This window comes from Providencia sp. PROV209 (genome assembly GCF_028479485.1).
In the GTDB taxonomy this organism is placed as follows: domain Bacteria; phylum Pseudomonadota; class Gammaproteobacteria; order Enterobacterales; family Enterobacteriaceae; genus Providencia; species Providencia alcalifaciens.
Map to the genome: position 1 here is coordinate 57,672 of NZ_JAMPNR010000002.1, position 57,671 is coordinate 115,342.

At 40.2% G+C, this 57,671-nt stretch carries 42 protein-coding genes and 1 tRNA gene (2 of these 43 cut by a window edge); 27 read left to right on the forward strand and 16 right to left on the reverse strand.

The window, feature by feature from the left end:
• The 12 genes from mukF to PR795_RS02855 form a co-directional block, all read left to right on the forward strand.
• Positions 1-486, forward strand: partial view of a chromosome partition protein MukF gene (gene mukF / locus PR795_RS02800; protein WP_006657819.1) — the 3' portion only. The gene continues 840 nt to the left of window position 1, outside the view; 486 of the gene's 1,326 nt are visible here — the last part of the coding sequence; the start codon falls outside the window, past its left edge; it ends in the stop codon at positions 484-486.
• A complete protein-coding gene (gene mukE, locus PR795_RS02805) occupies positions 467-1,195 on the forward strand; it encodes a chromosome partition protein MukE (protein ID WP_006657820.1) in 729 nt (242 codons plus the stop codon). Before mukF ends, mukE begins: the two co-directional genes overlap by 20 nt.
• Positions 1,192-5,631, forward strand: coding sequence for a chromosome partition protein MukB (gene mukB, locus PR795_RS02810; RefSeq protein WP_181480720.1), 4,440 nt, complete (start codon positions 1,192-1,194; stop codon positions 5,629-5,631). The genes mukE and mukB overlap by 4 nt, the downstream gene beginning before the upstream one ends.
• A gap of 196 nt (positions 5,632-5,827) precedes the next feature.
• A complete protein-coding gene (locus PR795_RS02815; protein WP_036965242.1) occupies positions 5,828-6,070 on the forward strand; it encodes a hypothetical protein in 243 nt (80 codons plus the stop codon).
• A gap of 44 nt (positions 6,071-6,114) precedes the next feature.
• The gene (locus tag PR795_RS02820; protein ID WP_232373781.1) at positions 6,115-6,957 is read left to right on the forward strand and encodes a Contact-dependent inhibition of growth factor CdiA; all 843 of its coding nucleotides are present in this window, start codon (positions 6,115-6,117) and stop codon (positions 6,955-6,957) included.
• Positions 6,958-7,239 (forward strand): hypothetical protein, encoded by a 282-nt coding sequence (locus PR795_RS02825; RefSeq protein ID WP_036978751.1) that lies wholly within the window; start codon positions 6,958-6,960, stop codon positions 7,237-7,239.
• Positions 7,240-7,570: 331 nt separating this feature from the next.
• Entirely contained in the window at positions 7,571-8,284 is a 714-nt protein-coding gene (gene aphA, locus PR795_RS02830) for an acid phosphatase AphA (RefSeq protein WP_006657825.1), read from the forward strand.
• 368 nt (positions 8,285-8,652) lie between these two features.
• Positions 8,653-10,380: a L,D-transpeptidase gene (gene ldtD, locus PR795_RS02835; protein ID WP_036960382.1), complete on the forward strand. Its 1,728-nt coding sequence runs from the start codon at positions 8,653-8,655 to the stop codon at positions 10,378-10,380.
• 314 nt (positions 10,381-10,694) lie between these two features.
• Positions 10,695-11,243 (forward strand): YcbK family protein, encoded by a 549-nt coding sequence (locus tag PR795_RS02840; protein WP_006657827.1) that lies wholly within the window; start codon positions 10,695-10,697, stop codon positions 11,241-11,243.
• Between the two features lie 39 nt (positions 11,244-11,282).
• Positions 11,283-11,918: an MBL fold metallo-hydrolase gene (locus PR795_RS02845; RefSeq protein WP_006662153.1), complete on the forward strand. Its 636-nt coding sequence runs from the start codon at positions 11,283-11,285 to the stop codon at positions 11,916-11,918.
• Positions 11,919-12,109: 191 nt separating this feature from the next.
• The gene (locus PR795_RS02850) at positions 12,110-15,976 is read left to right on the forward strand and encodes an anthrax toxin-like adenylyl cyclase domain-containing protein (RefSeq protein WP_272516641.1); all 3,867 of its coding nucleotides are present in this window, start codon (positions 12,110-12,112) and stop codon (positions 15,974-15,976) included.
• Between the two features lie 72 nt (positions 15,977-16,048).
• Positions 16,049-20,866, forward strand: coding sequence for a calcium-binding protein (locus PR795_RS02855; RefSeq protein WP_272516642.1), 4,818 nt, complete (start codon positions 16,049-16,051; stop codon positions 20,864-20,866).
• A gap of 76 nt (positions 20,867-20,942) precedes the next feature.
• Here PR795_RS02855 and PR795_RS02860 read toward each other — a convergent pair whose 3' ends face one another.
• The 4 genes from PR795_RS02860 to pncB all read right to left on the reverse strand — a co-directional run bounded on the left by PR795_RS02860 (position 20,943) and on the right by pncB (position 27,075).
• Positions 20,943-22,133 carry an amino acid aminotransferase gene (locus PR795_RS02860; RefSeq protein WP_006662150.1) on the reverse strand — a complete coding sequence of 397 codons (1,191 nt, stop codon included), beginning with the start codon at positions 22,131-22,133 and terminating at the stop codon, positions 20,943-20,945.
• A gap of 384 nt (positions 22,134-22,517) precedes the next feature.
• Entirely contained in the window at positions 22,518-23,654 is a 1,137-nt protein-coding gene (locus PR795_RS02865) for a porin (protein WP_272516643.1), read from the reverse strand.
• A gap of 570 nt (positions 23,655-24,224) precedes the next feature.
• Positions 24,225-25,625: an asparagine--tRNA ligase gene (gene asnS / locus PR795_RS02870; RefSeq protein ID WP_181480721.1), complete on the reverse strand. Its 1,401-nt coding sequence runs from the start codon at positions 25,623-25,625 to the stop codon at positions 24,225-24,227.
• A gap of 235 nt (positions 25,626-25,860) precedes the next feature.
• Positions 25,861-27,075 carry a nicotinate phosphoribosyltransferase gene (gene pncB, locus PR795_RS02875; protein WP_006657834.1) on the reverse strand — a complete coding sequence of 405 codons (1,215 nt, stop codon included), beginning with the start codon at positions 27,073-27,075 and terminating at the stop codon, positions 25,861-25,863.
• Between the two features lie 455 nt (positions 27,076-27,530).
• Here pncB and pepN point away from each other — a divergent pair, with 455 nt between their 5' ends.
• The 3 genes from pepN (at position 27,531) to PR795_RS02890 (ending at position 32,288) form a co-directional block, all read left to right on the forward strand.
• The gene (gene pepN, locus PR795_RS02880) at positions 27,531-30,149 is read left to right on the forward strand and encodes an aminopeptidase N (protein ID WP_006662147.1); all 2,619 of its coding nucleotides are present in this window, start codon (positions 27,531-27,533) and stop codon (positions 30,147-30,149) included.
• Between the two features lie 282 nt (positions 30,150-30,431).
• Positions 30,432-31,442 carry a quinone-dependent dihydroorotate dehydrogenase gene (gene pyrD, locus PR795_RS02885; protein WP_006657836.1) on the forward strand — a complete coding sequence of 337 codons (1,011 nt, stop codon included), beginning with the start codon at positions 30,432-30,434 and terminating at the stop codon, positions 31,440-31,442.
• Positions 31,443-31,742: 300 nt separating this feature from the next.
• Positions 31,743-32,288 carry a cell division protein ZapC gene (locus tag PR795_RS02890; protein WP_006657837.1) on the forward strand — a complete coding sequence of 182 codons (546 nt, stop codon included), beginning with the start codon at positions 31,743-31,745 and terminating at the stop codon, positions 32,286-32,288.
• A gap of 198 nt (positions 32,289-32,486) precedes the next feature.
• Here the strand turns inward: PR795_RS02890 and PR795_RS02895 are convergent, their stop codons facing one another.
• Positions 32,487-33,608: a YcbX family protein gene (locus PR795_RS02895; RefSeq protein WP_181480722.1), complete on the reverse strand. Its 1,122-nt coding sequence runs from the start codon at positions 33,606-33,608 to the stop codon at positions 32,487-32,489.
• Positions 33,609-33,706: 98 nt separating this feature from the next.
• Here PR795_RS02895 and rlmKL point away from each other — a divergent pair, with 98 nt between their 5' ends.
• The 6 genes from rlmKL to rmf all read left to right on the forward strand — a co-directional run bounded on the left by rlmKL (position 33,707) and on the right by rmf (position 41,726).
• Positions 33,707-35,815 carry a bifunctional 23S rRNA (guanine(2069)-N(7))-methyltransferase RlmK/23S rRNA (guanine(2445)-N(2))-methyltransferase RlmL gene (rlmKL, locus tag PR795_RS02900; RefSeq protein ID WP_181480723.1) on the forward strand — a complete coding sequence of 703 codons (2,109 nt, stop codon included), beginning with the start codon at positions 33,707-33,709 and terminating at the stop codon, positions 35,813-35,815.
• A gap of 12 nt (positions 35,816-35,827) precedes the next feature.
• On the forward strand, positions 35,828-37,735 hold the full coding sequence (locus PR795_RS02905; RefSeq protein ID WP_036960406.1) for an ABC transporter ATP-binding protein: 1,908 nt from the start codon (positions 35,828-35,830) through the stop codon (positions 37,733-37,735).
• 34 nt (positions 37,736-37,769) lie between these two features.
• A complete protein-coding gene (gene pqiA / locus PR795_RS02910; protein WP_036972618.1) occupies positions 37,770-39,044 on the forward strand; it encodes a membrane integrity-associated transporter subunit PqiA in 1,275 nt (424 codons plus the stop codon).
• Entirely contained in the window at positions 39,041-40,690 is a 1,650-nt protein-coding gene (gene pqiB / locus PR795_RS02915) for an intermembrane transport protein PqiB (RefSeq protein ID WP_181480725.1), read from the forward strand. The genes pqiA and pqiB overlap by 4 nt, the downstream gene beginning before the upstream one ends.
• Entirely contained in the window at positions 40,690-41,244 is a 555-nt protein-coding gene (gene pqiC / locus PR795_RS02920; RefSeq protein ID WP_181480726.1) for a membrane integrity-associated transporter subunit PqiC, read from the forward strand. The genes pqiB and pqiC overlap by 1 nt, the downstream gene beginning before the upstream one ends.
• 311 nt (positions 41,245-41,555) lie before the next feature.
• Positions 41,556-41,726, forward strand: a complete 171-nt coding sequence (rmf, locus tag PR795_RS02925) for a ribosome modulation factor (RefSeq protein ID WP_006657844.1) — start codon at positions 41,556-41,558, stop codon at positions 41,724-41,726.
• 126 nt (positions 41,727-41,852) lie between these two features.
• Here the strand turns inward: rmf and fabA are convergent, their stop codons facing one another.
• The 3 genes from fabA to PR795_RS02940 form a co-directional block, all read right to left on the reverse strand.
• The gene (gene fabA / locus PR795_RS02930; RefSeq protein ID WP_006657845.1) at positions 41,853-42,371 is read right to left on the reverse strand and encodes a bifunctional 3-hydroxydecanoyl-ACP dehydratase/trans-2-decenoyl-ACP isomerase; all 519 of its coding nucleotides are present in this window, start codon (positions 42,369-42,371) and stop codon (positions 41,853-41,855) included.
• A gap of 96 nt (positions 42,372-42,467) precedes the next feature.
• Entirely contained in the window at positions 42,468-44,204 is a 1,737-nt protein-coding gene (locus tag PR795_RS02935; protein WP_036965229.1) for an AAA family ATPase, read from the reverse strand.
• Positions 44,205-44,401: 197 nt separating this feature from the next.
• On the reverse strand, positions 44,402-44,578 hold the full coding sequence (locus PR795_RS02940) for a GhoT/OrtT family toxin (protein WP_006662138.1): 177 nt from the start codon (positions 44,576-44,578) through the stop codon (positions 44,402-44,404).
• A gap of 172 nt (positions 44,579-44,750) precedes the next feature.
• Here PR795_RS02940 and matP point away from each other — a divergent pair, with 172 nt between their 5' ends.
• Complete coding sequence (matP, locus tag PR795_RS02945; RefSeq protein ID WP_006657847.1) at positions 44,751-45,212, forward strand: macrodomain Ter protein MatP; 462 nt, start codon at positions 44,751-44,753, stop codon at positions 45,210-45,212.
• Between the two features lie 167 nt (positions 45,213-45,379).
• Here matP and ompA read toward each other — a convergent pair whose 3' ends face one another.
• Together ompA and sulA are read right to left on the reverse strand one after the other, a co-directional pair.
• Positions 45,380-46,453: a porin OmpA gene (gene ompA / locus PR795_RS02950; RefSeq protein ID WP_006657848.1), complete on the reverse strand. Its 1,074-nt coding sequence runs from the start codon at positions 46,451-46,453 to the stop codon at positions 45,380-45,382.
• Between the two features lie 354 nt (positions 46,454-46,807).
• Complete coding sequence (sulA, locus tag PR795_RS02955) at positions 46,808-47,374, reverse strand: SOS-induced cell division inhibitor SulA (protein WP_006657849.1); 567 nt, start codon at positions 47,372-47,374, stop codon at positions 46,808-46,810.
• Positions 47,375-47,607: 233 nt separating this feature from the next.
• On the opposite strand from sulA, the gene PR795_RS02960 reads away from it, so the two are divergent.
• Entirely contained in the window at positions 47,608-48,210 is a 603-nt protein-coding gene (locus PR795_RS02960) for a TfoX/Sxy family DNA transformation protein (RefSeq protein ID WP_006657850.1), read from the forward strand.
• A gap of 74 nt (positions 48,211-48,284) precedes the next feature.
• On the opposite strand, the gene yccS is transcribed toward PR795_RS02960, so the two are convergent.
• Positions 48,285-50,435, reverse strand: a complete 2,151-nt coding sequence (gene yccS, locus PR795_RS02965) for a YccS family putative transporter (protein WP_181480727.1) — start codon at positions 50,433-50,435, stop codon at positions 48,285-48,287.
• A 123-nt stretch (positions 50,436-50,558) separates the two neighbouring features.
• On the opposite strand from yccS, the gene helD reads away from it, so the two are divergent.
• Positions 50,559-52,613: a DNA helicase IV gene (gene helD / locus PR795_RS02970; RefSeq protein WP_036974759.1), complete on the forward strand. Its 2,055-nt coding sequence runs from the start codon at positions 50,559-50,561 to the stop codon at positions 52,611-52,613.
• 65 nt (positions 52,614-52,678) lie between these two features.
• Here the strand turns inward: helD and PR795_RS02975 are convergent, their stop codons facing one another.
• Positions 52,679-53,137 carry a methylglyoxal synthase gene (locus PR795_RS02975; protein WP_006657853.1) on the reverse strand — a complete coding sequence of 153 codons (459 nt, stop codon included), beginning with the start codon at positions 53,135-53,137 and terminating at the stop codon, positions 52,679-52,681.
• Positions 53,138-53,249: 112 nt separating this feature from the next.
• On the opposite strand from PR795_RS02975, the gene PR795_RS02980 reads away from it, so the two are divergent.
• A complete protein-coding gene (locus PR795_RS02980; RefSeq protein WP_036960420.1) occupies positions 53,250-53,663 on the forward strand; it encodes a CoA-binding protein in 414 nt (137 codons plus the stop codon).
• 75 nt (positions 53,664-53,738) lie between these two features.
• On the opposite strand, the gene hspQ is transcribed toward PR795_RS02980, so the two are convergent.
• Positions 53,739-54,059: a heat shock protein HspQ gene (hspQ, locus tag PR795_RS02985; protein WP_006657855.1), complete on the reverse strand. Its 321-nt coding sequence runs from the start codon at positions 54,057-54,059 to the stop codon at positions 53,739-53,741.
• Between the two features lie 218 nt (positions 54,060-54,277).
• On the opposite strand from hspQ, the gene PR795_RS02990 reads away from it, so the two are divergent.
• Positions 54,278-54,556, forward strand: coding sequence for an acylphosphatase (locus PR795_RS02990; RefSeq protein ID WP_036960421.1), 279 nt, complete (start codon positions 54,278-54,280; stop codon positions 54,554-54,556).
• A gap of 3 nt (positions 54,557-54,559) precedes the next feature.
• On the opposite strand, the gene PR795_RS02995 is transcribed toward PR795_RS02990, so the two are convergent.
• Positions 54,560-54,889 carry a TusE/DsrC/DsvC family sulfur relay protein gene (locus tag PR795_RS02995; protein WP_006657858.1) on the reverse strand — a complete coding sequence of 110 codons (330 nt, stop codon included), beginning with the start codon at positions 54,887-54,889 and terminating at the stop codon, positions 54,560-54,562.
• 194 nt (positions 54,890-55,083) lie between these two features.
• Here PR795_RS02995 and PR795_RS03000 point away from each other — a divergent pair.
• Positions 55,084-55,171 (forward strand) — tRNA-Ser (locus PR795_RS03000).
• A 245-nt stretch (positions 55,172-55,416) separates the two neighbouring features.
• Here the strand turns inward: PR795_RS03000 and PR795_RS03005 are convergent.
• Entirely contained in the window at positions 55,417-56,409 is a 993-nt protein-coding gene (locus tag PR795_RS03005) for a T6SS immunity protein Tli4 family protein (protein ID WP_181480728.1), read from the reverse strand.
• A 106-nt stretch (positions 56,410-56,515) separates the two neighbouring features.
• Positions 56,516-57,671, reverse strand: the 3' portion of a protein-coding gene (locus PR795_RS03010; RefSeq protein ID WP_181480729.1) for a lipase family alpha/beta hydrolase. Its footprint extends 608 nt past the window's final position; the window shows 1,156 of its 1,764 coding nt (coding positions 609-1,764); its start codon lies off the right edge, out of view; it ends in the stop codon at positions 56,516-56,518.

The window sequence follows — 57,671 nt, forward strand, 5'->3', positions numbered from 1 at the left end:
CATGTTCACAAATTTATCCGTACTGCGATTGATATGGATAAAAACCGCATATTTTCTCAACGTTTACGTCAATCTGTACAGCAGTACCTCGATAGACCTTGGGCACTCACCTATGCCAATGCGGACAGGCTTTTTGATATGCGTGACGAGGAGTTGGCTCTTCATGATCAAGAGGTGATGGGAGAACTGCCTCCTGAACTGGAATTTGAAGAGTTTAGTGAACTGAATGACCAACTTGCGGCGTTAATTGAAGCGCAACTTGCGTTTTATAAAACGGATAACAAACCGCTGGATGTCGGTCACGTATTACAGAATTACTTGAAGCAATACCCGCAAAAACGCCATTTTGACGTTGCGCGTATTATTATTGATCAAGCTGTAAAACTAGGTATCGCAGAGGCTGATCTGGCGGGATTACCGGCAGAATGGCGTGCTATTAATGATCACGGAGCCAAGGTACAGGCACATGTCATCGACAAATATTGAACAATTTATGCCAGTAAAACTGGCTCAAGCACTAGCTAATCCTATTTTTCCTGAGCTTGACAGCCAGTTGCGTGCGGGTCGCCACATCAGTATTGATGACCTAGATAACCACGCATTTTTAATGGATTTTCAGGAATCGTTAGAACAATTTTATGCTCGCTATAATGTTGAGCTGATCCGAGCGCCAGAAGGTTTTTTCTATTTACGCCCACGTTCAAGCACCTTAATACCTCGTTCTGTTTTGTCTGAATTAGACATGATGGTAGGTAAAATTCTGTGTTATCTCTATTTGAGCCCTGAACGTTTGACTAATCAAGGTATCTTTACCTCTCAAGAGCTGTTTGAAGAGTTATTGTCGTTGGCCGACGAAAGCAAATTATTGAAATTTGTTAATCAACGTTCTACGGGGTCAGACCTTGATAAACAAAAATTGCAGGAAAAACTGAGAACGTCCTTAAACCGTTTACGTCGTTTAGGTATGGTCTACTTCCTGCAAAATGACTCCAGTAAATTTATTATTAATGAGTCGGTATTCCGCTTTGGTGCAGACGTGCGCAGTGGTGATAACCCACAGGAAGCACAATTACGCATGATTCGTGATGGTGAAGCGGTTTCCCTTGAAGGGGAATTATCACTAAGAGACAGTGATGAAGAAGACACGGATGAGAGTCATGATCTGGCTGACAGTGAAGAGGATGAACAAGAATGATTGAACGCGGAAAATTTCGCTCACTGACGCTGGTGAACTGGAACGGCTTTTTTGCTCGTACATTTGACCTTGATGAACTCGTTACCACCCTATCAGGGGGAAATGGTGCTGGTAAATCCACGACCATGGCGGCTTTTATTACCGCGATGATCCCTGATTTAACCTTACTGCATTTTCGTAATACTACCGAAGCAGGGGCGACCTCAGGCTCTCGTGATAAAGGATTACACGGAAAACTGCGTCCAGGCGTCTGTTATGCCGTACTCGATGTTTTAAACTCTAAACATCAACGTGTTATGGTCGGTGTTCGCTTACAGCAAGTCGCGGGACGTGATAAGAAAGTCGATATCAAACCGTTTATGATTCAAGGTGTGCCGCTAGCGACCGTACCAACCGAAGTGTTAACGGAAGTGTTTGAAGGGCGCCAAGCAAAAGTTATTCCGTTGAATGACGTGAAAGAGCGCGTAGAAAAACAAGAAGGCATCCAGTTTAAGCAATTTAACTCCATCACGGATTATCACTCTGTTTTATTTGAATTGGGTGTGCTGCCAAAACGCTTACGTTCAGCGGGCGATCGTAGTAAATATTATCGTTTAATTGAGGCCTCTCTTTACGGTGGTATTTCCAGCGCCATTACTCGCTCACTTCGTGATTATTTATTACCGGAAAACAGCGGAGTACGTAAAGCTTTCCAAGATATGGAAGCCGCATTACGTGAAAACCGCTTAACGTTGGAAGCGATCCGCGTTACCCAATCTGACCGTGATTTATTTAAACATTTGATTAGTGAAGCCACAGACTATGTGTCTGCGGACTATATGCGTCATTCAAACGAACGCCGAATTCACTTAGATGCAGCATTAGCTGCGCGTAACGAGCTGTATAGCAGCCGTAAGCAGCTACGAATTGAACAGGTTCGTAGTGTGGAAATGGCGCGTGAATTGAATGAGCAGAATGAAGCCTCTACAGAAATTGAAGCAGACTTCCAAGCCGCCAGTGACCATTTAAATCTGGTACAAGCGGCTTTGCGTCATCAAGAAAAAATCGATCGTTATCAAGCAGATATTGAAGAGTTAACTTATCGTCTTGAAGAGCAAAGTGAAGTCGTTGCTGAAGCAACTGAAAAGCATGAAGAGCTCGATGCTCGTGCTCAAGCCGCAGAGATAGAAGTCGATGAACTGAAAAACCAGCTGGCGGATTACCAACAAGCATTGGATGTACAGCAAACTCGCGCTATCCAATATCAACAAGCACTGCATGCGTTGAACCGTGCTCGTGAGTTGTGTCAGTTACCTGATCTTTCGATTGAAAACGTCGATGAATGGTTAGAAACCTTTGAAGCTAAAGAGCAGCAAGCGACAGAAGCGCTATTAGCATTAGAGCAAAAAATGAGTGTAGCAGATGCCGCTCATAGTCAGTTTGAACAAGCCTATCAGTTAGTGAAAGCGATGCTTGGTGATGTGAGCCGTGGCGATGCTTATCAGCACGCTCGCACATTATTACGTGACTGGTCATCGCAACAGCATTTAGCGGAGCGTGTGCAGCCGCTACGTATGCAATTATCTGAGCTACAACAACGTTTAGACAGCCAGCGTAATGCGGAAAAATTACTGAGTGAATTCTGTAAGCGCTATGGTCAAAGCGTCGAACCAGATGAACTTGATGCGTTGATGGCCGAGTTAGAAATTCTGCAAGAAGAGTTAAGTACTGGCGTTAATGAAAGCGGCGAAAAACGCATGCAAATGCGCCAAGAGTTGGAACAAATTCGCCAGCGTATCAGCCAGCTTTCCGCGAAAGCGCCTGCGTGGATTATGGCACAAGAAGCACTAACTCAGCTGAATGAACAATCGGGTGAAACTTTCGAAAATAGCACTGAAGTGACTGAGTTTATGCAGCAACTTCTGGAGCAAGAAAGGGAAATTACGGTTGAGCGTGATGAAGTTGCAGCGCAGCGCCGTGATCTCGATAAGCAAATCGAACGTTTAAGCCAACCAAGTGGTGCCGAAGATGGGCGCATGCTGGCACTGGCAGAGCGTTTTAATGGTGTGCTGTTATCTGAAATCTACGACGATATTACTATTGAAGATGCGGCGTATTTCTCGGCGCTTTATGGCCCAGCCCGTCACGGTATCGTGGTACAAGACTTGGCCGTGGTTCGCGAGCAGCTAGAAAATTTACAAGATTGTCCTGACGATGTGTATTTCATCGAAGGGGACCCTTCTTCTTTCGATGACAGTGTTTTTGACGCTCAAGAATTTGAAAATGCGGTACTGGTGCGTTCATCGGAACGTCAGTGGCGTTATTCTCGTTACCCAGAATTACCCCTGTTTGGTCGTGCTGCCCGTGAAAGCCATTTAGAGTCGTTGAGTGCGGAGCGTGATGAGTTGGCTGAGCGTTATGCCACTTTATCGTTTGACGTGCAAAAAATTCAGCGAGCCCATCAGGCGTTTAGCCGTTTCATTGGGCAACATATTTCAGTGGCGTTTGAAGCCGATCCTGAAGCGGAAATTCGGACATTAAATCAGAAACGTACGGAATTAGAACGTCGCTTAAACCAGTTTGAAGAGCAAACTCAGCAGCAACGTCAACAGTTTGCTCAAGGCAAAGAAAACTTACTGGCATTAAACCGCTTATTGCCACAAGTAAATCTGTTAATGGATGAAACGCTGGTCGATCGCGTCGAAGAAATCCGTGAAGAGCTTTCAGAGGCAGAAGAAGCCGCGCATTTCATCAATAAACACGGTAATAATCTGGCGAAATTGGAGCCGATTGTGACGGTGTTACTCAGCGATCCTGAACAACATGATCAGTTGCGTAAAGATTATGAATTGGCGAAACATACTCAGCAAAATGCGAAGCAACAAGCCTTTGCGTTAGTCGAAGTGGCGCAGCGCCGCGCTCACTTTAGTTACAGTGATTCGACGGGGATGGTCAACGAAAATGCAGATTTGAATGAAAAATTGCGTCAACGTTTAGAACATGCTGAGGCAGACAGAACCCGTGCTCGTGAGCAATTGCGTCAGCAACAAGCACAAAGCACCCAATATCATCAAGTTTTAGCCTCACTGCGCAGTTCATTCGACACCAAGCAAGAGATGTTGAAAGAACTTGAAGCAGAAATGCAAGAAATGGGCGTGAAAGCGGATCCCGATGCGCAAGAGCGAGCGAGTATTCGCCGTGATGAATTACATCAATCCGTTATGGCAAACCGTAGCCGCATTAACCAGTTAGAAAAACAACTGACGTTATGTGAAGCGGAAATGGATAACCTGCAAAAACGCCTGCGTAAGCTGGAAAAAGACTATTACCAAATCCGTGAGCAAGTCGTGATGGCGAAAGCGGGCTGGTGTGCAGTCATGCGCTTGGTGAAAGATAATGGCGTTGAACGCCGTCTACATCGTCGCGAATTGGCTTATACCGATGGTGATAGTCTACGTTCGATGTCGGATAAGGCGTTAGGAGCGCTGCGTTTAGCGGTGGCGGATAACGAGCATCTGCGTGATGTACTGCGTATGTCCGAAGATCCTAAGCATCCTGAACGTAAAATTCAGTTCTTTATTGCGGTTTACCAACATCTGCGTGAGCGTATTCGCCAAGATATTATTCGTACCGATGATCCAATCGATGCGATTGAGCAGATGGAAATTGAGTTAGCGCGTCTGACGGAAGAGTTAACTGCCCGTGAGCAAAAACTGGCAATTAGCTCGAAGAGTGTGGCGAACATCATTCGTAAAACTATCCAGCGTGAGCAAAACCGTATTCGCATGTTAAACCAAGGTTTACAAGCGGTGGCATTTGGTCAGGTTAAAGGGGTTAGACTGAATGTGAATATTCGCGAAAGCCACGCCTTATTGTTGAGCGTGTTGTCAGAAGAGAGCGAACTGCACCAAGACTTGTTTACTAGCCAACGTTTAACCTTCTCTGAAGCGATGGCGAAACTGTATCAACGCCTGAACCCACAGATGGATATGGGGCAGCGTTTGCCGCAAACCATTGGTGAAGAACTGTTAGATTACCGTAACTACTTAGAGTTAGAGGTTGAAGTTAACCGTGGCTCCGATGGTTGGTTAAAGGCAGAAAGTGGGGCGTTATCAACCGGTGAAGCGATCGGTACGGGGATGTCTATCCTAGTGATGGTTGTCCAGAGCTGGGAAGAAGAGGCTCGCAGGCTGCGTGCGAAAGATATCATTCCATGCCGCCTACTGTTCTTGGATGAAGCGGCGCGTTTGGATGCAAAATCTATCGCGACCTTGTTTGAGTTATGTGACCGACTGGAAATGCAGCTAATTATTGCTGCGCCGGAAAACATCAGCCCAGAGAAAGGAACAACATATAAATTGGTACGTAAAGTGACCGGTAATACGGAACACGTTCACGTCGTTGGGTTAAAAGGTTTTGGTCAGGATAATCCAGCCCCTCAAGCATTACCTCAATAATTTATTTTTGTTTTTAGATAAAAAACCGACATGGAAACTGTGTCGGTTTTTTATTTACTACGATAATGACTGTAATTTTTTCTTAATCCTATAAAAAAGTTAGTCATTATAATTTCAATATTCATACTTAGTTGACTATAAAAATTTTTAAATTTAATTTCTTTGCTGTTTTTAAATAACAACAAGGACGTTAATTATGCTTTATACAGATACTATGATTGTTACAACTTCGCCTTTACCTCCTATAGAGAATTATGGTTGGGATGAATGGAACAGTAGTTTTGGTTGGAACAATATGGATAATCGTGGTGACTTAGAGGCTTATTTTCGTGCACTAATAGATGAAAGTCTTTTTTTGAATATTGTCCAGAATACGATATTTTGGAGGTTGATGAATCGATTTTTACTAATTCAAAAGATTCAGAAGAAAAAAGAATAAGGATGTAAACAAAGCTAAAAGAACATATTGAAAAACAAAAATTAATGCTAGAGCGTCTCGAAGATACAGAGGAATGGAAATTTCTTGAGGATCCTGAAAAAAGCCCTTATACACAACACACTAGTGATCGTAATGGAATTGAAGAAAAAAAGTATAATACGACAGAATATAAAGACTATCTTATAAGTGATAAATTTGATGATTCTAGGGATCATAAGGGAGATTTCTTTGATACCTCAGCAAGAGAGAATTTACTTCAAATTCAGCAAGCACATAGTAATCTGACTCATGCAATTAAGGTAAATGAAAATAACCTGAGTAGAATAGAAATTGTACATAGCAGTGTTTTTTCTCTCCCAGTTAGAGTAGCTCCTGTATTACCAAATGGAGATAACTCTGATTTTGAATCACAAAATAATAGCAATCTTGGTCAGGCACTTGAAAATAAATTTAAGGCTGCTGGCGATAAATTAGCAGAAACATTTGAATGTACCTTTGGATTTGCTTGTGCATCTGATTTAGATAAAGCAGCTAAAAATCCTAATCTTGGAAAAGATCTTTCGAATTCAGATAAAGTTGAATTAGGTGGTACTAGTTCGGGGGCGCCTAATGGATGGGGGCCAGATAATAGTACCAATGAAGAAAAATTGAGTGTCTCTGATCGACGGTCGATCAATTCGCTAAGGGAGCAAATAAGATCACATGAAGAAAAACTAGTAGCTTACAGGCGAAATCCGGAAGCTTTTGATAATCAAGGACACCTTAAAAATGCACCTAATGATATAGTTAGGCAACGGATTATTGATGGAAGAATTAGACATTTAGAACAAGAAATTAAAACGTTTCAAAAGAATATAAATCAGATTAATAATACTAAAGGGCAATAGATGGACATAAATCTCAATGTACTTGAAGATGTAATTCATTCAATTTTTGAAGAGATGAAAAAGAATGGCATAGAGAGTGTCAAACTGGATTCGGATTTTTATTGGAATGTTCCTTCAGATGCTCTTTATGATGTTTATAATGAACCTAAGTTAGATGTAGGACAGTTGGAAGATGATTATGACGCTTTACTTAAAGCCAAGGGAAACGAAATTTTAGTGCGTTACAACTTAAAAAATATCGCCGCTATCCTTCGTTATTTAGCAGAAAAAGAACCTAACTAATTTAGTCCATATATTAGCGAGAGCCTAAATCCCAATAGGCTCTTTTTTATTATGATTACTGAACATGGTGTGTAGCGATTTGATTGGTACCGCCTGTTGACTGTTGTGGTTAACAAGCACTTGGTGGTGAAACACTTCTACACGCCAGATAAGGAAAAGTGGACAGTATTACCTCCTATTCGATTATTTATTTTTATTATCTTCATTTCCCTTTAACTCATTAATAGATGGTTGCAATGAGATTTGAATCTCATTTTTATGTAATAAAAACTTTTATCATTACAGGGCGTGAGTGGTTAGTCACGAAAATGAATTATTATAAGGATCGAACATGAAGAAAATTACCCTAACGTTAAGTGCAATTGCATTGGCACTGAGCTTTACAGCGACTTCTCAAGCTAAGATTCCAATGCCAGAAACCGTCAGTCCAGGGGTTACTGTTGCGGAGTTAGCAGCACAACAACCGGTTCATTGGGTCTCTGTTGAACAAATTAAACAGAGTTTAGAAGGCAAAGCGCCAATGGCGGTAGGCTTTGATATTGATGATACCGTTTTATTCTCAAGCCCTGGTTTCTACCGTGGAAAACTTGAATTCTCCCCAAATGATTTTAGCTATCTGAAAAACCCTCAATTTTGGGAAAAAATGAATAATGAGTGGGACAAATTCAGTATGCCAAAACAAGTGGGCATCGATTTAGTTAAAATGCACTTAGAGCGTGGTGATAAAGTTTACTTTATTACAGGTCGTACACAGACTAAAACTGAAACTGTAACTCAATATGTGCAGGAAGGTTTAAGAATTCCTGCGGATAAAATGAATCCAGTCATTTTTGCCGGCGATGAGCCAGGTAAAAATAATAAAGTAAGCTGGATGCGTGACCATAAATTAACCATCTACTATGGTGATGCAGATGCGGATATTGCTGCGGCACATGAATTAGACATTCGTGGTATTCGTATTTTACGTGCAGCTAACTCTTCTTATCAACCTTTACCAAAAGCAGGTCGTTTTGGTGAAGAAGTTGTGATTAATTCAGAATATTAATATTCTTTAGAAAGTTAGTTAAAGGTGTTTATGCGCCTTTAACTAACAAAATTAAAGCCTATTTATTGACGACGCTTAACCGCCATTTAATATAACTTATATTAAATTTAATTCTGTTTAGAGAATAAATGGGTATCAATATTTGATATGTTATATCATTTAGTAAGTTGTTATAAACGAAAACAATTCTATTTCTCATGTGGTTTTTTTAAACTGTTTATCTTACTAGCCTTCTGCAATAACTTTTTTCATCAATAAAGACAAAATTAGTCAATTCCTATAACATTCTTCTCAGAGTTAAATATAATCAAATAGTGTCACTATAATAAAAAAATAATGTTATCCATGTAGTAACTTAAGGTGGATGTATGGCAAAGAGAAGAGTGAAAGCTCTGCAAATCTCAGTATTATGTGGGCTGATGGCGATGCAGTTCCCTGCATTTTCCGCAGCAGAAAATACGCAGCAAAATAATATAGAAACCCAACAACCTCAATCAGTGATCACTGAAGAGGTCAATAAGATTACGCCAAAAGAAAGCTTGGCAACGCTAAACGCATCTTTACCATCAGAAACTAAACTGGTGTTTGCGGACCAGTTGGCGAAAATTTATGCCGACAGGCAAATGCAATTGTTATGGCAAGATGAAACGGCAATTAGCCAGTTTCAACAACAATTAGCCGAGCTTGCCTTAGCAGGTTTCCAACCTCAATTTAGCGAATGGTTAGTGTCATTGGAAAATAGCCAGCTGAGCGAAATGGGGCGTGACGCCATTTTATCCGACGCTATGTTAGGTTATTTGCAATATTTATCGTCTGTTGAATCCAGTGGTCAGTATTGGTTATATACCAGCCGTCCATACAAAATTATTGCACCAACCACACCGCAAATAAAACCGTGGTTAGATGCTGCCTCTGAACATCGTTTAGGTGAATGGGTGAAGGCTCAAGCACCGAAACATGCTATGTATCAACCGATGCGTAAAGAGATGCTAAAACAGTTAGCATTGCCGGAAGATACGTTAGAAATTACGGGTACGAAAGCATTAAAGCCGGGTCAAGCTAGCGATGATGTGATCACGCTACGTGAGATTTTAGTGCGCGATGGGCTATTAGAGGCTTCAGCTGTGAGCGAAACCGTCGATGCATCCGCTCCACCCGAAGAGATCAATAAAGTCACTGCCAATGCACGAGTGTATAGCGATGATTTAGTTGAAGCAGTGAAAAAATTTCAGCTTCAATATGGGTTAGAAGCCGATGGTGTGATTGGTAAAGGTACGCGCGTTTGGCTTAATATGCAGCCAAAACAGAAAGCAGGGCTGATGGCATTGAATATTCAGCGTTTACGGATTGTGCCTGAAAGCAGTGGCACGGGGATTTTAGTCAATATACCCGCGTATACACTGGATTTTTATCTGAATAATGACATCATTTTGGATTCAAAGGTCATTGTCGGTCGAGCCGATCGTAAAACGCCAATCATGAGCAGTGCATTGAATAATGTGGTGATTAACCCGCCATGGAGTGTACCAACAAGCTTGGCGCGTAAAGATATTGCACCGAAAGGAAAAATGGACCCAAGCTATTTTAGTCGTAAAGGCTATACGGTTTATTCAGGATGGGGGCAAGATGCTTATGAAATCGACCCTTATACAATAGACTGGGAAAATATTACGCCAGCGAATTTCCCTTATCGTATTCGACAAGCACCGGGTTCAAGCAACTCCTTGGGGCGCTATAAATTTAATATGCCAAGTTCAGATGCGATTTATTTGCATGATACGCCAAACCATAGTTTGTTTAACAAAAATGCGCGGGCAATTAGCTCTGGTTGCGTTCGTGTCAATAAAGCGAGTGAACTAGCCACTATTTTATTAGGTGATGCAGGCTGGGCTCAGACACGTATTGATGGGGCATTAAAAGAAGGCTCAACGCGTTATGTGAATATTCCAGACCGTATTCCTGTGTATCTTTACTATCAAACTGCATGGGTTGATAAAGATCAGCAGCCGCAATATCGAGCAGATATTTATCAATATGATGGTAGCATTGATAATGCGGAAAAATATCTACCTGCAATTAAAACAATTTTAAAATAGCCATTATTCATCGGAGAGCTTAGGCTCTTCGATGCTATTCATTGCATTAATTCCTAAATCTTCCTAACAATTCCGTTTTAATATATTTATATATTGAATGAATTGTGTTCACATATAACTTCTGGTGGGGCATTAGAATTGTCCTAATCGGATGAGGCTAAGTGATTTCACTCACCTTTTTGCATAAAAGTGATGGATTTTCCTTAATTTACGCAATTCTTTACATAATTATACATTAAAGCGAAATATCCTTTGCTAGACTGATGAAGTCAAAATGTATATTTACTGAATAATTAATACCTGAGTTATCACCTATGGATATGATTGATCAAAACCGCAGAAAGTGGTTGGGAATTGGTGCCGCCGCAATCGGTCTGGGACTATTACCAAATCATGTACTTGCTGCAATGAGTACACCTCGCCCTAGAATTTTACGTTTTCAAAACTTAAATACGGGGGAGTTTTTAAAGACCGAGTTTTTCGATGGTCGCCGTTATAATAAGTCTGAATTGGCTCGTTTGAATCACCTTTTCCGTGATTACCGTTGTGATAAAGTCAAAACGATTGACCCTAAATTATTTGACCAAATTTATTTGCTGCAAATGATGATGGGCACTAATAAGCCGGTTCAATTGATCTCTGGCTATCGTTCATTACAAACCAATAATGAATTGCGTCGTAAGAGCTCTGGTGTAGCAAAACAAAGCTACCATACCCGTGGTCAGGCAATGGATTTTCATATTGAAGGTTTACAGCTAAGTAATGTCCGTAAAGCCGCATTAAAAATGGGTGCGGGCGGTGTTGGCTATTATCCGAAAAGCAATTTCATTCATATTGATACAGGACCCGTCAGAACATGGTAATCTGTGCATAGGTGACACAGATTATGGAGTGATTGTTCGATGAAATATACGATTATCCCAGTAACCCCGTTCATGCAGAATTGTCAGGTGATCTGGGATGAAAATTCAATGAATGCAGTGATTGTTGATCCGGGCGGTGAGGCTGAAAAGCTGATTTCTGCTATTGAGAGTCGTGGATTAACATTAACGAAAATTTTACTTACCCATGGTCATTCTGACCATATTGGCGCTTCAGCCCCTCTTGCTAAACACTTTGGTGTACCGATTTATGGTCCACAAAAGGAAGATGCTTTCTGGATTGAAAGCCTTGCCGAACAAAATGCCATGTTTTATATCGGTGATTGTCCTGACTTTACGCCAGACCATTGGTTAGAGGAAGGGGATAGCATCACGTGTGGAGACATCAAGTTTGATGTACTGCATTGCCCCGGTCATACGCCAGGTCACATTGTATTTGTGAACCACGCAGATAAACTTATCTCCATGGGGGATGTATTGTTTAAAGGCGGTGTGGGGCGGAGTGATTTCCCTCGCGGTAATCATCAAGACCTGATTGCATCGATCAAGAACAAACTACTGCCGCTTGGTGATGATTATCACTTTATTCCGGGACATGGTCCGATGTCGACATTAGGACATGAGCGAATCAGTAATCCATTCTTACAGGGTGGATAATATACTGAATTGATGACTCAGAATGTCATTAAAAAACCCCTTTATTAGGGGTTTTTTATATGCAATTGATATAATTTAAAACTATGTCCTAATTATATTTCTTGAATCTAGCTATATTTTAAAAATTTGATACTTTAAATTGATTTTAAATCTAATTTAAATATTAAATTTTTATTTATAAAGAGGAATATATGGGAAAGCTAAATATAGATTCAAATTTATCTAAAGATGATTCTATTCAAAATAGAAATAAAGAAGAGACTAAAAAAACAATTAGCCTGAATGAGCCGCCCACATCAGCGAAACAAGATAATACGTCTGGTGGTATTAGTAAAGATTATACTAGTATTAACTTACATCTCACGCCTTTAAATAAAGAAACCGATTTGCCTGTTTCAGGTATTTCAGAAATACATCAGAATCTAATCGCTCAAGTTGCCAATGAAGAGAATATTATTATCGGCATTCGTCCTATTGATCCTAAATCAACAAGCATTATAGGAACGGGAGAATATAGCAGTAAAGGGTTAGCTATTAAATCGAAAAGCTCAGACTGGGGACCACACACTGGGTTTATTCCTATGTATCAGCAATTTGCAAAAAAATCAGGGAGAGAAAATAGCAAAAAATATAATGTCTACTCTCAGGAAGCTATTAATGAAGGCAAAGCTATTGCGGTTATATTAGAAATTACCCAAGAAAGAGTTGAAGAGCTTATACGATATAAAACAATTTATTTTTCAGATACAGCAGAACAAGACGGATATAAAGAGATAAGAGCTTCTTTTGATGGTATTGAAAAAGTATTTTTTCTAAAAAAAAGTATTAAAGATAATATCGATATATGGAGTGTATATCATCTAGAAAATAATAAAATAGAGCCATTTTATGTTATTGGTGACCCTAAAACAGGAAAAGCAGTAACCGCAGATTATGATCTTTTTAGTATTATTTTTCCTATGTCAGACTTAGAGCATTATGTCAAAGTAACACCGATGTTGACATGGGATGAGTGGAAGGCTAGCGTAAATTATGATGAATTAACTTCAGCCAAAAAAAAATTGTATAATGATGAAATAGAATATAATAAAAAAGAAGGAAAAGATAATGGCATTACCAATAAAAAAATAAAAGAAATAAAAAATAAATTAAATAAAAAACTTGGTCTAGCTGAGGGGATGGAACTGATTCATCATGGAGCTGATGACGCAAACCCTGCGAGTATAATGAGCGAAAATTTCCCTATTACCTTTTTATTACCGGATCGATTAAAAGGAAAAAATAACTTAATAGGTGCGACTGAGTCCATCGATACTTATTTTCATATGAACTCTCAAGGTGCAATCATTGTTGATAACGTTGAACAGCTTTCTAATTTTCAGCAGTTATTAATAAATCAGGGTTATAGAGTCCCATTAAATAAAAAATGGAGTGAAGGAGATAATGGTCAATACTTCGAGCCTAAACGTAAAATATCAGTCAGCTTTATTGAAGGACGAGCAGAAATAATACGGAAAAAAAGTATTATTAATAATGAACCGATCACAGAAAAAACTGTTGCGCAGTTAGATACAGATTTTGGTGATGTTTATTTAAATATGCAAAAAAATCATAATAGTAGCCGATTACCAGAGACCAATTTACCAAATACGGGCAACCTAGACACTTGGCTAGATCCGATGTTGATATACCGTCAAAACAAAGCCAATGATGCGGAAACTCATAGACAGGTAAAACCTACTGAATATACCTACAATGTTATTATCCAAAATGGTGGTGATCAAGATTCAGCTAAAGCAACAGCTTATGCTTTTTCTAAACACCCTGAAGACTCTATGGTTATTCAGTATGATATGGGTTCGAAGCAATATAAAATCTTACATGGAGATCTCAATAGAATTAATGTAGGAAAAGTACGTTGGATAACAATTGGTCATGGAAAATATTACGGGCAGAATCAGCCAACTCTTTATATGGAAAAAAATGCACAGCAATATGTTGAAGCATTAATGTATTTACGCAAAAAAATCTTAAAAAATACAATGCCGGATAAGCTTGTCATGCTTGGGTGTGATTTAGGTCGAGGAGGTGTTAATGAAAACTTTGCACTAAAAGCGACTAGCTTACTTGCTGAGAATAATGTGCATGCTCCTGTCGTTGCTTATAATCGACAAGTCGGAAATATGTATTTAGGGTCTAAGGTTATTTATCCTGTTGACTTTGAAAAAGATACAGTAAACACTCAAGGTTACAAATTTATTTATCAATACCACTTGGCTAGTAATCAAGTTAGGATCAATAATAGTTCTAGTACATTATATTTTATTAATGAGCTTCGTCGTGGTGAGCTATCACTCGCTCAACTAAATGATTATATTGAACCCGACCCTATGCATATGTTTAGGGATCCTGATACTCGTATTCTTGATAATAATTTACTCAAAAAAGTCGCTTACAATCAGGATGCCTATAGACTATTTGTTCAGGAACTTAAAAATAATAACAGTCTTTTATCCAATGATTTTTATACTACTTTCTCTACGCGACTAAATGAACTCGGTATCATGGATATACCCATTTGGAAAATGGTTAATAGCCAGAATATTCAAAAAAAAGCGTTAGCAAATACAATTAATAATTCAGGAGAGTTAACCGTTATTATTCGGCTGACAGGGGATAAAAAAGGTTTATTACAAGCAGAAAGCTTAGCCGCGAGAAATCCTCAAAATACATTAATTTTTCAAATGGATGTTGATAGTAAAAAACATATTTTGGAATATGGTAAAGAACATTTAATGTCTTTAGTGGAAAAACAAAAAATAACACATTGGATAATGATTGGCGATGCAGAAACAGTACGAAAGTCCACAAATGCATTATCGATTGAGCTATCGGCACTCAAAAAACAATATCCATTGATAAATCCTGAAAATATCCTGTTTCATTCTGTAGGACCAGCAATGATAACGGAAGCGGGTGAGCATAAGATATTTATTAGCGGTTTATCTGAGGAGCTTAAAGTACAAGGTATCAACCGTGAAGTTAAATCTAAATTTACCTATGAAGCTCCCAATAAATCCACAACGGTAAACCGTGGTATTTCTACAGCTGTACTCGCCAGCCAGCCTAATCAGCAGCTTATTTTATTATTAGAAAAAATAGCCTTAAAAGAAATTGCTATTCAAGATATCGATTTGGTACAACATCCTTATTTACTGAATTATTTTTCGGATAGCGAAGGGTTTGTTGATGTTAAAAAACTAATTATTGTATTAAAAGATCCTCTGGTAAATTCAAAGTTAAATGAAGTATTAAATCGTGGGTATGAACTTAATACGGCATCAATAAATCAATTGATAGAGGCAACGGTAGAGATGGGTTATCGGCAACAAGCAGATAGCATCCATACTTTATTAGTGGCAATAAAAAGCGATTTCTCAATACTAAATAATTTAAGTGAAAATTCTCAACAATTACTTAAACAGCTATTTCCTGCCGGTGATGGGATAGATAAAGGCAAAATTTTAAATTTAGTGAATGATAATAATAGTTTCATTTTATTAAGTGAGAATTTAAAAGGATTTAGTGAACTCAGTGCTAAAAACTTTGAAGGTGATAGTGGAATATTTAAAAACGTCTCTTTTACTGAAGCATTTAAAACATATGAAAATTATCAAACCCAACGATTGCAGCAATACCATCAACAATTAAACCAAGGAAAAAATATTGGTTTGATTAATCATGGTGTTATATCGAAGAATGACGGGGCTACTAAGATAGACCAAGAGTTAGGTTGTATATATGGCATTGAATATTATCTCACCGATAGTGATTTAGCACGTGATTTTCTTGAGCGAAAGGCTCAAATTGAGTTCATTGCAGATCAAAAAATACTTACTTCGGCAGAGGATACTTTGCTGAAAAAAATGCAAAAATATACTCAGGATATTGATGCGCTAATCAATAATAACAGTATCTCTATTTCTGACCAATCAGTCGTAGATTTATTTTTGGTGGTGGCTGATACGCCGAATAGACTCATTTTTTTACAAGGATAATTAACAACTTACACAGTAACTCACGTTAGTCGTAATGGCGCATACGAAATTTGCCTATTTGACCCTCAAGGGATGCAATTTAGCATTAGAAATAATTCTCTTCAGTTGGCACAACAGCAATTTCAACAGCAACTTAAACAGTATTTTAATGAGGACATCCAACTTTCCGATGGACGGTCTATCAATAGAGGAAAGTCTGCTGGTTTCCAAAAAATGGAGAATGGAGATTTTAGAGGGAGTATTCAATCAATTGATTTGGAATCACAGAGCTTAAAAGTTGGATTATCTTCTTTACAGAATCAACGTAAATCTATTATTGAACAAACTGAGTTTAAGTTACCCAAAAATAGCTGGGTAACTATGAATGGTGAAAAAATCGCTTTCGCTAAATTACAGCAATTAGGGGCAACGATTGAAGGGAAGCCTATCACTTTATCGGACATTGCCTCAGATAATCTGCATAAAAAAATTCGTTTTTCTCCTGAAAAGTTAGCAATGTATTTTTCTTTGATGGAAGGTGGAAAAGACGATGTTATTTTTACTAAAATATTTCATGAGCAGCTAAATTCAGTAGATATATATCAATTAGTTGATCACCAAGCTAGTTTTAGCGGATCGGCAGTGCTGAAAAAGCAGTTTAAGTACCTAGCGAATAATAGTGATGTACAGCAAGAAACTATTCCATCTTCGACTTTATTAAAAGTTCGCCAAGCTGGAACTAAACTTCCATTATTCCAACGTATTGCAAATAAGTTTGGTCAAGGAATGGGGGCTGCTGGTGTTATTCAAAGTATGATTAGCGCATATGCTATTTTGAATAAGCTCGATAAACCAGATATTACAGAAGAAGAGGTTAAGGAGCTAGAAAAACAATTTTATTTACTTTGTGCATCCGCTTTTTTTAATTACGGAGATATGATTATACAACCGATGTTGTTAAATATCTCTTCTGCAAAAGACGTGACGTCCCTTATTCGCACAAGGCTTGCTGCAGGAACCGTTGTTATCTTTAACTTAGTCGGGATGGGAATTGATATCTATCAAGCCTACGATTGTTTATCTAAACTCAGTGAAGTATCCGATCCTAAGCAACGTCAAGATCTTATTGTCAATGCGGCTTTATCAATTGCGAGTGCTGTCATTAATGGTGTGACCGTGGTTGCTGTATTAGTAGGAGCTTCAACTATTCCTGTTGTTGGATTATTTGTTGGTGGAATTTTGCTTGTAGGAGGATGGATTTACAATGGTATTCGCGCAGTTGAGAATATTAAAGAGGTCATTGATATTGATTGGGATCGGGAATTAGAAGAAGGGATTCGAGGGGCTTTAGGTTTAGAGCCTACTTTACGCACGCAACAAGAGATGAATACCCAGTTGTATATCAATGCATTTAAAAAACAAAATTGGGAAATGGATCTTGCATTATTTGAGAGTAATATTTTAGCAGCAGGCTTTGATCATCATTTCGGTATTATTGAAAGTCCTGTATATGACGAGGAGCAAAAATACTATTTAGTCGATGGGTACGGAAACTATTTTCTGGGAACATTAGAAAATCGACGTCTAGGACCAGGAAATTATGGACCTCGATTTTCTAAAAAAGGTTCACCTTCTTTTACTGCTAACGAAATTGATTTTATTTTAGACAACAAAATCATTAGAAAAAGTGCATGGTTTAGAAATTTAAATTATGTGTATAACAGAATGGGGTTTTCGACTCGTAAAGATTTCAAGCCTAAAAAAGAAGCTAAAGAGATAGTTGATATTAAACAAACAGGAACAAAAGCTACGCACGATAGTTATTCTTTAAATTCAGAATATAAAAATCCATTATTTGAAGAATTTAAATCTCGCCATAAAATTTCAGAAGACCTCTTGACCTTACCAATACATTATCAGTTATCAAATTCTAGTGCCTCTCAAATTAATTTTTATTCAAAGAAAACTGAATTTGGTGTGTTAGGGCAGCGGGTGTTTAGCGAAAATGAGCGGAAGGTTAGTGAAAATTTGGAGAGTGATATCCAAAAGATCGCATTATATTTGGATAATCCTCATAGTAGAGGAACGAGCTGGAATACAGCTAACGGTAATGATGTGATTATTGGTGCAAAAGCGCGAAAAAATGCATTTCAGGTTTTATCTGGCGAAAAATATTTTGCAGGGGGGGATAAAGAGGATCTATTTTATCTACGAGATAATAATTTAAGCGGATTAATGTCACGTAATAACACAATGCCAACTAAGTATCTTGATGGTCAAGGCGGGAAGGATACGTTGATTGTTGATCTATTACCTGATGCTCATCATGCTTATGTTAATTTAGAAAAAAATACACTGCATTATAAGCAAGAAGGAAACCATCCATTTATCTCTATTGCTCATTTACGCAATATAGAAAATATTATCATCAGAGGAAATACCAATGATAGTTTACGTGGAGATGATAACGATAATGTCCTTGATGGTGGATTAGGTAAAGATTTATTAGTCGGATATGGTGGTGATGATAAGCTTATTTTAACCCAAGGTGATGCTGGGGGAGGCGATGGCAATGATAGTTATCATATTCGCCGTTTTGAATGGATGCAGCATGTTAATGATCTCTACATCTCAGAGCCGTATTGGGAAGGGAAAGAAAAAACCGTCAAAACTAAACGTTATCTAAATCCTATCTATAAGAAAAATAGTAAAGAATATCAGGCTAATGTAATTATCAAAGAATCGAGTCGTTCACAAAGTCATGTGAGCATCGAATATTCTTTAGATGAAATAGAGCAGGTTGAATTAAGCGGTAATAATTTAATTCTGACCATCAAATTACCAAGTTGCACTGAGGATGGACATGATTTTACCAATGTAAAAAGTTCAGTTTTAATTCAGTTAGAGAATGTTATTGACCCAAGTAGCGATCTAAAAAAACCTCACCATATGTATCGAGTACAAACTCGAGATGGCTGGATGATGACGACGCAGATTGGCCAAAAAGAGCCAGAGCAATATTTCAGCCTCAGTTATATTCAAGAAGCTGACCAAATCGCGGCTGCAGACAGTAAATCAGTCGAAATAGATGAAACCGCTAATACCATCATAATAAATAAGCACCGAAAACATGTAGCACCGGAATGGGGATGGTTTACGCCAATAGGTCGTGCTGACCAATTAACCTATCGCGGTAATGATAAAAATAACTTTTTGCCTCTAGTTAAATTAGGGAATTATATTGAAGTCACTCACGGAGTTGACACCTATCAAATTCTTACAGAAAAAGAGGAATATGGCGAAATAACATTTGATTTTGCTAAGGTAAAAGACAGTTTCACTGCTCATGATAAGGTGATTTTATTATTACCTACCGAGAATGGTTTTGCCCTATCGATGGATTCTGGAAAACTAAGTAATTTTGATAAGTTTGGACAGAAAAAATGCACTATTCATTTTACAAATGTGGGAGATAATCTTTCTGAGGTGATTTTAATCCAAGATAAATATAGTAATGTATTTAACGTGGATCTACAGAAAAATCATATTTCCCCAGTCAATCTAGTTATCAGCAGTAGCGATCGTGACGATCAAATTCTTTTACCTACGGGTTATATATCAGAAAAACATGTTATTGATGGTCAAAATGGTGACGATACCATTATCAATAAGAGCTTAACTAGCTATGTACTATTAGGTGGAGAAGGTGATGATAATATTAAAGCCACGGAGGGAAATAATGTCTTATATGGCGGAACAGGAAATAACTTTATTAGTGGTGGTGAGGGGGATGATTTACTGTTATCCGGTGAAGGAAACGATACTTTGATGGGCGAAGGGGAAGATGACCATTATATTATTGATGGCAATCACTCCGGTGCCGCTTATATTGAAGATAATCTTGGTAATAACCATATCCATTTAGTTAATTTTAAACAGCAAGCTATTGAAGAAGTCGAGTCCGACTATCAGGTCTATGTTTCATCATCAGGTAAAATTCTTAAGATTAAGCAGCCAACGCAGGATAGCGGGGCTCGCTTTAATATTCATCATTATAACCAACTCGATAGTAACTCTATTTCATCGACGACGGTCAGTATGACTTCGTTGTCTTACTACTTATCTGAAAAACTCGATAAAGCAAAACATTCAGGGCAGCTAGCCATTTGGAAGCCAGTTAATGAGCTTGCTGATATGTTAAATGGCGTTCCTAAACCATTAAAACAAACCTTGGGAAATGATGGAATTGTATTATCCGAGAATGATGAGAGAGAGCATTGGCTTATTGATATGCTCGCCGGTAATGATGAGGTGATGGATATGTCACAACATGGTCGTGTGATTAAAGGTGGGAGTGGGAATGATAAGTTGATAACAACAGGTGGCGAAAATATCCTTTATGGTGGTCAAGGCGATGATATTTTATTGGCACAAGGTATGGGACAGGATGTATTAATATCTTTAGATGGAAAGGACCATTTAGCCGGTGATAAAGGGGATGATATTTATATTGTGAGCGGTCATGGGCAAGGGGATGTCACTATCCATGATCTCGAAGGGCGTAATCAAGTGGTATTAGTTGATTTTTCCTCTACTGAAATAAGCTACAAAGAACTTTCAGCAACGCTTGCAGAAACGGTATATCAATCAAAGAGTGGAAGAAAAGTGTTTATGCAACACAATAATCATACTGCCTCAATGACCAGTGTGATGCAGGTGAGCTTTTTGAATGATTACAAGCAATTATCAAAACATAATGAGGAATCAACTCTTGATCGCTTGATACAGTTGTTGGCGGAGCAACGTATTGCTTATGAGGGAAGTACTGACCCTAATATTGGTAATGATAATGTCAGAAATAACTGGGGAGGCGTCCAAATGACAGAGCGTTTCTTAAGTCATTTGAAGTAACTCCTTTGGTATAAACAAAACAGCCAGTTAAGTTGCTGGCTGTTTTTGTGAAGTATTTAGTTGTTTGAATAAATACTTATAGAACTTTCACGATGGCATCACACAGTGGCACCATGTTTTCCAGCGTTAAGCCTGCGACGTTAATACGACCAGAGCTAACAGCATAGATGCCAAATTCGCTCCGTAAACGCTCTACCTGCTCTTTAGTTAGCCCACTGAAGGAAAACATACCATTTTGGTTGATAATGAAGCTGAAGTCCTGTTTAGCGCCTTTCTCGTCCAATGTTTTCACTAACAGTTGACGCATACGTTTAATACGTTCACGCATCGCTGTCAGTTCTTGGATCCATTCTGCTTTTAATGTTTCATCAGATAGGATAGTGGTCACGACTGCCGCGCCATGGGCTGGAGGGTTTGAGTAGTTAGCGCGGATCACGGCTTTTGCTTGGCTAAATGCACGTTCTGCGTTATCGCTATCTTTTGCGATGATGGTGCAAGCTCCGACACGCTCATTGTACAGACCAAAGTTTTTCGAGAATGAGCTCGCAACAATCATTTCAGGATTGTTTTTGGTGAAAATACGTAAACCTTCCGCATCTTCATCTAAGCCTTTTGCAAAGCCTTGGTAAGCGAAGTCAAATACAGGTAATAAGCCTTTTTCTGCGCACAGAGATGCTAGCTGAGTCCATTGTTCTGCCGTTGGGTCGATACCCGTTGGGTTATGACAGCAGCCGTGGAGAACAATCACATCACCTGCAACCGCGGATGACAGGCTGTTAAGCATACCGTCAAAATCCATACCGTGGTTTGCCGCATCATAGTAGTTATAGGTCAGCACTTCTAAGCCCGCAGCTTCGAAAATATTTTTATGGTTAGGCCACGTTGGGTTGCTGATCCAAACACGTTTTGCGTTGGTTTGTTTGGCAATGAAATCGGCTGCAATACGCAGGGCGCCTGTGCCCCCTGGCGCTTGTGCTGTACGCGCACGTTGTGACGTAATGATTTCATGGTTGTCACCAAACAGCAGTGTTTGAGTGACACGACCAAACTCCGGCATTCCACTAATCGCGAGATAGTTTTTTGTATTTTCGTTTTCTAGCAGAAATTTCTCTGCTTTTTTGACCGTGTCCAGAACAGGGGTTTTACCTGATTCGTCTTTGTAGACACCGATACCGAGGTTGATTTTATTATCGCGAGGATCAGCACGGAAACTATCAGCAAGACCAAGGATAGGGTCTGCTGGGGCAGAAATGATTTTCTCAAACATATTGTCGATTCCAAAACTCTGTGGTTTAGCTGAAAAAGAGGTATAACGGAAAATGTCGAGTCACCAGAGTAACTTGGTAACAAGTTTTTGCCAATTGTTTTACCAAAAATTGGTGTGATCTTGTGAGCTAGATAGCCATTACATCAAATTTGACCAAAAATTGAGTATAAACCAGTGACTTTATCTAATTAATTGAATTTTGAGCGTATTCGATAGTTAAGATATTGCCCAAGAGGGCGGCTAACTTGAAAGGAAAACCCGAGAAGGAACTTAGCGATGGGGATAGGAATAGGGAACGAAGTTCTGAGAATAAAAAAAGCAGCGCCGAAGCGCTGCCTTGCAAAAACATGATTTACTGCTTTCAGATTATCCGTTAACGGATAATTAGAATTGGTAAACCAGACCTAAACCAACTACGTTGTCAGTCATCAGACCAGCTTCGTTAGTGAAGTCGTTGTCTTTCAGCAGGTTGATTTTGTAATCAACAACTGCAGACATGTTTTTGTTGAAGTAGTAGTAAGAACCTACAGAGATATATTTAACTAAATCTTGGTTCTCATATTTGTCACCAGCTTTAGATTTGAAACCTAATGCTTTACCTTTAGATTGGTTATAACCGATAGATGGTTTCAGACCGAAATCGAACAGGTATTGAGCCACTAATTCAATGTTTTCAGTTTTGTTAGCGATCAGGTGATCTGAACCGTAGTGAGTGGTGTTCAGAGTTTGACCGTACATAGCTGCTAAGTATACGTTGTTAGCGTCGAATTTAGCACCAACGTTCCATGCTTCAGCGCGTTCACCGCGTGCAGTAGAAGTCAGAGCTTTTTGAGCTTCAGTACGAGCAGAGTTAGAATAACCACCACCCAGAGTCACGCCCCAACCTAAATCGTAAGCTGTTGCGAAACCGTAGCCGTCACCGTTGTCTTTGTAACCGTTAGTCCACTCAGCTTTATCAAATTTAGAAACACCTGATTTGTTAGAATCAGTGTTTTTACCTTGATATTGCAGCGCGAAGCTCAGACCATCAACATAACCGAACATGTTGTTGTTACGGTAAGTAGCCAGGTTACGGTTACGTGAAGTCATGAAAGTATCAGACTGAGCCATGGTGTCGCCGCCCCATAATGGGAAAACGTCGGTCCATGCGTTCGTGTCATAGATAACACCGTAGTTACGACCGTAGTCTACAGAACCGAAATCTTGGAATTTCAGACCTGCGTAAGCTAAACGGTTTTTGTTATCGTTGTTGTTTTCGGTTTTGTTAGTCTTAGTTTCCCACTCGAAACGACCAAAACCAGTCAGTTGATCAGTGATTTGAGTATCACCTTTAACACCTAAACGAACGCGTGAATCGTCACCATCTTCGCCGCTTTCTGAGTTAGCGAAGTAATGACGTACGTCTACTTTACCGTAAACGTCTAATTTGTTGCCGTCTTTGTTGTAGACTTCAGCTGCGTTTGCTGCACCAGCAGCTAACAGAGCTGGGATAACCATTGCAAGAATATTGCGTTTCATCATTATTATTACCCTCATTGGTGTTATTCGGACACCTGCCACTGCCAAAAACAATTCGCAAAATTAATTGGAACTATTTATGAGAGATTAGTGTCGTCTTTAGTCGGCGTCCAGTGTTCCATTGGTAGATAAATTTATCTACCCCCAAAATGCTACAAAAACGAAGATTCTGAAACAAATGGTAACAAGGTGTTTCAAAATGTAAAAAATAGAGTAAAAAACAACCACTCATCCTACCAGTTGAAAAAATTTTACAAAAAAGAGGGAACTTTTTTGACAGACAAATTGAACTTTTTTCGAACGATGTCATTCATTGATGAGGGAAAAATGCACAAACAAATAAGAATGGTAGAGTACCTAAAGCAGATTATTCTTAGTCGGAATAAGAATCGTTAATAAAAAAGCAAAAAATAGGGCAATAAAAGAAAAATTGTGACACTGGTCTCAAATCAGCCGATCAATTGCAGACGGCTATCATTGAGGTGAAAATCATTTGTACTGAGATAAAATATCGGGTCAACAGAGTGACCCGATATTGATAATCATATAAAGCCTGATAACGGGCGTTTGATATTAGAATGCTGCGTTTCTTGGCGTACGTGGGAACGGAATGACTTCACGTACGTTACTGACACCGGTTACATAAGCAATCAGGCGTTCAAAACCAAGACCGAAACCTGAATGCGGCACAGTGCCATAACGGCGCAGATCACGGTACCACCAGTAATCTTCTTTATTCATACCCATTTCTTCTAAACGTGCATCTAGTCTATCTAGACGTTCTTCACGCTGAGAACCACCGATGATTTCACCAATACCCGGTGCTAATACATCCATTGCGGCAACGGTTTTACCGTCTTCGTTAAGGCGCATATAGAAAGCTTTAATATCTTTCGGGTAGTTTTTCACAACAACAGGTGCTTTAAAGTGTTGCTCAGCTAAGTAACGTTCATGTTCAGAAGACATATCGACCCCCCAGTAAACTGGGTTTTCGAATTTCTGACCACAGGTTTCGAGAATTTTGATTGCATCGGTATAGTCGACTTGCGCAAAATCAGAATTCACAAAACGTTCCAGACGGTTAATCACGTCTTCGTCTACGCGCTCTGCAAAGAATTCAAGGTCATCACGACGCTCAGTCAATGCCGCTTTGAATGCGTATTTCAGCATTTTTTCTGCAAGACCCGCGATGTCATCTAAGTTAGCAAATGCCACTTCAGGCTCTAACATCCAGAATTCAGCCAAGTGGCGGCTAGTGTTAGAGTTTTCTGCACGGAAAGTTGGACCAAAGGTGTAGATTTTGCTTAATGCTGTCGCATAAGCTTCACCGTTTAGCTGACCAGAAACTGTTAAGAACGCTTCGCGACCAAAGAAATCTTCGCTGAAGTCAACCTCACCTTTGTCATTACGCGGCAGGTTGTTGTAGTCCAGTGTGGAAACACGGAACATTTCACCCGCACCTTCGGTATCGGATGCGGTGATCAGCGGGGTAGATACCCAGAAGAAACCTTGTTCATCGAAGAAGCGATGCAGGGCTTGGGCTAAAGTATGGCGAACACGTGCAACAGCACCGATTAAGTTAGTGCGTGGACGCAAATGCGCAGCTTCACGTAAAAACTCAACACTGTGACGTTTTGCTGCCATTGGGTAAGTATCAGGATCTTCAACCCAACCAACGACTTTGATTGCCGTTGCTTGTAATTCAAAAGACTGACCTTGACCTTGAGATTCAGCGACAACGCCAGTGACTTCAACAGAGCAGCCAGTGGTTAAATGCAGGACTTCGTCATTATAATTAGATAAATTATTATTGATGATAGCCTGTAATGGGTTAAAGCATGAACCGTCATAAACGGCGAGGAAAGAAAAACCAGCTTTTGAATCTCTCCTTGTACGTACCCAGCCTTGAACGGTGACTTCTGAGCCCACCGCCACACGGCCTTGCAGTACATCGACTACAGGCGCAACGATCATAAAAATTACTCTCTTTTAAATAATATTAACGATATGAGATGACGAGTTTGTGTTGTTTGGGATTTGCTGCTTATGGGTTTACAAAGAAACGCGATATAAGAAGAAAAACCGTCATATGAAAAACCATTAACCCGACATCTTTTCCGAAATCCCATATTTCAGGGGTAATCTGCTATGTTACTTGCCATTTGGCAGGAAACAAGTAAAAAATCGCTATCGGGTTATTAATTTGGTTTTAGCAGGCTTTTTCCATTTTAGGAAGGTCAAAGGCTTTGCGCAGCTGATTAACAAATTCATCATCTTCACAAATCGTTTTCCCTGGGCTATCAGATAATTTAGCGACAGGTTTACCATTACATTCCACCAGCTTAATCACGATATTCATCGGCACAACATTAGGAATATTGCACGTCAGTCTTGTACCAATACCGAACACTAAATTCACGCGTTTATGGAAATAATGATACAGCTCTAAGGCTTTTTGTAAGTCTAAATTATCAGAGAACACCAGCGTTTTACTGAGCGGGTCAATGCCCAATTTCTGATAATGGGCAATGGCTTTCTCTCCCCATTCAATAGGGTCACCGGAATCATGACGCAGACCTTGGTAGCGGTTCGCAAACTCGCGGTCAAAGTCACGTAAAAACGCATCCATGGTGATGCAATCCGTCAAAGCGATCCCTAAATGATTAGGGTATTCATCTAGCCAACTTTGTAAGGCTTCACGCTGGCTATTCGCTAGCTCAGGACTAATTTGTTGATGGGCTTGGAACCATTCATGGGCTTGTGTGCCGACAGGCATTAAGCCTAATTCACGAGCTAATTTATAGTTACTGGTACCCACTAAATAAGGAAATTCTTGCTTGAGCATGCCCACGATAGCGGCTTGCACATCATAGGAAAAGCGGCGGCGTGTTCCGAAATCCATCAGTTTAAATCCGGATAGATTCAATTGGCGTTCGTTAGCTTCCCGGTAAAACAATTCCAGCAATTTACGCAGTTGGGTTACCGCATCATGAGGTGTGATGTTCGGGTGTCTATCGCGCTGGACAATTTCGCTAACAAGGGCGAGTAGCGGTACTTCCCACATAATCACTTCACGCCATGGACCGCTAATACGTATCGCTAGTTGACCATCTTCAGCGGTACTTACGGCGACTTGCTGTGGATTAAAGCGAAATGTTTTTAGCCACGAGAGGTAATCTTCGGTGAAAAAAGGCAGAGTACGCAAGTACTGATGCTCATCATCAGAAAGAGAAAGCTGTGCCATCAGTTGGATCTGTTGTTCAATCTCATTGGCATAGGCACCTAAAATATCACTGCTACGGCAACGAAATTCAGCGACAACGGGAACTTGGTTGTAGCGGTGAAAAACGGCTTGCTGCATGTGGAGCTTATAAGCATCGGTATCCAGCAGTGATGTAATAATCGGTGTTACGTCTAAATTCATGCGCGCAGAGTTCCTCGCGGAGCTGACTAATAGCTAAATCGTTAAAGTTGAAAAAGTATACCCGCTTTAACAAAAGATAGAAGTTTTATTCTATCTGTATGTTGTTGGGCGATAATTCAACTTTAATTCACCTAATTAACGGTTGAGTTAAATGTGCTCAACGTGATTTTTTTATCAACAGATCTTCATTTACTGTTCGGTAACATACCCAAAACAATAATTACCGAATGATACTAACATGTAAATTTAGATTTGATAGATCTATAGCACCAACAGGCAAATCGTTCGCCAACAAAGTTGGATACTAGATACATAGATTTGATAGGTAATAACAGAAAAACATCGTAATTTGTGATGAAAATGTTTCTTAAGTCGATTCACATTAGTTCATCTTATAGTATTGTATGTAGTAACAAGAGACTATGACACGGATATAACGAAGAAAAAGGTTACCTATGACTCAGTTAAGACAAGCGAAATATCGTCAAGATTATCAAGCACCTGATTATACGATTACAGAAATATCTCTTGATTTTGACCTTGATCCCGCCAAAACGACAGTGACCGCTATTAGCAAGGTAAAACGCCTTAATCCACAATCTTCCACCTTAGAATTATTTGGTGAAGATCTTAAACTCATTAGCCTTGAAGTGGATGGAAAAGCGTGGACAAATTATAAAGAAGAGTCCGGTAAACTGGTGATTGAATCGTTACCAGAAACGTTTACGCTAAGTATTGTTAATGAAATTAGCCCTGAAAAAAATAGTGCATTAGAAGGCTTATATGTTTCTGGTGAAGCGCTATGTACACAATGTGAAGCTGAAGGCTTTCGCCACATTACCTATTATCAAGACCGCCCTGATGTATTAGCACGTTACACTACAAAAATTACTGCTGATAAATCCCGCTATCCTTATTTACTTTCTAATGGTAACCGCATCGCAGAAGGTGAGCTGGAAGATGGTCGTCATTGGGTAAAATGGGAAGATCCATTCCCAAAACCAAGTTATTTATTTGCCCTAGTTGCTGGGGACTTTGATGTCCTGCGTGATGAGTTTGTGACACGCACTGGTCGTAAAGTGGCATTAGAATTGTTTGTGGACAAAGGTAACTTGGACCGCGCGCCTTGGGCAATGAAATCCCTGCAAAATGCGATGAAATGGGATGAAGAACGTTTTGGTTTAGAGTATGACCTTGATATTTATATGATTGTTGCCGTTGATTTCTTCAACATGGGCGCAATGGAAAATAAAGGTCTGAACGTATTTAACTCCAAGTACGTTTTAGCGAAAAGTGAAACCGCCACAGATAAAGATTATCTAAATATTGAATCAGTGATTGGTCACGAATATTTCCATAACTGGACGGGTAACCGTATTACTTGTCGTGATTGGTTCCAATTAAGTTTGAAAGAAGGGCTGACGGTTTTCCGTGATCAGGAATTTAGCTCGGATTTAGGTTCACGTTCAGTTAACCGAATTAATAATGTTAAAGTCATGCGTGCGGCACAGTTTGCGGAAGATGCGAGCCCAATGGCTCACCCGATCCGCCCTGAGAAAGTGATCGAAATGAACAACTTTTATACACTGACAGTGTATGAAAAGGGGTCTGAAGTGATCCGCATGATCCACACATTACTGGGTGAAGAGATGTTCCAAGCTGGTATTCAGCTGTATGTTCATCGTCATGATGGCAGCGCGGCAACCTGTGATGATTTTGTGCAGGCAATGGAAGATGCATCCAATGTGGATCTCTCGTTGTTCCGTCGCTGGTATAGTCAGTCGGGGACACCAGTACTGACCGTCCGAGACGAATACTCTCAAGAAAAGCAACAATATACGCTGCACGTTAGCCAAATGACGCCTCCAACGGCGGATCAAGCAGAAAAACATCCATTGCATATTCCACTGGATATTGAGCTTTATGGGGAAGATGGTGCGGTGATCCCGCTTAAGCGCGATGGTAGCTTAGTAAATTCAGTCTTGAATATTACGCAAGAATCACAAAGCTTTGTGTTTGATAATGTGGCTTCTCGCCCAGTACCTTCTTTATTACGTGAGTTTTCGGCACCTGTAAAATTGGATTATCCTTATACTGATGACCAATTGGCGTTTCTAATGCAGCATGCAAGCAATGAGTTTTCCCGCTGGGATGCTGCGCAGCAACTGATTAATAACTACGCTAAAATCAATGTTGAAAAACTGCATAAAGGTGAGCCATTAGTCCTGCCAGAGCATGTCGTGGATGCTTTCCGTGCCGTGTTACTCAGCGAGAATATTGATCCAGCATTAGCGGCATTAATTTTAACGCTGCCTTCAGAAAATGAAATTGCAGAGTTATTTACCGTTATTGATCCTGTGGCAATTCATACCGTCATTAATTTCATTCACTCTACACTGGCGAATGAAATGCATGATGAATTCTTAACGGTGTATCGTTCTATTCATATTGATGAATATCGTGTGGACCATGGCGATATCGCGCTGCGTTCTCTGCGTAATACTTGTTTGCAATATTTAGCGGCAGGGGATGATATTGAGCTGGCTAATAAGTTGGTAGAAGCTCAATACCGTACTGCGGATAATATGACAGATTCATTAGCTGCGTTGACAGCCGCAAATGAAGCTGGTTTACCGTGCCTCGCTGAGCTGATGGCGGATTTTGATGATCGCTGGCACCATGATGGTCTGGTGATGGACAAATGGTTTACATTGCAAGGGACCAATCCGGCTGAAAATACCTTGACGAAGGTGCGAGAATTATTAAACCATCGTTCATTTAGTATGACTAACCCTAACCGAGTCCGTGCCTTAGTTGGTTCATTTACAGCGGGTAACCCAGTGAATTTCCATGCAGAAGATAGCAGCGGTTATCAATTCTTGTATGAAATTCTGGTGGATCTGAATACCCGTAACCCGCAAGTCGCATCTCGGCTGATCGAACCATTAATCCGCTTTAAGCGCTATGATGCGAAGCGCCAAGGATTAATGCGTGAGGTTCTGGAAAAACTGAAAGGGTTAGAAAATCTTTCTGGCGATCTTTTCGAGAAGATAACGAAAGCTCTCGAAAGCTAATATATTGAATCGACTGTGATGTAAGCCCTTAGATTTTCGAGTCTAAGGGCTTTTTTATGGTAGAAGATCAAAACAATTAGCACTTTTAGTGATATTTTCATGGATTATTACCCCCTTGTTAGGGTAGCATATGTGCCGTTTTATCAAGCCGATCTCACTTCTATACTCACAAACCCTATTGGTAAAACAGGTTTGGGGGTATTTTTGCACGCGCTGAGTTTGAGTGTGTCGTGTAGAGAATGCGTATTCAATCGTACTTAGACAGAAAGTAGGTTAATAGCTATGTTATATCACCTTGCCCGAAAGGCACTGTTTCAGCTCGACCCTGAAAAGGCCCATGAATTAACGTTTCGTCAGCTTCAGCGTTTAAACCACTCTCCGCTTCAATTCCTTCTCCGTCAGTCTATTGCAACCAAACCCGTGACCTGTATGGGACTCTCCTTTAAAAATCCATTAGGCTTAGCCGCCGGACTCGATAAGAATGGCGAGTGCATTGATGCGTTTGGTGCAATGGGATTTGGGTTTGTTGAAATTGGTACCGTTACGCCGCGCCCTCAAGAGGGTAATGACAAGCCAAGATTATTCAGAGTTGTTGAAGCGGAAGGGATCATTAACCGCATGGGTTTCAACAACAAAGGCGTTGATAACCTCGTTGAGAATGTCAAAAAATCAACATACGGTGGGGTTATCGGCATCAATATCGGTAAGAATAAAGATACCCCGGTTGAACAAGGTAAAGACGATTATTTAATTTGCATGGACAAGGTGTACGCCCATGCGGGTTATATCGCTATCAATATTTCATCTCCTAACACCCCAGGTTTACGAACATTACAATATGGGGAAGCGCTGGATGATTTATTAAGTGGTATTAAAGAAAAACAATTGGCATTGCAGGCAATCCATCAAAAATATGTTCCAGTTGCCGTTAAAATTGCACCGGATTTAACAGAAGAAGAGATTGTGCAAGTCGCCGATAGTTTAGTAAGACATAATATTGATGGTGTTATTGCGACAAACACCACATTAGATCGTTCTTTAGTCCAAGGTTTGAATCATTGTAATGAAGCGGGTGGATTAAGTGGTCGTCCAGTACAATTAAAAAGTACCCAAGTGATTAAACTTATTTCTCGTGAATTAAATGGGAAATTACCAATTATTGGTGTGGGTGGAATTGATTCATTAACTGCGGCTAGAGAAAAAATGGAAGCAGGGGCATCATTAGTACAAATTTATTCTGGTTTTATTTACCACGGACCAAAATTAATAAAGGATATTGTTAATCACATCTAAAAAATGGTGATTAATTATACAAGGGGGTTTATTTATTCCCCCTTTTATCCTATATTAAGTTTGAACATAAATTATACCCATTAAATGACAAGTTATACGTGTAGTTGTGCGTCATATAGTTTTCATTTATCTGATTAATTCGCTATTAAAAAGTCGACATTGAAGTTTACTCATATTGATCAGTCTGTCGTGTATCTTTATCTTTTAAGCTTTAGGGTATAATTGAGATATGTTTAAAGGGATCCTTATTAAGGATCTAAACAAAGCTTATTTGCTTATGACATCGCTAAAGGATCGTTTATGAATATTAAACCTGATGATCATTGGCGTTGGTTTTTTGATCGTGACCATGACAGAGTGATGTTAGATCTCGCCAACGGCATGATATTTCGGTCTTGTTTTCCAGCTAAAATGTTGACTGTTTCTGCATATAACGAAATGCCTTTTAGTATTGAGGATGCCGCAGAATTTTATTTATTTGATGAACAAGCGAAGAGATTAAATATTAGCTATGAAGAAAGGGCTGAGTTAGTCTTAAACAGCTTAGTTGCTTACCGCTTTTTAAAACCACAAATGCCGAAAAGCTGGTATTTCTCGAGTTTCCATTTTATGAGTACGCCAGTTCGTGGTCAGCTAATTCAAGTGTGCTTAGAGAATAGTCATATTTATTCAACCTTTATTATTGCGGAAGCAGGTGAATCGGCAAGCTTATGTTTATTAGCGGAGCCATCATTAGAATTACCGGATCGTACTTTGAGATTTTGCGATCCAATTAAGATCATGAATGATCGCATGATGCATTATCAATCTCGGACTAAGCGTTTATTATATGGAAATGTCATTTAATTGATCGGTTATGATCATATTCGTATTTTGATTATTTTTTATGCGAAATAAACCTTTTCATACTGAATAAATAAAATGAGAAAAGTACGCATGATAAAATTCATACGATAAATACGGCTGAATAATATGAGAAGAATTTATCTTTAATTAAGAGCCTCAACTAAAAAATTATTTTCTTAGTTGAGGTTTTGCTTTTATTTAGTTGGCTTGCTTGAAGGCAAGTTTAAGTGCCGTTTTTGGAATACAGCTACACGCTAAAATATCCCCATTCTCTTTAATGGCGCTTTGTTTCAACGGTGTTACCTCTCCTTCAATGAGCGATATTTGGCAACGACCACAAATGCCTGCACGGCATGAATAAGGGATAGAAAGCCCATGAGATTCAAGTTGTTCAAGAATCACATGCTCAGTATTTCCTGCATATTTAGTCTCTTCAAACACTAAACTTACTGCTTTTAGGGCTGGCTTAGTAGTAGGAGCTACCGGCGTTTCTCTATCACGTAATGGATACTGTTTTGGTGACTTAGTGTCTAAAACTGTAAGTGTGTCACCAACACGGATAATTCCTGTATTTTCAATCAAGGCATTTTGCCCAAAATCGACATCGCCAGAGTCATCCATTCGAAAGGTTTGCAGCGTAGCAAGTGGCTCTGCATGAGGATGTTTAATCCCTTTTTCTGGACTGACGGTGGTCAAAATGCAACGGCTACAGGGTTTATCTAATGTAAAAATGACATCGCCAATTTGAATGCGCTTCCAACTGTCTTCTTCGAATGGTTTGGCGCCAGTGATGATCAAATTACCGCGAAATTGTTCAAGTTTCACGCTAGCGGGGCAGCGACGTTGTAGCTCTTGTACAGAAGCTTCATTAATTAATAAAAATGGGTAGCCATCCGCGAAAGATAAAGGAACATCATGGTGTTTTTTGACGCGGCGAGATAACTCAGGACTTAGCCATCTCAGTTGGACGGGTTCGTCAAAAAAAGTGCTTAACCAATTATTTATCTTATCAGGTGCAATAAGAGCATGAAAATGATTGCCCCAAACTTCAGTGGGACTCTGTTTCTCATTAAAGTCCTGATACAATACGGTAGCGCTTTCACCATTAGGTGCTTTGAGATAAAGCCCATTATTGAGCATAGCGGGGGTAAATAATAACATCTGCGGATATTTACGTGCAGTGATAAACTTACCTTCTAATGTGGTGACCATAAAGTTACGATCAAACGTCAATCCGCTGATATCAGCGTAACCATGAGAGAGACGAATGCCCCTCATTGACTTGACTGGGTGTGTATACAGGCGCGAAAGCGTAATCATTTTTTAATCCTATAATTGTTGTGCAGCAACTTTATGACAAGTGCATGAGATTAGCTATAATGCGCAACAATTTTTCATCGAAATCGGTAATAAATACTATGAATTCTCTGTTTGCCAGCACAGCCCGAGGCCTGGAAGAACTACTGAAAACTGAATTGGAAGCGCTTGGCGCTAGCCAGTGCAAAGTGGCACAAGGGGGCGTCTATTTTCAGGCTGATGACCGTGTGATGTATCAAAGTCTGCTATGGAGTAGACTGGCATCCCGTATTTTATTACCGCTGAATGATTTTGATGTCTATAGCGACCTTGATTTGTATCTGGGTGTGCAAGCTATTGATTGGTCTGAAATTTTTTCCGTTGATGATACGTTTGTGGTGCATTTCACCGGAACCAACGAGGAGATCCGCAATAGCCAATATGGTGCATTAAAAGTAAAAGATGCCATCGTTGACAGCTTTGTGCGTAAGTTGGACCAACGCCCTGATGTGGCTCGCCAAGAAGCCGATATTCGCATTAACGTTTATCTGAACAAAGAACGCGCGAGTGTTGCACTCGACTTGAGTGGCGATTCACTGCATATTCGTGGCTATCGTGATTTAGCCGGACAAGCCCCATTAAAAGAGACGTTAGCCGCCGCTATTATTAGTCGTTCCGGTTGGCAGAAAAATACCCCAATGGTCGACCCAATGTGTGGTTCGGGTACATTATTAATTGAAGCGGCAATGATTGCTGCAGATAGAGCGCCAGGTTTATACCGTCAGCATTGGGGATTTAATGCATGGTTGAAGCACAATCCTGAATTATGGCGTGAAGTGGTTACTGAAGCGCAAGTTCGTTTTCGTCAAGGTTTAAAAGACACGACTTCACGTTTTTATGGTTTTGATATCGATAAACGTGTGCTGGATATGGCGCGAGCGAATGCCCGTCGAGCAGGGTTACAAGATTTGATCACCTTTAATCATGGTGATGCCGCTGCATTGGAAAACCCAGTCAAAACCGATATCAAGGGCACTATTATTAGCAACCCGCCATACGGCGAACGTTTGGAAAGTGAGCCAGCATTAATCGCATTACATAGCCAATTCGGGCGGGTGGTTAAAGCACGTTTCCCTGGTTGGCGTTTATCTATTTTCAGCGCATCTCCTGAATTATTAAGCTGCTTACAATTACGTTCTGAACGTGAATTTAAAGCCAAAAATGGCCCATTGGACTGTGTACAGAAAAACTATCAATTAGCAGAAACTCCGTCAGAAACGGTGGCTGAGATTTCTCCTGATTTTGCTAACCGCTTGCGTAAGAATCAGAAAAAACTGGCAAAATGGGCGAAACAGCAGGGCGTGGATTGCTACCGTTTGTATGATGCAGATTTACCGGAATACAATGTGGCTGTGGATATCTACGGTGAGAAAGTTGTCATCCAAGAATATGCACCACCAAAAACTGTTGATGAGCGCAAAGCGCGTCAGCGCTTATTTGATGTGATCACTGCGACGATGAACGTTCTTGGGTTGACCTCAAATCAATTAGTATTGAAAACCCGTCAGCGTCAAAAAGGTAAACAGCAGTACGAAAAATTGGCGCAAAAAGATGATTTCTTCTTAGTGCAGGAATATAACGCTAAATTGTTAGTGAATTTAACTGACTACCTAGATACAGGGTTATTCCTCGACCACCGTATTGCCCGCCGCATGTTAGGTGAAATGAGCCGTGGTAAGGATTTCTTAAATCTATTTTGTTATACCGGCACTGCGACTGTTCATGCGGGTCTGGGTGGCGCTAAGAGCACCACGTCTGTCGACATGTCTCGTACCTATTTAGAATGGGCAGAGAAAAACTTACAAGCGAACCAACTTACCGGTCGTCAACACCGCTTAATGCAAGCAGATTGCTTAAACTGGTTAGCCAATGCCGATGAGCAATTTGACTTAATTTTCATCGACCCACCGACGTTCTCAAACTCAAAACGTATGGATGGGACATTTGATGTTCAACGTGACCATGTGCAGCTGATTACACATCTGAAACGCATGCTGCGTCGTGGTGGAACAGTGATGTTCTCGAACAATAAGCGTGGATTCAAAATGGATCTTGAAGCACTGACTGAGCTTGGCTTAAAAGCACAAGAAATTACTGCTAAGACACAGTCAGAAGATTTCGCACGTAACCGTCAAATTCACAACTGCTGGTTGATTAGCCACGCAGAGTAAGGAACAGAATTAATGGCTTTAATTAATTTATCGGGCGCATATCTCGCGTTTAGTGATGCGCCGCTGTTAGACAACACTGAAATTCATATCGAAGACAATGAACGCGTCTGCCTTGTTGGACGAAACGGGGCTGGAAAATCGACCCTGATGCGTGTATTGACGAAAGAGCAACCGCTTGATGATGGCTCACTCACTTATGAACAAGATTTAATTGTTGCACGTTTACAGCAAGATCCTCCGCGTAACGTAGAGGGCACAATTTTTGACTTTGTGGCTGAAGGCGTTGCCGAACAAGCGCAATATTTAAAAGATTATCACCATGTTGCTAAGCTGGTGGAGTCTGACCCAAGCGAGAAAAATTTAAATAAACTCGCGGATTTACAAGAAGTTCTGGATAACTTAAACCTCTGGTTACTAGACTCGCGCATTAATGATGTTCTCAAAAAACTGGGATTACCAGCTGATGCAGAATTATCTTCACTATCCGGTGGTTGGTTACGTAAAGCAGCATTAGGGCGCGCACTAGTAAGTAACCCGCGCGTACTTTTTTTAGATGAGCCGACAAACCACTTGGATATTGAAACCATTTTGTGGTTAGAAACATTTTTGAAAGATTTCCAAGGCAGCATTGTCTTTATTTCCCATGACCGTTCTTTCATTCGTAATATGGCAACCCGTATTATCGATTTAGACCGTGGTCAGCTCGCTTCTTGGCCAGGTAATTATGATGATTATCTGATCAATAAAGAAGAAGCACTGCGCGTTGAAGAGATGCAAAACGCGGAGTTTGATCGCAAGTTAGCGCAGGAAGAAGCGTGGATCCGCCAAGGGATCAAAGCGCGCCGTACTCGTAACGAAGGGCGTGTTCGCGCGCTGAAAGCATTGCGCGTGGAACGTTCAGAGCGTCGTGAAGTGATGGGCACTGCTCGTATGCAAGTGGGCGAAGCCGCGCGTTCCGGTAAAATTGTATTTGAGTTAGAAAACGTTAATTATCAAGTTGATAATAAAGTTTTAGTGAAGGATTTCTCTGCGCAAGTGATGCGTGGCGATAAAATTGCATTGGTGGGACCTAACGGTTGTGGTAAAACCACACTGTTACGTTTAATGCTGGGTGATTTGCAAGCAGATAGTGGACGCGTTCACTGTGGGACTAAACTTGAAGTTGCCTATTTTGACCAGCACCGTGCAGCACTCGACCCAGATAAAACCGTGATGGATAACCTTGCGGAAGGTAAGCAAGAGGTCATGGTTAATGGTAAACCTCGTCATGTATTAGGTTACCTGCAAGACTTTATGTTCCCGCCAAAACGTGCGATGACGCCTGTAAGAGCGTTATCCGGTGGTGAGCGTAACCGCTTATTATTAGCACGTTTATTCTTAAAGCCAAGTAACTTGCTGATCCTTGATGAACCAACCAACGACCTTGATGTTGAAACATTGGAGTTACTGGAAGAGCTGGTGGATGGGTATCAAGGTACCGTTTTATTAGTTAGCCATGATAGAGAATTCGTGGATAACAGCGTAACAGAGTGCTGGATTTTCGAAGGTAACGGCGAAATTAACCGCTTTGTAGGTGGCTATAAAGATGCTCAGCAGCAAAGAGCACAAACCGTCCGTCTGAAATCGGAGCAAACCAGTAAAGTAGCTGCGCCAGAAAAAGAGGCTAAGCCAAAAGAAGCCCCTAAACGTGTGAATAAGCTTAGCTATAATTTATTACGTGAGTTAGAGCAATTACCAGCAAAATTAGAGCAACTTGAAGGGGAAATTGAAGTTCTTCAAGCAAAAATTGGCGATGCAGATTTCTTTAATCAGCCACATGATGTGACTGAAAGCACACTAACTGCACTTGCCGCTAAAGAACAAGAGTTAGAACAAGCGTTTGATCGTTGGCAGGAGCTAGAGCTGTTGAAAAACGGTTGATATGACGGTTTAAATCAAAAGGAGAGAAAACACTTTGTGTTCTCATGAGCCCCATGAACATGTGCTCTGTCCACAGTGCGACATGATGGTTGCTGTTCCTGAATTGGAACAAGGTAGTAAAGCCACATGTCCGCGTTGTGAAACAACACTCATATCCAAATGGCGTTATCCTTACAGGCAACCCGCAGCATATGCATTTAGTGCATTGATTATGCTGACTATTGCCTGTCTTTTCCCATTTGTAAAAATGAGTGCGGCAGGCATTGAAAATGAAATCTCCATGTTTCAAATCATCGAGATTATTATGGGGACGCGTTACAGCGGCTTAGCGCTGTTTTTTCTCCTCTTTTCTCTGATCATTCCTGCATTTTGTATGGTAACAATCATCCTACTTGGGCTGCGGGTTCACCTTCATAAATCAATTAAAATACTGATTACTCGAATTCTTTTTCAGATGAAATCGTGGTGCATGGCGGAAATTTTTCTCGCTGGAGTGCTAGTGAGTTTCGTGAAATTGATTGCGTATGGTGAAATTGGCATTGGGATGAGTTTTCTTCCTTATTGTGCGTTCTGTATGATGCAAGTGCGTGCATTCCAATGTTTGGATCGTCATTGGTTATGGAACAAAATTGAAGACGCTCCTAAGATAAATAAGCCTTTGATTGTTGGGCAAACAGGAATTAGCCAAAATGTACGCTTGTGTTTAGTTTGTACGGCGATTTTACCTGCGGAACAACATGAATGCCCACGTTGCCACTCTTATGGCAGTGTACGTAAAAAGCAGAGTTTACAGTGGACATTAGCGTTACTGTTAACATCAATTATGCTTTATATTCCTGCAAACGTTTTGCCAGTGATGACCACTAATGCGTTAGGTAGTGGGCTACCGTCTACGATCATGGATGGTGTCATTCTTCTTTGGGAAGATGGTTCGTTCCCCGTTGCTATGATTATTTTTATTGCCAGTATTATGGTTCCTACTCTGAAAATGATTGGCATAGCATGGCTATGTCTTGACTCTCAAGGTTTTGGAAACCGTGATCCACATAGAATGCATTTTATTTATGAGCTGGTGGAGTACGTTGGCCGCTGGTCAATGATTGACGTGTTTGTGATTACCATTTTGACTGCATTGGTTCAAATGGGGCAATTAATGAACATCGTCCCCGCACAGGGAGTTATTTTCTTTGGCGTGGTAGTGATTTTAACGATGTTTGCCGCAATGACATTTGATCCTCGTTTAACATGGGATCGTTGTAACAAGAGAGATGCAGTTAAGGCTGTTGAACAAGAAGGAGCCGCAGGGTGACAGAGCAAGAAACATCACAGGCCAACGCTAAAGTGAGTAAGTTAAAAAGCTGGTCACCGGTTTGGGTGATCCCGATTGTAACTTTACTCATCGGTGCTTGGATCATGTTTTACCATTTTAGTCATCAAGGCCCAGAAGTGACGTTAATCACTTACAGCGCTGAAGGGGTTGAAGCGGGTAAAACTAAAATTAAAAGTCGTAGTGTAGATATTGGGGTCGTTGAAAGCGTCACTTTGGATTCTAATTTTAGTCGAGTGATCATCAAAGCGCGTTTAAACCCAGATATGGAAGATTTACTACGCTCAGATTCTGCCTTTTGGATTGTTAAGCCAACCATTGGTCGTGATGGTGTGACTGGGTTAGGCACTCTGCTGTCAGGGGCTTATATCGAACTGCAACCTGGTCTAGCGGCAAAAGAGCATTTCGAATTTACACTATTAGATACGCCACCTTTGGCGTCCCCTGATGCTAAAGGTAAGCGAATTATTTTAACCAGTGATAAAGCGGGACAGCTTAATGCTGGGGATCCCGTTTTATTCCGCGGGTATCGCGTCGGATCTGTCGAAACGAGTAATTTCGATATGGACCAACGTGATATGCGTTATCAACTGTTTATCAATGCACCTTATGACAAGCTAATCAGCAGTAATGTGCGTTTCTGGAAAGACAGCGGTATTGCGTTTGATATGTCTTCCCAAGGGGTACATGTATCAATGGGCTCAGTCGCGACATTGTTGACTGGTGGTGTGAGTTTTGATGTGCCAGAAGGGTGGATTCCTGGGGAAGCTGTGAAAGAGAATGCACAGTTCAAACTATTTGATACTCAATCAAGTATCCAGGACTCGTTATATACCACATACCAAGACTTTGTACTGTTTTTCTCAGACTCTGTCCGTGGATTACAGCCTGGAGCCCCAGTAGAATTCCGTGGGATTCGTTTAGGAACTGTGGCGCAAGTGCCATTTTATACAGCGGGACTAGACCAGTCTTTGGATAATAATTTCCGTATTCCAGTGCTGATCCATATCGAACCAGAGCGTTTTTCTAAAGATGTCGGTAAAGACTTTAACCTGAAAAATGAATTGAATCTGGCGATGAAAAATGGGCTAAGAGCTTCATTAAAATCCGGTAATTTATTAACGGGTGCTTTATATATTGACCTCGACTTTATTCCGGATGTGCCTGAATATAAAGGTCCTTATGTGATTGCAGGTTATAAAATTATTCCAACGCACAGTGGTGGCTTAGCGCAGATCCAACAAAAAGTGATTGCGGTACTTGATAAAATCAACAATATGCCAATTGAGCCTATGTTGAAACAAACCACTCAGACCTTAGCTGAAGGTCAAAAATTGGTTCAAGAAGCGAATGTGATGTTCACGCAACTGAATAAGCTGATGTCGAGTAAAGAATTCCAAAGCCTGCCGACAGATATGCAAAAATCACTGAAAGAGATTAACAAAACAATGCAGGGTTTCCAGCCGGGCTCCCCAGCCTATAACAAGATGGTTGATGATATGCAGCGTTTAGATCAGGTACTTCGTGAAGTCCAACCGCTATTGCGTACGCTGAATAATAAGAGCAATGCATTAGTGTTTGAAGCTGAGCCGACTAAGGACGTAGTGCCTAAAGGAGTGAAAAAATAATGAAATATCTATTAGCAATAGGTGTTTTTCTACTGGCGGCTTGTAGCAGTAGCCCAGATAAAGTGTACTATCAATTACCGATGAAAGCGCCAGAAGTGCAATCAGCAACAGTGATGGGTAAAGGTCAGGTCTGGCTCCAACGCATTACGTTGGCAGATGTACTGACATCGAATGGGATCACTTATCAAACATCAGATGTGGCTTACTCAAATGCCAGCGCGCATTTATGGGCAAGTCCGCTAGAACAGCAATTAGGGCAATCGATGGTGCGTGAGCTCTCTTCAACGTTGCCTGATAGGTTTATCTCATTGCAGCCATTGCAAAGCTCACCTGAAACGCTAGATATTACGTTGACAGCGTTCAATGGTCGTTATGATGGAAAAGTCTTAGTTCAGGGTTTTTGGACGCTGATGCGAGGTGACAAAGTCATTCGCCGTAACTTTGACATTCAATTAGATCAGCAAGAAGATGGTTATCCTGAATTAGTCAGAACACTTGCGAGTGGTTGGCAGAAAGTGGCAGTGGATATAGCTCAAGAGATCAATAAGCCATAATTTGAATATTATTTTACCGTGAAATGAATGCACTACAGTAAAACGTAGTGCATTTTTTTGTTACTTTACAAATAAAAATAACCGACATTGAATCTCGTATTCCATTGATAAATAACAATTTCATTTTTAATTGTTTGAATATCAGTAGCTTGTGATTATCTCTAAATGTAGGTCACATTTATCATAATTATGACAATAATATGAAATTCTTTACTTGCATTTCTTATGGGTGGGCGCTATTTGTATAGTGTATCTATTAACAAAAATAGATGCTGTTTTCTTTTCCATTTAAATGATGAGGGAAGTAAGGCATGAAAAGACAGAAGAGAGACCGTTTAGAAAGAGCGTTATCAAGAGGTTATCAAGCAGGTTTAACCGGGCGTTCCAAAGAGTTATGTCCTTATCAGGCAGTAGATGCCCGTTCGCATTGGCTAGGTGGTTGGCGTCAAGCGATGGAGGACAGAGCGGCAGTTGCCGTTTAATGGGTCATTCACGAGGATAATTAGATTAATTTTGCGAAAATTTATTTCACGCATAATTTAATACAATCCCTTAAAAATTATAAACCTCCGCATTTGCGGAGGTTTGCGTTTAAGGGCAAGGTTCGATTAGAACGCGCTTGTATCCTTAAATAAGCCGACTTTTAGGTCTGTAGCGGCATAAATGAGTTTGCCATCCACCAACACTTCACCATCAGCTAATCCCATAATCAATTTACGGTTGATCACTCGTTTAAAATTGATACGGTAAGTGACTTTTTTTGCTGTCGGTAGTACTTGTCCAGTGAATTTCACTTCACCAACACCTAAAGCACGACCTTTGCCTTCACCGCCTAACCAGCCAAGGTAAAAACCAACCAGTTGCCACATGGCATCAAGACCTAAACAACCCGGCATAACTGGGTCATTCGTAAAGTGACAACCAAAGAACCATAAGTCTGGATTGATATCCAGCTCAGCTTCAACGTAGCCTTTATTGAATGTACCGCCATCTTCGGTCATTTTGATGATTCGATCCATCATCAACATATTACCTGATGGTAGTGGAGGACCATTTTCCCCAAATAATTCGCCTCTTCCAGAAGCCTCTAAATCTTCTTTCGTATAGGATTCGCGTTTATCAACCATGATCTTCAGATAGCCTTTATTATGTATAGGTTCACAGAATAGCTTACACTTGTACGCTGAACAACTCCGATCAGCTAATATTTACGCAATCTTTACTTAGCTCATCCACTTCAAAAACCAAGGTAATCTTGACTTATCTGGTGAATTGGCTTGATTTATGCGTTCTTGAATTAAAGCTAACAGGTGTACATTTTCACCTTCCACTTGCTGTTCAAAGTAGGGTTGCTTGGTCAAAAGACTAATGGCTTGAGCAACGTGTTCGACAGGCCAAATGTGGAATTTTTCTTCTTTAACCGCTTGGACGACTTCATCTTTTAAGCACAGATGACGCACATTAGACATTGGGATAATGACACCTTGATTACCTGTTAACTCTCGCTTATCACAGATATCAAAAAATCCTTCAATCTTTTGGTTAACACCGCCAATAGGTTGCACATAGCCAAATTGGTCAACGGCGCCCGTGACGGCAATTTGCTGATCGATAGGCTGTAATGACAATGCGCTAATCAAGGCGCAAAGCTCTGCCAAGGATGCACTATCGCCATCAACTTCGCCATATGACTGCTCAAATACAATAGAAGCAGAAAATGGCTGAGGTTGCTCTAATTTTAATTCATAGTTTAGGTAGGCTTGCATGATCATCATGCCTTTTGCATGGATATTGCCACCTAGCTCTGCTTTACGCTCGACATCCGTAAATTCGCCATCGCCAAGATGTGCTACACAAGTAATTCTGGACGGCTCACCAATAGCATCTGGATAGCCAGGGTACTGTAAAACAGAGAGTCCATTAATTTGACCTACAACTTCACCTTCCGTTTTGATTAAAACTTGTTCTTGCAAAATGTCATCTTGGTTACGTTCTACAAGGAAGGCATGACGCCATACACGGTTTTCTTCTGCTTGGGAAAATGACTCTGCGGTTAAATGACCTTCGTTGGCGTAATTAGCTGCATTGGTTAATTGACGTGTTAACCAATTAATATCGAGAGGTAAGTTATACTTATCTTCGCAACAACGAGTGGCTTGTAAAATAAATTCGGACCAGCCGTCCACAGCAATTTCAGGAAGTTGATTGCTATTGATAATAAACTTAATGAAATTCATCCATAAGCTTAATTGTTCTTCATCCTCAAAGAACATCAGCGGCTCATACTCTGCGTATATTGCGCAATCAAATAGCTCAGGTGCGGCAAATTCAAACTCTTCTAGTATCAGTCTATCACCAACGACGATGACTTTGAGCTCAAGAGGATGAGGCTCAATTTCTATGGGTAGAGTTTGATTTTCACTGTGTGGTAGCCATTCTAATTGGCGACGGGTAACCATATTTTTTAAGCGAGTCCACATTAATGGCTGAGTCACCAGTGCGGTTGCTGAAATGATTAATACGCCACCATTAATTTGGTGCAGCAAACCCGGTACCAAATTTTGGTTTGGAGTGACATAACCGAACAGTTGTTCTGGCTCAATCCAGTGACGGTAGGCAATTTTCTCTTGTGTTGAAAAACGTCCCGTTGAGTCAGTTTTCCATTGATATCGTTGTTTATCTTCAGATAGCTGATAATCCCCATTAATAAAATGAGTTTCATTCAATAATGGCGTGATCGAATCAGTAAATAGTTTTAGATACTCTTCACTTTCGTCAGATTTAATGAACATAAACCGTGTTTGAGCATATTCGCGAATGAAATGCTGCATCCCATCGAATAATCTTGGTTGAATATCAGACAGTGTTGATGGGGTCAACGTCGCTGAAGAGACAAATTTTGTCTGAAAAGACGATAAGTTAGGAGTTAGGCCTTGCCATGTTAATTCTTGACTGATCACTATAATTATCTGCTATTAGTATGGTTATCAATAAATGCCTGCCAATAAGCAGGACGCATGTGCCTGAGTTTATTTCTGTACTGTCTGTTTTATATACAATTTCAGGCTAATTCATTACCTTAAGCTATTTTTGACTCAAGATTGTTATATTAGCCTCTGAGCGCTAATCTTGCAGCAATATTTGTCGAAATATCGATTTAGAATAAAGAAAACATGAGAGCAACAGGTAAACTCAGCGGCCATGTTAAGCCAATTAAGAGTGCGCTCAAGAGTCTCATACAAAAACTAGGATCTTTGGTTACTAGCAGGGCGAATAACGCTGAACATACTCCTCCAATCCCATAGATAAGAAGTATGTGTTCAAAAGTGGACATGCGATTTTAGTGGTTTGTTAACGTGTGGATGCGAATTGTACACTATTTTTTTATTTACTGTTATTTTCTTTGTGTTAATCAAGGGATAATCGATTAAATGGAATCCAGCTTGAGCATTTTTCTTATAATATTGCTAATATAATGATAGGTACGATTTTCTTCGGGAAAAAATATGAAATATCAGCAGCTTGAAAATCTTGAATGTGGCTGGAAATGGGAATATCTGGTCAATAAAGCGAGAAGTGGGGAGCCGATTACCCGCTATATAGAGAGAAGTGCGGAACAAGAAGCCATTGAGTTGCTGCTAAAGCTAGAAAATACACCTGTTGATGTATTGAAATGGATTGCTGACCATATGTCTCCGCAATTAGATAACCGAATGAAGCAGAGTATTCGTGCTCGCCGTAAACGTCATTTTAATGCTGAGCATCCACATACTCGAAAGAAATCCATTGATTTAAATTATTCGGTTTGGCAACGGTTATCAAATTTAGCCGTTAATCGAAATAAAACGTTGTCAGAAACGATTATCCAGTTAATTGAAGATGCAGAGCATAAAGATAAGTATGAAAATCAGATGAGCTTATTGAAGCATGATCTTCAAGCGATCTTAGGTAAGTCAGAGAAAGAATAGTGATCTTATCGATGTGTGTCGTTGATCGAATATAGAATAGGCTAGCTTAGAATAGGATATCTATCTACAAATTGAATTTTTCATGACTTCCTCATTTAGACGATAAAAAAACCCCAACAAATTGGGGTTTTTTATATTCATTTCGAAATTTAAACTAGGGCTATAAATTAAGCGCCTGGTTGAGTTACAACTTCAGTTGTACCTTGGATTTCGATTTCAACACGACGGTCTGGCGCTAAACACTCGATCAGAGCTGCACGGCCTTTAACTGCGTCACATTTGTTACCAGTTACTGGATCTTCTTTACCACGACCTTCTGCAGCGATTGCGCTTGCAGGAACGCCTTTAGCAACTAAGTAATCTACTACTGACTGAGCACGTTTTTGTGACAGTGGCAGGTTGTAGTTTTGTGAACCGATACGGTCTGTGAAACCAACTACCAGCACGCGACCTTGAGTTGGGTCGATGTTGCTCAGTTCGTTGTACAGTTCGTTCAGAGCTTGCTGACCTTCTGGTTTCAGAGTCGCTTTGTTGAAGTTAAACAGAACGTCTGAACGCAGAGTGAAGCGTTTGTTTTCAACAACTGGAGCTGCTGGCTCAGCAACTACTGCTGGAGCAACTACTGGAGCTGCTTCTTGACCGAAACGGTATGCAAGACCAACGCTCAGCATGCCGTTGTCTGGGCTAACACCGATGTTGTCTTTGTCACCCATGCGGCTAACCCACTGGTAGTCTAAACGAGTAGCTAATTCTGGAGTGATAGCATACTCAAGACCCAGTGCGTAAACTGGAGAAACGCCAGTGTCAGTTTCTTTACCAACGCCGTTAACTTTAGCTTCTGTACGGTAAACCATACCACCCAGACGAGTATAAACGTCTAAGTCTTCCATTACTGGATAGCTCAGTTTGGTAGTCAGAGAAACGCCCATAGAAGAAACGCTACCTGCGTTGTCACCTTTGTACTTCATTTTACCAAACCAGTCATAGCCCATTTCGAAGCCCATGTACTGGTTGTATTGGTAACCTGCGTACAGACCCGCACCTAATTGGTCACGAGTTTTTTTACCGGTACCAACAGAAGTTTCATCTCCTGCAGCATCTTCAAAAGTAAATTTAGCGTGCTCGTAGTGAGACCAACCTAATTTACCACCAGTATACCAAGTGTTATCTTTTGGAGCTGCTTGTGCAACAGTTGCGAATGCTGCTACTGCCACTGCTACCGCGATAGCTGTCTTTTTCATTTTTACGCCTCGTTATCATCCAATATTGGCTTGGCTTCGTGAGCCTTATTATTTGCCATTGGTTCAATTTACTTGCTAGGTTCAGCTGACATTATCCACAAAAATTTACGAAAAGTAAAAAAATAATGTCATACGCTTAACAGGCTAAAGTCTACAACGAACTCCAAAAGATACAAGTATGGTAAGCAATAAAGGTTAAAAAAAGTCTTTTTTTATCCCTGAAATCAGAGAGATAAATATATTGTACATTTTATCGCTAATTAATCTATCTTATTGTTTTTAATGTGTTTTAGTGTTTTATTTAACAACGATATTACTCAACTTAAAATTTAGTAAGAAAAATCTTATTATTGATCAATGAATCTTATTGGAGTGAATCTTTAAAAGGTTTTGATGTCTAGTGGTCATCTGAATTGTATTATATGTTTTTTCTGGTCTCATAATGAATCCCATAGAATGACCTACTTCAGCGGCATTTTGTAAAAGAATAAAATCTTGCTCACTTATTTCTGGTAACCATCCTAATACGACACTGTAATTACCGCTTCTCAATGCTTTTTCCATTGCATCAATAGTTGTAATTGAGTCAACTTGGTTGAGTTGCATAATTTTATTTGCAGGAAGTCCCGCTTGTTCCACCCAATGTTTACTCAGTTTTTTCTCAGGACTCAACCATAATAACCAGCGTGATTGAATACCAAACTGGCGTAGCATTGGTAGCAATATGTAATCCATGACTGGGTGCTGTTCATTATAAACTAGCTCACTCACCATACCTTGTTGCATAGCGCCATTTACACTATTCATCGTTGAACTAGCACTAGTCACGTTACTATCTGTAAGGTGATCACGTGTGAAGTTATCATTAGTAAAACGATTAAGAGAATGTTCTGCTGTGTTGTTCCAAGAATAGATGCTCATAATTCACCTCGCTACAATGCTGTATGGACATACAGTAACTGTATATTTATACAATATCAAGGCTATTTTTACAAAGCGCTTCGCAACTTTTCGGTTTTTATGTGAGTTCTACTTGGCATTTTTAACTGAAACTTTAAAATCGATTAAACATAATTATATGTAAAAACAATTGTTTTTAATTGTTTAGGCTTCAAGGACGATAGTACTTTTTTTATTCATAAGGAGATGAAAAAGTGTCATTACAAAACGAAAGAAGTTCCCTTTTGCAACAAATTTTGAGCAAATTTGGGGTACTAAAAAAGAAGAACCATTTTGGTGGATATTGTTTGTGTATTGATAGTGCACTTGTTGGATTGGTATTGGATGACCAGTTTTATGTACGAGGGTGTCTGTTTTCTCGCAGTTACTTTGAATCTGTGGGATTCGAACGGTTGGTCTACAGTAAAAGGGGTATACCTTTAGAGATGCGATATTATCGACTCCCTGAAGATGTTTGGTGTGATTCATCAATATTGAGTCATATTATCGAGCTTGCTTACCGTTCGGCGATAGAGGAAAACCAACAAAAAGAATCGGCGGCTGTTCGTATTAAAGATTTGCCTAATATGAATATGGCAATGGAAAGAGCATTAGGTAAAATTGGCATTTTCCATGCCGAGGAGCTGGCATTGATTGGCGCTAAAGCGTGTTTTTTGAAGTTAAAACAGCACGGTAAGCAAAGACCAAGTGTCAAGCAATTGATTGGATTGGCTGCGGCAATCGAAGGTTGTCACAGTGAAGTATTACCTTCTCAAACCCGGCAAGAGTTGATTAACTGGTTTAACAGCGTGAACTGATTTTCAGTTTACCTATGAAGATAATTGCGGGCATTGACTACTGGTTAGTTTTAATGCCCGCTCATCAGTTTATTTTATGACAAACTGATTTGTTTAATCATTGATTTTATCTCAGGAATTAATTCGATCAGTAACTTAGTTTGCTCCATGATTAAAACTGTTTTTTCATCGTCATCACTGGAGGCGTGGTCAATGCGTTGGAGCAAACTGACTCTTAATCGCTCTGATTTTTCATCAATAATTGCTGGATCTAACGATGTGACTTGAATGGATGATTCGATGTAGCAAATCGCATCGTTTAATAATGTTAAGTTTGCATCGTTTTGCATTTTTTCTCGGTGGGCACCGAGCGCTGAAATATAACCCAGTAATGTATGGTTCAGACACAATAAACGGAATGCCTGTTCTTGTGTAATTTGGTATGACTTAGGATCAGAAGCCATATTTGAGACAACGGAGGCAAACTCTGCATCAGAGTTGTGAGCATCACGCCTCGCAATACGGTACTCCAAACTATTATCTTTGCCTTGATAATACTGTTGTAAAATAGCGTCTAAGTAACGGCAGTTACTATCCATCGTCTTTTGAATCACTTGGGGTAATTGTCGAAACTTCCAGTCAGGCCAAATGAAACTAACGGCAAGCAGTGCAATGAAGCAACCAATTAAGGTATCGATGATTCGAGGCAAGGCGACCTCAAACCCTTCACCCAGTAAATTGAAGCAAAAAAGCACAAGTAATGTAATAAATAGTGTGGCTTGAGCGTATTGGCTGCTACGGAACATGAAAAATAGCAATCCAGTGACCACGATTAAGGCGAGCTGCCCTTCAATAGATGGCACGATATTAAGTAGTGGTAAGCCAATCGCAATCCCTAATAGGGTACCAATAATTCGCAGTGCAAGGCGGCGCTTAGTGGCATTATAGTTGGGTTGGCAAACAAATAAGCTGGTCAGTAGGATCCAATAGCCTCTTTCTAAATCAAATAGTTGAATAATCAGGTAGCCAGTGCAGAGTAAAACAGACATTCTGACCGCATGACGAAAGAGGGCAGATTTAGGCGTCAAATGGTGTTTGAAGCGCGTAAATATATCGCGAAGACCTGAAATTGACTCATCTGCTAACTGTTCAATTTGCTTATTATTTTGTTGCCCTGTAGCTTGATTCAAACTCAAGCTTTTCAATTGAACATCAATACCTTTCAGGTTTTTCAGTAAGTTTCGTAATGCTTTAATCTCGTGTAATTCAGGCGACTGTTGTTGTAACAGATGCAAGGAGTTTTCAATATAGGCGAATGTTCGTTCAAAACGAGGGTTGTGCTGATATTGTTTACGCCATATCACAGATTGAGCCACTTGTTGGCAAGCTCGCGCTTGCATGGTTAACAGGCGCTGAAAGCGAAATAAAATATCGCAGTGGCGTAAGCGGCGGCTAAGATGTTGATATTGAATGTGAGACGAACTTGCTCGTTCATGAATATCTTGGGCAACGAAGTAATACTGCAATGTATTGCGCGTACCTCGCTGTCCTCGGTCACCTTTCAATCTGCTGAGCAAGGCTATCTTTGCTTGATTCATCGTGCTGACTAACGTGCTGTTAACGAGTGCTAAGTCATAGATTGATTGCTGATAATCATCTTCGAGATCAGGGTCAAACAAGTTGGCTTTCGCATCGAGATAGGCGGAAAGTTGCTGATAACATTGTGAAATAGCATCTTGCAGTGGGCGTACAGGGAAAAGGATATGCCCGATTAGCGTGAGAATGTTGTACCAAATTGCCCCCGTTAATAAAAGCGCAGGCTGTATGTACCAAGTATCAAAAATAGGGACACCAAGCATGGTGTAAATTGCGATAAGTAGGGCGCCAAAAGCGATGGTCGCATAACGTTGTCCTAAGGCCCCAAGCAAAATAAACCCGCAGGTTGAGATAGCTAACCCAAAAAAGAATAATACTGGGTAGGGAAAAAGTAGCTCAATAGAGACGGAGGCAATTAAAAAACAGAGTAAAGTGATAATTAAATTTTTTATTCTGCCCACCAATCTGTCATCTAAGTCGGTCAGTGCGGCAGCAACAACACCCAATGTTAAGGGGATTGTCACTTTTGGCTCTAAGCCTAAAAGCCATGGGACCAAGGTTGTGCCTGTCAGCGCAATTAAGATTCGGATATAATATAAAATATGGCTGTTATATAGCACACGGCGATAACTGGTTAGCAGCGTTAGCACAAAATACCTCAGTGGTAAGACAAATCCTTATCTACATAGAATAACGTGTTTACGTAGAATAAAAAACTATTAGCAATTATGCTTTGATTATCTTCACGAATGATTTACACAGGTGCAGAACGTATGGAACTGAAATCGACACAGATTGGACAGCGCCTGGCTCAGCATCCCTATAATCGGGTTCGCTTACTTAATGCAGGCATCGAAGTTAGTGGTGAAAACCATCAATATCTTATTCCATTCAATGAATTAATTGATATTCGCTGCAAACGAGGGATCGTTTGGGGAGAGTTAGAGTTTGAGATTTTAGAGGAGCAAGTTGTTCGCTTACATGGCACGGAGTGGAAACAAACTCAGCGTTTCTATCATTTTTTAAATGAAAAATGGCAGCAATGGAGCGTAGAAATGAGTGAGGTTAGCGCTCAAGTCTTGACGTCATTAGCTCAGTCAATTATACAACAAACTCAACAAGATGCTTGGTTAAGCTTACGTAGCCTTCACGCCATTAAGGAAAAAATCACTCAGCAATTTTCATCGCTTCCTTTACCATTAGCGCGAATCCCCTTATTTGAAAATTGTGCGACACAATATCAATTGTGCTGCCAATGGCTACATGATAGTGAGCAGTGCCGAAATCTAAATAATCAAAATTGGTGCCAGTCAGTTTTAAGTCGTTATCACGATTTTTTCCAAAATATAGAATCTTCTCCATTAAATTATTCTCAATCTTTATCTGTCATTAATGGTGAGGATAATGTTTTAGTATTAGCCGGAGCGGGAAGCGGAAAAACATCTGTATTAGTCGCAAGGGCGGGATGGCTGTTATTAAGAGAGCTCGCGAAGCCTGAGCAGATATTGCTATTGGCGTTTGGACGTAAAGCCGCTGCAGAAATGAATGAGCGTATTCAATCTCGGTTACAGCAGCAAGAGATTGAGGCGAAGACATTCCATGCTCTTGCATTGCAGATTATCCGAGAGGGTAGCAATAAGTCACCAGTGATTAGTGAATTAGAATCCAACGCTGAAAAACGTCAGTCACTTTTATTAACGGAGTGGCGTGAACAATGCTCGAGTAAAAAGGCGCAGGCAAAAGGGTGGCGAGAGTGGCTTTCTGACGAGCTCCTTTGGGATATTCCAGATGGTGAATATTGGAATGATGAAAAAATTAGTCGTAAAGTCGTGATTCGATTAGAGCGATGGTTAAGTTTAATTCGCTCGCATGGCGGCAGCCAAAAAGAGATGGTTGAAAATACACCAGAAGAAATTCGAGATCGATTCCAAAAGCGCATTCGATTGATGGCACCGCTATTAAAAGTATGGAAAAACGCATTAAAAGATGAGGGCGCGATTGATTTCTCAGGGTTGATTCATCAAGCTGTCAATATCATTGAAAAAGGGCGCTTTATAAGTCCTTGGAAGCATATTTTGGTGGATGAATTTCAAGACATTTCGCCACTGCGTGCTAGGTTATTGCAGGCATTACGTCAGCAGAATAAACAGACATGTTTATTTGCGGTTGGGGATGATTGGCAGGCTATTTATCGCTTTAGTGGTGCTGAATTGGGTCTAACAACTGCATTTAAAACACATTTTGGTGACGGGGATTTATGTGCATTAGATACAACATATCGATTTAATGAGCGTATAGGCGATATAGCTAATCGTTTTGTTTTACAGAATCCTAGTCAGCTAGATAAACCTCTGAATAGCTTAATTAAAGGTAATAAAAAATCAGTTGTTCTATTGTATGAAGATGCATTGGAACGCTTGCTGGATAAAATGAGCGGCTATGTTTTAGAGGATGAAAACATCCTAATTTTAGCGCGTTATCATTATTTAAAGCCTGAGATTTTGAATAAAGCCGCCACTCGTTGGCCGAAGCTTAATATTCAATTTATGACGATGCATGCGTCAAAAGGTCAGCAAGCAGACCATGTTATTATTTGTGGTCTAAATGGGGGAAAAGAAGGGTTTCCCGCGCCGGCAAGAGAGTCAATTATTGAGGATGCGTTACTTCCTCAGCCTGAACAATTCGAGCATGCTGAAGAGCGTCGATTATTTTATGTTGCACTCACGCGTGCGAAACAGCAGGTATGGCTGCTCTATAATCCAGATAACCCTTCAGAATTTGTTGAGGAGTTGCGGCAGATGGGCGTTCCTCGCCAGAAAAAACCATAAGCGTGATGCTAAAAAACCTGCGTTATGAGATGAATAGCGCAGGTTTTTTTTATGTTCTCTGCAGATTAACTGGTGCGTTTATTTAAATAACTTTGATAGTCAGGGATCACAATATCAATTTCCTCGTCAAAGTAAGGAGACGTGATCAGAAAATCAGCGGTCGCTGGATTCGTTGCAACTGGAATATTCCACACAGTAGCGAGACGCAAAAGCGCTTTTACATCAGGATCATGAGGTACCGCATTGAGTGGGTCCCAAAAGAAAATGAGTAGGTCGATTTTCTGCTCTGCAATCATTGAACCAATCTGTTGGTCCCCGCCCATTGGACCACTCAACATGCCAGTAACAGGTAAGCCCGTTTCTTTACTCACTAAACTTCCGGTAGTGCCAGTCGCAAATAATTTATGTGAACTTAATTTTACTTTATTTTTGCTTACCCAACCGAGCAGCGATGATTTGCAGTGGTCATGGGCAACTAAAGCAATGTTCTTTGAAGCTGAGATTTTACGAGTGGTGGATTCCATGAGTTTCCCTTAAACAAGATAAGTGTCACGCATCTTAAAAATTGAGTGAACAAACAGGTACAACATATATCATAATGTATATGAATAGTTTACTGGTTTAGGAGATATTTTGATGAGAGATCAAGAAATTGCTGAAATTTTAAAGGGTGTAAAGACAATCGCTCTTGTTGGTGCAAGTGATCGTACAGACCGTCCAAGTTATGAGGTCATGGAGTATCTTCTTCACCAAGGGTATCAGGTTATTCCTGTTAGCCCTAAGTTAGCTGGGCAAATATTATTGGGACAACAAGTTTATGCGCAGCTGAAAGATATCCCCCAGTCTGTTGATATGGTTGATGTTTTTAGAAACTCAGAAGCTGCTGTCGGTGTTGCTCATGAAGCAGTAGCCATTAAAGCCAAAGTTTTATGGCTACAAAAAGGGGTGATTAGCGAAGAAGCGAAAAAAATCGCGACGGATGCTGGGCTGCAATTTGTCATGGATAGATGCCCAAAACAAGATATTCCTGCGCTAGGTTTAGAAAAATAAGTGTTGGCGTTGTAGAAAAAGGGACGTAAAAAAATAAAGCAGCTGGTGGGCTGCTTTACTGGATTGCGTTCATGATCAGTTACGTAGACGTGGAGCTTGCAATTGGGATCTTATAGATTCTGCTAACTCATCCATAGATGGTTGTTCCGGATGGTCATCAGTCATCTCATAAGTAATTTGTGCTTCTGCTAGATAAGTATGAACCGCTTCCCCATTGTCATCTTCCATGACAACATGATACCAAGGCAGATCGCGTAATGTACTGTTGGATGCAATGTCATCATCATGTGGTTGTTCGAGTGAGTATTCAGGATCAACATCAACAACTACCCCGAGGTAGCCGAGAAGTTTATGTCTGACTTGTTGCCCGATGCCATATTTACTGGTGATCATCATAGCGACCTCCTTAAAAGCCTTGCTTGTACTGTAAACTACATGTGGGCAGTGCCGTGCGTTTTCAAGCCAATGTTTGGACAATTACTTATAACGCAATACACTGTCTTTGAAGTCATAACGAAAAGCAGTGCCTCAATAATCAGATTATCTGCTGAATGAATAAAAAACAACTGTGCCAGAGGGTTTTAATTAATTAAGTCATGACATCGGAGGCTTATATGGCAGCAACAGGTCGTTATTTCTATATTTATGGACGAGTTCAAGGTGTTGGGTTTCGTTACCAAACGTATCATTGGGCGAATCAGAATGGGATAAAAGGATTCGTTTATAATCGGGATGATGGTAGCGTGAAACTGGCTATTTATGGTTCCGAGCAGGACATTCAATTTGTAGACGAATGGTTAAAAGCCGGCGGTCCGCCAGGTGCGAAAATTGATCATTATTTTAGTGAAAACTGGCATACAGATCCAATAGCGGATTTTTCGGTCCGCTATTAGTGATTAAATACATTTTACTGGTTTAGGAAGACCTGCAAGTTTTGTTGCTTGCTTGGCAGGTCCTTTTGGAAACAGTCGATATAAATAGCGGCTGTTACCTTTTTCTTCCCCAAACTGCTGAGAAACGGCTTTAACCAGCATTCGGATCGCGGGTGAGGTATTAAATTCTAAATAGAATGCGCGAACGAAACGGATAATTTCGAGATGCTCATCAGTGATTTCAATCTCTTCTTGCTCAGCTAGCAAAGGAATAAGATCTTCACTCCATTGTTGGCTATCAAGTAGGTAGCCTTGTGCATCTGTTTCAATTTCTTGATTATTAAAAACCAACATACTTAATTTCTATCCAAACAAAAGTAGACCGCAAATTTAGCAAAAAAACAGCAATAACCCAAGTAAACCCTGCGAGGTTAGGAAAAAATGTTGATAATTTCATCCATTGAACTCATGTGCGCTTATTTTTAAAGCGAACGAACAAATTAGGGGTTTACATTGAAAGCGCAGATGATTATAGTGCTCGTCATTGCGGAGGGGTGGCCGAGCGGCTGAAGGCAGCGGTCTTGAAAACCGCCGATGGGAAACCATCCGAGAGTTCGAATCTCTCCTCCTCCGCCATCTTCACTTCTAGTAACGTCCTCCAAAGTCTTCCAATCTCAAGTAAATAAAGCATTCCAACTAAATTTCATTATTCCAACGTCTACTAGCGTATATTGCCCCCCCAATGAAGCTAACCGTTACTCCAGTAAGCCTAAAGAAAAAGACTACAAACTATCTGATGGTGGTGGACTGTATCTATTGGTTAAAACTAATCCATTTTTAATTTGTGTCACATTGGGATGTTAGGTAGCTGATACCCGTAATTAAAATGTATTTGGTTTATAACGTAGCGAACCGATTATTCGATCCCAAATTTCGACCATTTGAATATCACTGTATGGAGTGAGTTGATCTTGGTTACTCATAAGAATGTGTAATTGAGGGAGAGTTAAAGAACTCGTAGCTTCATTAGCGTAAAACGTAAAGAAATAATAGGGTAAATTGGGGATTCTTTTATTTTGCTCTTCCGAATAAACTTCTTGTTCTCCTTGAATCAACCATTCTTGAGATGGGATATGACTTGGTAATAGCTCACCTTTTTTGATTGTTTTTCGATTGTATTGCCTTATGGCCTCGTTGATCCCTGCGCTTCTGCCCAATAACGTATCACCAGAATCGGCAATACTATTATCTGACTCAACCGAAAATGTGAACCCTTTCAATTCGTAAAGAAAAGCGACATCCTGCTTCGGTATTTCGTTACCATCTAAAATAAAGCCATTGGGGATACAAACACCTTTCTCAGTTGGAATTTCATGATCTAAACGCCCTTGCAGTCGAGAAATTAAAGATAGCATCGCTGCTAATTTTGAGGGCTTATCATTCATCTCTGATTCTGAAAAGCCTGCATTTTCATATGTTTTTTTTCTGCTTGAATATTTATTATCCGATAGGTCAAGTATTTCGATAGAAATAATAAAAGCAACATGGTCAGTATAAACATGAGCTTCTAAAACACGACTTAGATCACTTATCCCTGGAATATTTCTATCAAAAATAACCCCTTTCCCATCGGGTAATTGAATTATTTCTTTTAGCATCGGGGCATTTTCAGTGCTGGTTTTCCATTCCCGCAATTCCGCTTCACGTAACGCAATGCGCTGTTTGAAAGCGGGTGGGTAGATAAACAAGCTTTCCAGTTTAAAATCACCGATAGAAATACTATCCCTAAGTTTATTATTGAATGATTCAGGTACATCAATGATATAGCGCCCAATACACTGAGGTTTCGTTTTTTCAAATAATGTTGCTATCACAGTATGTTCCTTGTCTGTCAATTCTGTCTGGGCTAAACCTATTGTTGAACTCCACCCAAGACACATAATTATCCCAATAAAGGTGATACAATTTTGCATATAACGATTAATCTGCAGCACGAATATCCACCTCTTGTACCATTTTCACTATCGCTCTTAGGGTAAATCGTATCGCATCCCGATTTCTAATATCCGGAAGACTATCGACCGCATAGGCGTTTTGATGGTCAACATTGGTTGCCAAACTACTTTTGACAGACAGACTACTGTTGATATCAACCAAAGATTCAACAGGGACAGTACCGTCACCAGCACCTTGAGAGGAGATCAATCGAAATTGGGTATATTGATAAGAACTGCTGTCGTATTCCCCTACGGTATTTTTCACCTCATTTTCGCCGGAATACACAATGCGTTGGTTATTTTCGGGATTAAAAACAAAAGGGCGCCTAGGTCCTACTTTCAATGGCACAATTTTTTCTACACCCCACCGAAGCGTATTATCCGATTCCACTTCGGTTCCATAAAAAACGTAAGAATTAGGGTGATATTGTTTTTTTTCTTGGTGAGCCATAAAATCCCTGATCTTAGTGTCCATTAATTTAGTATATTTTCTCCAATTATTTTCAATAATTGAAGGATCCCTATCTAAAATGTCAGGGTCATACAAACTCCACCACACATCTTTGCGTAAATAGATTTCGTTAAAGGGGTCGAATGTGCCTGTATTGGTATCAACCATCGAAGGATAGCTCCCCCCACCGTCAATAGACAACCAGGATGAGCGATACCGAGGGTATGGTAGAAGTTGCAAGGGAGCAGGGGCAGCCGCAAGTACAGACATAAGTTCTTTTGCGGTTGCGCCTAAGACTTTTCCCGCCATCCCTTCCTGAGCCGCGCCCACTTTCATGCGTCGATACGCGGCGGGTGATCCTAAATCAGGGATAACACCATGCACTACGCCTAAAACTTTGTCTTGGCATCCTTGAAATGCTCCTTCAGGGGGATTCATCGCATAACGGGCAATTAACCCCCCCATGGAATGGGTCAAAATAATGACTTTTTCAATGGCTAAACCATATCCATGTCTATACTTATAAGTCTCTAAGACCTTATCTATATATTTCGTAAGATTAGCGGCAGAGATGGCATTATCTTCAAGCCAGTTATAACCAAAGACATGAACCGAAAATAAAAAGCGTTCAAAATGTGTTAATTCTTGTTCAGTTAATAACGATTCATTGGTTCCGCCAATGGGCTTA

Excerpts from the sequence above, each read along its gene's own strand:
- mukE (WP_006657820.1), top strand. The coding sequence starts at position 467 with ATGTCATCGACAAATATTGAACAATTTATGCCAGTAAAACTGGCTCAA.
- mukB (WP_181480720.1), top strand. The coding sequence starts at position 1,192 with ATGATTGAACGCGGAAAATTTCGCTCACTGACGCTGGTGAACTGGAAC.
- PR795_RS02815 (WP_036965242.1), top strand. The coding sequence starts at position 5,828 with ATGCTTTATACAGATACTATGATTGTTACAACTTCGCCTTTACCTCCT.
- PR795_RS02820 (WP_232373781.1), top strand. The coding sequence starts at position 6,115 with ATGCTAGAGCGTCTCGAAGATACAGAGGAATGGAAATTTCTTGAGGAT.
- PR795_RS02825 (WP_036978751.1), top strand. The coding sequence starts at position 6,958 with ATGGACATAAATCTCAATGTACTTGAAGATGTAATTCATTCAATTTTT.
- aphA (WP_006657825.1), top strand. The coding sequence starts at position 7,571 with ATGAAGAAAATTACCCTAACGTTAAGTGCAATTGCATTGGCACTGAGC.
- ldtD (WP_036960382.1), top strand. The coding sequence starts at position 8,653 with ATGGCAAAGAGAAGAGTGAAAGCTCTGCAAATCTCAGTATTATGTGGG.
- PR795_RS02840 (WP_006657827.1), top strand. The coding sequence starts at position 10,695 with ATGGATATGATTGATCAAAACCGCAGAAAGTGGTTGGGAATTGGTGCC.
- PR795_RS02845 (WP_006662153.1), top strand. The coding sequence starts at position 11,283 with ATGAAATATACGATTATCCCAGTAACCCCGTTCATGCAGAATTGTCAG.
- PR795_RS02850 (WP_272516641.1), top strand. The coding sequence starts at position 12,110 with ATGGGAAAGCTAAATATAGATTCAAATTTATCTAAAGATGATTCTATT.
- PR795_RS02855 (WP_272516642.1), top strand. The coding sequence starts at position 16,049 with ATGCAATTTAGCATTAGAAATAATTCTCTTCAGTTGGCACAACAGCAA.
- PR795_RS02860 (WP_006662150.1), bottom strand. The coding sequence starts at position 22,133 with ATGTTTGAGAAAATCATTTCTGCCCCAGCAGACCCTATCCTTGGTCTT.
- PR795_RS02865 (WP_272516643.1), bottom strand. The coding sequence starts at position 23,654 with ATGATGAAACGCAATATTCTTGCAATGGTTATCCCAGCTCTGTTAGCT.
- asnS (WP_181480721.1), bottom strand. The coding sequence starts at position 25,625 with ATGATCGTTGCGCCTGTAGTCGATGTACTGCAAGGCCGTGTGGCGGTG.
- pncB (WP_006657834.1), bottom strand. The coding sequence starts at position 27,075 with ATGAATTTAGACGTAACACCGATTATTACATCACTGCTGGATACCGAT.
- pepN (WP_006662147.1), top strand. The coding sequence starts at position 27,531 with ATGACTCAGTTAAGACAAGCGAAATATCGTCAAGATTATCAAGCACCT.
- pyrD (WP_006657836.1), top strand. The coding sequence starts at position 30,432 with ATGTTATATCACCTTGCCCGAAAGGCACTGTTTCAGCTCGACCCTGAA.
- PR795_RS02890 (WP_006657837.1), top strand. The coding sequence starts at position 31,743 with ATGAATATTAAACCTGATGATCATTGGCGTTGGTTTTTTGATCGTGAC.
- PR795_RS02895 (WP_181480722.1), bottom strand. The coding sequence starts at position 33,608 with ATGATTACGCTTTCGCGCCTGTATACACACCCAGTCAAGTCAATGAGG.
- rlmKL (WP_181480723.1), top strand. The coding sequence starts at position 33,707 with ATGAATTCTCTGTTTGCCAGCACAGCCCGAGGCCTGGAAGAACTACTG.
- PR795_RS02905 (WP_036960406.1), top strand. The coding sequence starts at position 35,828 with ATGGCTTTAATTAATTTATCGGGCGCATATCTCGCGTTTAGTGATGCG.
- pqiC (WP_181480726.1), top strand. The coding sequence starts at position 40,690 with ATGAAATATCTATTAGCAATAGGTGTTTTTCTACTGGCGGCTTGTAGC.
- rmf (WP_006657844.1), top strand. The coding sequence starts at position 41,556 with ATGAAAAGACAGAAGAGAGACCGTTTAGAAAGAGCGTTATCAAGAGGT.
- fabA (WP_006657845.1), bottom strand. The coding sequence starts at position 42,371 with ATGGTTGATAAACGCGAATCCTATACGAAAGAAGATTTAGAGGCTTCT.
- PR795_RS02940 (WP_006662138.1), bottom strand. The coding sequence starts at position 44,578 with ATGTCCACTTTTGAACACATACTTCTTATCTATGGGATTGGAGGAGTA.
- matP (WP_006657847.1), top strand. The coding sequence starts at position 44,751 with ATGAAATATCAGCAGCTTGAAAATCTTGAATGTGGCTGGAAATGGGAA.
- ompA (WP_006657848.1), bottom strand. The coding sequence starts at position 46,453 with ATGAAAAAGACAGCTATCGCGGTAGCAGTGGCAGTAGCAGCATTCGCA.
- sulA (WP_006657849.1), bottom strand. The coding sequence starts at position 47,374 with ATGAGCATCTATTCTTGGAACAACACAGCAGAACATTCTCTTAATCGT.
- helD (WP_036974759.1), top strand. The coding sequence starts at position 50,559 with ATGGAACTGAAATCGACACAGATTGGACAGCGCCTGGCTCAGCATCCC.
- PR795_RS02975 (WP_006657853.1), bottom strand. The coding sequence starts at position 53,137 with ATGGAATCCACCACTCGTAAAATCTCAGCTTCAAAGAACATTGCTTTA.
- PR795_RS02980 (WP_036960420.1), top strand. The coding sequence starts at position 53,250 with ATGAGAGATCAAGAAATTGCTGAAATTTTAAAGGGTGTAAAGACAATC.
- hspQ (WP_006657855.1), bottom strand. The coding sequence starts at position 54,059 with ATGATGATCACCAGTAAATATGGCATCGGGCAACAAGTCAGACATAAA.
- PR795_RS02990 (WP_036960421.1), top strand. The coding sequence starts at position 54,278 with ATGGCAGCAACAGGTCGTTATTTCTATATTTATGGACGAGTTCAAGGT.
- PR795_RS02995 (WP_006657858.1), bottom strand. The coding sequence starts at position 54,889 with ATGTTGGTTTTTAATAATCAAGAAATTGAAACAGATGCACAAGGCTAC.